Here is a 55,813-nt window from a genome sequence, read left to right on the forward strand (position 1 = left end):
CCCAAGCGCGCGTAACCCATCAATCCCCTCGGTCATCCACGGTGGACCTTTACGTCATCAGCCGGTACCTACGTCGCGCGCGGAAACCTATGCTGGCCTGGTTCATGGAGGAGTCGGGATGACTGCGTACAGGCGCCTTTACCTGCCAGGCGGCACTTATTTTTTTACCGTGGCGGTGCACGAGCGCGGAAGCCGGCATTTGGTGCAGCGCGCCGAGCTGCTGAAGACCTGCGTGCGCGCCGAGCAGCGGCTCGCGCCGTTTTCCATTCTGGCCGCCGTCATCATGCCGGACCATCTCCACATGGTCTGGCGCTTGCCGGAAGGCGATAGCGACTACCCGAACCGCTGGCGCCGCATCAAGACCCGGTTCTCCCGCGCGCTGCCCCGGCTCGGGCCCTTTGCGGCCGCCGGCCGGGCGGGTCGCGGCGAACGCGGAATCTGGCAAAGACGGTATTGGGAACATGCCGTGCGCGGCGAAGAAGAACTGGCCGCCTGCATCAACTATGTCCACTTCAATCCGGTCAAGCACGGCTACGCAGATCGGCCGGAGGACTGGCCCCATTCCACCTATCGCGCCTGGCAAGACCGCCAATGGCGATGTTCCCCCTTTGCGACTTCCACCCGCCGGTTCTATAAACTTGATCAACGGACGGATCCGACCGTCCGCCGACCATCCACCGGCAATGCTTCCATGACATCCCCTGCCCTGACGCTGCGGCCCGCCACCGAGGACGACCTTCCTTTCCTGCTTGCCCTGCGCAAGGCCACCATGACCGAACACCTGCGGCGCGCCGGTGCTCGGGACGACGATGAACACCACCTGGCGCGGATCCGTCACCGCTTCGAGGACGCGCACATCGTCTGGGCGGATGGCCGTCCTGCGGGGCTGTTCAAGGCGTCGCGGGAGGCCGCCGACTGGCGCGTCGTGCAGATCCAGATCGCCCCCGCCTTCCAGGGCCAAGGCCTGGGGCGGCGCCTGCTGTCCGAGTTGCTGGAGCAAGCCGACGCGCGGGGAGCGTCCGTCACCCTGAGCGTGCTGCAGGGCAATCCCGCCCGCCGGCTTTACGAATCCCTGGGTTTCACCCCCGTCGAGGAAAAGGAACAGGAAACCGAAATGCGTTACCGGCCCGGCATGGCCCCGCCCGCTGCCTGACGGGGTTTTCCTCCCTTCGGAATTTTTTTGCCGTGGAACGGGAATAACTCAAGGGCCGGCAGCGTCTGTTGGAGGCAGTCCCCCAAACTTTCCCTATCCGCGAGGCACACCATGCGCAAACACATCGCCGCAGCCCTGGCCCTAAGCTCCGCCGCCCTGTTCTCGGCCGGCGTCCACGCCCAGGCAGTCAAGACCCAGAATGGCATCCTGGTCAACAGCGCCGGCATGACGCTCTATACCTTCGACAAGGATTCGGGCGGCAAGAGCGCCTGCAACGACCAGTGCGCCAAGATCTGGCCGCCCGTCATGGCCAGCGCCGACGCCAAACCCATGGGCGACATGACCGTCATCACCCGCGACGACGGCTCCAAGCAATGGGCCAGCAAGGGCAAGCCGCTGTACACGTATGCCAAGGACGCCAAGGCTGGCGACAAGACCGGCGACAACTTCAAGGAAGTCTGGCACGTGGCCAAGCCCTGATCCGGCTCCGCCCCAAGCCGTAAGCCATGCGCGCCGAAGACGAAGCCCTGATACTGGCCTGCATCCCCAGCCTGCGGCGCTATGCCCGCGGGCTGACGGGCGACCCTCATCGGGCCGACGACCTGGTACAGGACACGCTGGAGCGCGCATGGAGCCGCTATTCGCGCTGGCAGCGGCGCGGAGAGCTGCGCGCCTGGATGTTCGGCATCATGCACAACCATTTCATCGACGGAGTGCGCTCCACCAGCCGGCGGGCGGACCAGACCGTCGCGGGCGAGCTGCCCGATGTGCCGGTGCGCGCCACCCAGACGGATCACCTGGAGGTGCGCGACCTGGACCGCTGCCTGCAAGCCCTGCCCGCCGAGCAGCGGGAAGTCCTGCTGCTGGTGTGCGTGGAAGACCTGTCCTATCAGGAAACCGCCCAGATACTGGACGTGCCGATGGGCACGGTCATGTCGCGCCTGTCGCGCGCCCGCGAAAAACTGGGCGCGCTGATGCAGGGGCGCGATGCCGTCAACCGGCTCCACCGCGTGAAATGACATGAACGACATACGCCTGCACCCGGTGCCCGCCACGGGCACCCCCATTACCGAAGCCGACCTGCATGGCTATGCCGACGGCCAGTTGCCGCCGGCGCGCCACGCCGAAGTCGAGGCATTTCTCGCCTCCCATCCGCATGACCAGACACGCGTGGACGCCTGGAAGGAACAGCGGCGCGCGCTGCACGCCCTGCTGGACCCGGTGCTGGACGAACCCCTGCCCCTGCGGCTGCCGCTGGCGCCTCCGGCGCGCCGCTGGCCCTGGCGCGCCCTGGCCGCCGGCGTGGCGGTAGCGGCGGTCAGCGCAAGCATGGCCTGGATCGTCCGCGGCGCGATGGACGCCCGCCACCTGCAGGCGCTGCTGGCCACCGCAGCCCCGGACCGCGCAGCGGGCGGCTATGCGCAGCGGGCCGCCATCGCGCACGCGGTCTACGCGCCAGACATGGGCCGCCCCGTGGAAGTCGGGGTCGACAACGAAAAAGGCCTGGTGACCTGGCTGACCAAGCGCATGGGCGCACCCGTGCGCGCCCCTTCCCTGTCCCAGGCCGGCTACGAACTGATGGGCGGCCGCCTGCTGCCCGGCGGAGCGGGCCCGGTCGCGCTCTTCATGTATGGCGCGTCCGACGGGCAGCGGCTGACGCTGTACGTTACGCGCGAGGCGGCCGGCGACCAGACGGCATTCCAGTTCACCCAGGAAGGGCCGGTGCGGGTGTTCTACTGGGTCGAAGGCCAGTTCGGCTACGCCCTGTCCGGCGCGGTCAGCCGGGAAGAACTGCAGCGCGTCTCGCAAGAAGTTTATAAGCAGTTGCAGGGGTGAGTTGGCGGAAGGAGTGATACCAAGGATCCGACACCTGCCCCCATCGACAAGTGTCTGACACCCTTATGCAATGCAGGTCCAGGTGAAGATGGCCTTGGCGGGTGTCTGACACTGGGTTGCGGGTGCCAGACACCCGGGAGGCGTCGGGGCGGAATGGCGTGCGTCTCGTCTGGGTGTCAGACCCCTGTCCTATCCGCAGGCCGGCCGCGTTCCCGCGCCTCGTGCAGCATATGCAGCGTGATCCTGCGGACCTCGGCCTTGCTCATGCCGATGTGGGAGCGCAGCATGCGCGACGCCTCGTCGGCGCGGCGCGCCAGCACCGCGCGCAGGATGGCCGCGTGCTCTTCGTAGGTGGCGTCCACGCGGAAGTCCTTGGTGAAGTCCAGGCGCCGCACGATGCGTATTTTCTCGGTCACGTCGCGGTGGATCTGCGCCATCTCGGGGTTGCCGGCGGCGGCGACGAGCGAGCAATGAAAGGCCTCGTCCAATTGCGCCACCAGGCGGCCGTCCAGGATGCGCTGAGCGGGCGGCGCCAGCCACACTTCCATGAGAGCGCCCAGCATGCCGGCCTCGTCCATCCGCTCCCGCGCGCACAGTTTTTCCACGGCCGCCTGCTCCAGCACCACCCGCACGTCGTACAACGCCTCGAAACGATCGAGGTCGAAGGGCCGCACCTGCCAGCCGCTGCGCGACTGCGCCAGCACGAAGCCCTCGCGTTCCAGCCGCGCCAGGCCCACTCGAACCGGCGTGCGGCTGACGCCCAGCCGCGCCGCCAGGTCGACTTCGGTGAAACGTTCGCCCGGCAGCATGCGGAAGTCGAACAGGTCGTCCTTGATGCGCAGGTAGACCTGGTCCGCCAGCGAGCCGGCGTGGACCGGCGCCTGCCGGATGGTCGGGCCCATCTGCACAGATTCCTGTCGCATCATCCGGCCACTGCGCATGCGGCGTCTTCGGCCAGCACCACCAACGGATCGCCGGCGCTCACCGGCTTGCCCGGCGTGCAGCGGATCGCGGTGACGATGCCCGACGCGGGCGCGATGACAGACAGCTCCATCTTCATGGCCTCGACGACCACCAGCGTATCGCCGGCCGAAACGCTCTGCCCCACCTGCACCGGGATCTTCCAGATATTGCCGCACATATCGGCGCTGACCAGGCGCTCGCCGTCGCGCAGTGCGGCATCCGTCTCGGGCCCGGGGGGCTCGGGCTCCGCAGGCGGCTCATCGGCTTTCCACAGCGCGACTTCGGCGTCGAAGGCGGCCTTCTGGCGCGTCTGGAACGCGGCGATGCTGTCCGCCTGCTCCTCCAGGAAGCGCCGGTGGGCCGCGAAGTCGAACACTTCCTCCTCGATCCGCACGGTGGCGCGGCCCGCGCGGAAATCCTCGCGCAACCGGTCCAGCTCGGCCTCGCCGACCGGATAGAAGCGCACCTGGTCGAAAAAGCGCAGCAGCCAGGGCTTGCCGTCCTGGAATGCCGGGTTCTTCAGGAACTTGTTCCAGATCGGCACGGTGCGGCCGACCAGTTGATAGCCGCCGGGAGAATCCATGCCGTAGATGCACATGTAGACCCCGCCTATGCCCACCGTGCCTTCCGCCGTGTAGGTGCGCGCCGGGTTGTACTTGGAGGTCAGCAGGCGATGGCGCGGATCGATCGGCACCGCGCAAGGCGCGCCCAGGTAGACATCGCCCAGGCCCATGACGAGATAGCTGGCGTCGAACACGATGCGGCGCACATCCTCGCGCCCGGCCAGGCCGTTGATGCGCCGGATGAAGTCCACGTTGTTAGGCAGCCAGGGCGCGCTCCCGCGCACGGTCTCCTGGTAACGCTGCACTGCGCCCAGCGTAGCGGAATCCTCGAAAGCCATGGGCAGGTGCACGACCCGCGTGGGCACCTTCAGGCTGGTCACGTCGGCCAGGCCCGCCTCTATCTCCAGCAGGCGGCCGATCAGGCGGCTCTGGGCAATGACGCCGCTGTCGTAGCGGATCTGCAGCGAACGCACGCCCGGCGACAGCTCCAGCACCCCGGCCACGGGATCGATATGCAGCGCCTCCATCAGCAGGTGGATGCGCATGCGAAGCGCAAGATCCAGCACATTGTCGCCGTACTCCAGCAGCAGGTAGCCGTCGCCCGCTTGCCGGTACGACACCGACGGACGGCCGTCCTCGGCCGGCAAGGTCGCCACGATGGCCTCGGACGCGGTTGCGGGCGCGGGGGACGCGCCTCTCGCCGCAGGCGCGGCGGCCGCCAGTTCCGCCACACTGCGATGCTGCGCCTCCTCCAGCGCCACGGCCCGCGCGTAGTCGATGCGCACGAACCGGATGCGGTCGCCGGGTTTGACCTGGCCGACCTTCCACAGTTCGGCGCGCGCAATGGTCGCGGGGCAGACGAAACCGCCCAGGCTGGGGCCGTCGCGCGTCAGGATGACGGGGCTGTCGCCCGTGAAATTGATGCTGCCGATGGCGTATTCGCAATCGTGGATATTGGACGGATGCAGGCCGGCCTCGCCGCCGTCCTCGCGCGCCCATAGGGGCTTGGGGCCGATCAAGCGCACACCCAGCCGGTTGGAGTTGTAGTGCACTTCCCAATCGGCGGCGAAGAAGTCGTCCATGGCTTCGGGCCGGAAGAAGTCCGGCGCCCCGTGCGGCCCGTAAAGCACGCCGATTTCCCAGGTATCGCCGTAGGCGGGAATCAGTTCCGCCGGCGCGGCCTGCGGCAGCGTGGCGGGCGGCGCCGCGTTCGCGCACGGCAATTCCGGGCGCACCAGGGGCAGCATATCGCCCACGCGCAGCGTGCGGCCTGCGTGACCGCCGAATTGGCCCAGCGCGAACGTCGAGCGGCTACCGAGGTAGACGGGCACGTCCAGGCCATTGCGCACGGCCAGGTAGCTGCGGCAGCCCGACAGCGCCCGGCCGGTGGCGAGCACCTGGCCGGAGCGCACCGGAACCGGCTGCCACATCGGCACCGGTTCGCCGTCCAGCGTGGCCGCGCATACCGCGCCCGTCAGCGCCACCACGGCGTCTCCATGGAAACGCAGGGTGGGCCCGGCCAGGGTCGTCTCTATCCCCGCCGCGTCGGGCGCGTTGCCGACGATGCGGTTGGCCATGCGGAACGCATAGTCGTCCATGGGCCCGGACGGCGGCACGCCGATATCCCAATAGCCGGTGCGGCCCGGGTAATCCTGCACGCTGGTGTAGGTGCCTGCCTCCAGCACCTCGATCGCCGAAGGGCGGTAGGCGAAGCCTTCCAGGAAGCGTGTCGAAATCTCGCCGGCGCGGAAGCGCGCGTCGGCCGCAATCTGCCGCAGATAGTCCAGGTTGGTGGCGATGCCGTGCAGGCGCGTCCTGGCCAACGCGTCGGACAGCTTGTCCAGCGCGGCCTCGCGCGTGTCCGCGCGTACGATGAGCTTGGCCAGCAGCGGGTCGTAGAAGGCTGGCACTTCGGTCCCGGTCTCGACCCAGCCGTCCACCCGCACGCCGTCCGGAAAGCAAACCTCCGTAAGCACCCCCGGCGACGGCTGGAACTGGCGCAGCGGGTCTTCGGCATACAGCCGCACTTCGATCGACGCGCCCTGCGGCGCGCGCGACATGGCGGCGAAGTCCAGCGGCTCGCCCGCCGCCACGCGCAGCATGCATTCCACCAGATCCAGGCCTGTGACCTCCTCCGTCACCGGATGCTCGACCTGCAAGCGGGTGTTCACCTCCAGGAAGTAGAAGCTGTCGCGCGCGGGATCGTAGATGAATTCCACCGTGCCGGCCGAGCGGTAGTTCACCGAAGCGCCCAGTTGCACGGCAGCCGCGTGCAGCGCCGCGCGCGTGGCGGCGGGCAGCAAGGGAGCGGGCGTTTCCTCGATGACTTTCTGGTTGCGGCGCTGCACCGAGCAGTCCCGCTCGCCCAGCGCCAGCACGCGGCCGGCGCCGTCGCCGAAGATCTGCACCTCGACGTGGCGGGCATTGTCCACATAGCGTTCCAGGAAAGCTCCGCCGTCATGGAAAAAGTGCTCGCCCATGCGCTGCACGCTGTCGAAGGCCACCGTCAGTTCGGCCTCGTTATCGCAACGCGACAGACCGATTCCCCCGCCGCCCGCCGTGCTCTTGAGCATCACCGGATAACCGATGCGTTCGGCTTGCGACAAGGCCTCGCCCAGGCTGGACAGCAGCCCGGTGCCGGGCGTCATCGGCACGCCGGCCGCGGCGGCCAGTTCGCGGGAACGGTGCTTCAGGCCGAACTCGCGGATCTGCAGGGGCGTGGGCCCCACGAACGCGATGCCCGCCGCCTCGCAGGCCAGGGCGAATTCGGCGCTCTCGGACAGAAAGCCGTAGCCGGGATAGATGGCCTGGGCGCCGTGCTCGCTCGCGGCGGCCAGCAGCAGGTCCATGCGCAGATAGCTGTCGGCCGCTTTTTCGCCGCCCAGCGCCACGGCCACGTCTGCCTCTCGCACGTGCGCCGCATTGCGGTCTGGATCGGAATAGACGGCCACGCTGCGGATGCCCAGGCGCTTGAGGCTGCGGATGGCTCGGACGGCGATTTCGCCGCGGTTGGCAATCAGAACGGTATCGAACACGGTTCGGCTCCCTGGTTTGTCTGGTGTCTGGCGGATTAGCGGGGCGAGGCGTCGGGGCCGGCAAGGTAGGCGCGCCAGCCGCCGAACGCGGTGATGTCGCGCGCGCCTTCCAGGCCGCGCGGTTCGCAGATGAAGCCCTTGACCAGGCGGCCGTCCTCCAGCTCAAGCGTGCCTATTCCCAGCGGCGCGGGAATCTCGGCCACGAAAGCGCCGAATGCGGACAGCGGCACGTCCCACAACTCGACCTCGATGGGCGCGCCCGTCTCCGACTTCACCAGGCCGGGCTTGGGCGGCGTGGTATTGGCCAGCGCGTACAGCCGGTAATCTTCCGCGGTCCGCGTCTTCTCGACGAACACGGCGCCGCGCGAAGTCAGTTGGTGGTTCAGCGGCATGCCGGTGAGGTGCGCGCCCACGACCGCCACGCGCACGGAATCCGGGGCCGCCACGGGCCTCGAGCCCAGCGCGGGCAGGGGCGCGCCGGTCGCGCCCAGCGGCAGGCCTCGGCGAGCCTGCCACTGACGCCCGAACCGCGCCAGGGCGGCGTCCTGCCAGGCCGGGCCGATCAGCGTGATGCCGGCGGGCAGGCCGTCCTCGCGCATGCCGGCAGGCAGGGCCAGCGCCGACAGGTCCGCCAGATTGGCGAAGTTGGTATAGACGCCCAACCGCGAGTTCAACTCGACGGGATCGGCCTGCAGTTGGGCGATGGTGTAGATGGACGGCGCGGTCGGCACGACCAGCGCGTCGAAGCCCTCCAGCACCCGCTGGATCCGCCGCGACAGCTCCGCGCGCCGGTACTCGGCCTTGAACGCGTCCAGCGCGCTGTAGCGCGACGCCTGCTCGACGATGCCGCGCACTACCGGATGTATGGCGTCCGGCATCTTGCTCCACAAGCTTTGCACCGCCGCAAAGCGCTCGGCCACCCATGGGCCCGAATACAGCAAGGCGGCCAATTCGCCGAAGGGCGAAAAATCGATTGCCTCCACGGCCGCGCCGTCCTCGCGCAAGGCGCGCACGGCTGCTTCGAAGGCGGCCGCCGCCTGCGCATCGCCAAAGAATTCCAGTTGCGCGGGAACGGCCAGCCTGGGAGCCTCGGGCCAGGGACGCGCGACGCCGGCCGGCCGCAGCCGCGAATAGGGATCGCGCTCGTCGTAACCGCCCGCGATGCCGGCCACGAGCTCGGCGTCGTCCACCGTCAACGCGAATACCGACACGCAATCCAGCGTGCGGCATGCCGGCACCACACCCGCCGTGCTGAGCCAGCCCCGGGTGGGCTTCAGGCCGACGATATTGTTGAAGCCGGCCGGCACGCGGCCCGAACCCGCGGTGTCCGTGCCCAGCGAGAACGCCGCCAGGCCTCGCGCCACTACCGACGCGGAACCGGAACTGGACCCGCCGCTGATGTATTCCGGCTTGAAGGCGTTGGCCACGGCGCCCAACGGCGAACGCGTGCCCACCAGTCCGGTGGCGAACTGGTCCAGGTTGGTCTTGCCCACCAGGATGGCGCCGGCCGCGCGCAGGCGGCGCACGACGGTGGCGTCCTCGTCGGGCACATAGGCGAATTCGGGGCAGGCGGCGGTGGTGGGCCAGCCGGCGGCATCGATGTTGTCCTTGATGGCGAAGGGTACGCCATACAGCGGCAGGCGCGCGAGGTCGCCATCCACGGACGCGAGCAGACCGCTCAGTGCCTCCAGTTGCCGCGCAAGCGCGACGCCGTCCACGCGGCTAATCCAGGCGTTGTCCGAGGGATCGCCACGCTCGGCCCACGCGGCCAATAGCGTTTCGGGCGCCGCGCCTTCATCGCGATAGGCGGCCTGCCACTGCGCGATCGTCCAACCCCAGGGGCCCTTCTGCGTTGCCACGGCGTTCATGCTGGAATCCTTTCTTGTATGCAAGTACGGATTCCCAAGCAATCGGCGTGCCATGCCGATCGCGCCCGCATCCCTCCCTCTGATCCGCGCGTCGCGCGCCGCCGGCGTGCCGCGCGCGCGCCGGACGCCCGCACCGACAACGGGCATTCCGCGCACCCATGTTGTGCGCGCGGCACCAGCTTGATCCCCGCGGCGGCGCGTGCAGAGCATGGCCGCCTGCGCCCCGCTTCCTTCCCTTTACATGGTGCGCCGCGTCTTCCGCCGCGCTTGGCACGGGTTTTGCTTTGAAGTCCTGCGTTGTCGAGTGTTGCTCAGATCGTTCCCGCCGGCCGGGCCGGCGCATTCCATTCAGGAGTCATCATGAAACGCAGACTAGCCCTCAAGCAACTGACCGCCGTGAGCCTATTGGCCATGTGCGGCTGGATGCCGCAGGTACACGCCGCCGGCGACACCATCAAGGTCGGCATCCTGCATTCCCTGTCAGGCACGATGGCGATCTCGGAAACGTCGCTGAAAGACGTTGCCCTGATGGCCATCGAGGAGATCAACGCCAACGGCGGCGTGCTGGGCAAGAAGCTCGAACCCGTGGTGGTGGATCCTGCCTCGAACTGGCCGTTGTTCGCCGAGAAGTCGCGACAGTTGCTGTCCCAGGACAAGGTCGCGGTGGTCTTCGGTTGCTGGACCTCGGTATCGCGCAAGTCCGTGCTGCCCGTGTTCAAGGAACTGAACGGCCTGCTTTTCTATCCCGTGCAATATGAAGGCGAGGAGTTGGAGAAGAACGTGTTCTACACCGGAGCCGCGCCCAACCAGCAAGCGATTCCCGCCGTCGAATACCTGATGAGCGAGGATGGCGGCGGCGCGAAGCGCTTCGTGCTGCTGGGCACGGACTACGTCTATCCGCGTACCACCAACAAGATCCTGCGCGCGTTCCTGCATTCCAAGGGCGTGAAGGACAGCGACATCGGCGAGGTCTACACGCCCTTCGGCCATTCGGATTACCAGACCATCGTGGCCAACATCAAGAAGTTCGCCACAGGCGGCAAAACGGCAGTGGTCTCCACCATCAATGGCGATTCCAACGTGCCCTTCTACAAGGAACTGGGCAATGCCGGCCTGAAGGCCACGGACGTGCCGGTGGTGGCGTTCTCGGTCGGTGAAGAAGAGTTGCGCGGCGTCGACACCAAGCCGCTGGTGGGGCACCTGGCGGCGTGGAACTACTTCGAATCGATCAAGAATCCGGTGAACCAGGACTTCATCAAGAAGTGGAAGGCTTACGCCCAGGCCAAGAACCTGCCGAATGCCGCCACGGTCGTGACCAACGACCCGATGGAAGCCACCTATATCGGCATCCATATGTGGAAGCAGGCCGTCGAGCAGGCCAAGAGCACCGACGTCGACAAGGTGATCGCCAGCATGGGCGGGCAGAAATTCGACGCGCCCGACGGCTACGCCATTGAGATGGACAAGACCAATCACCACCTGCACAAGCCGGTCTATATCGGCGAAATCCGGGCGGACGGCCAGTTCAACGTGGTGTGGAAGAGCAAGGGCCCGATCCGCGCCCAGCCCTGGAGTCCGTACATCCCTGGCAACGAAAGCAAACAAGGCCTGTAGCCATGCGCATCGCGGCAATCGCACACTTCCTGCGCCGTTTCCTGCTGGGCTGGCTGCTGGCCATGCCGCTGCTGAGCGCGCCGGCGCCGGCGGCCGGCCTGGACCCGGCGCTGCTCGCGCCGCTGACCGGCGACGACACGGACGCCAAGCTGCGGGCGATTGCCGCGCTGGGCCAACTGCCCGATCCCGGCGCCGCGGCGGTCTTGCAGGCGCTGGGCAACGACCAGCTCTACGCAACGGCCGAAGGCCGCGTGCTGATCGGCGACGGCGCGCGCGCCACCGACGCCGCCACCGGCGCCGCCGTCGATCTGCCCGCGGAAGCGGGCGCCATCAGCATCAACAACCGGCTGCGGCGGGCCATCGAAGCGGCGCTGGCGGGTTCGCGCCTGTACTCCGCCGATGCCCGCGAACGCCTGGCTGCCGCCCGCAGGCTGCAGCAGACTGGCGACCCTGCGCGCCTGCCGATGCTGGAGAAGGCGCTGGCGGCCGAGAAGCACGATGAGGTGCGCGGCGCGCTGGAGATCGCGGTCGCCAACCTGGAACTCAAGAGCGCCGACCCCAAGGTGCGCCGCCACGCGGTCGAACTGCTGGGCCGCACCGGCAATCCCGCCTTCCGCCCGACGCTGGCCGCGATCGCACAGCAATCCGGCGGGCCCCAGACCGAACCGGATGCGGCAGTGCGCGAGGCCGCAAGCCACGCGCTGCGGCAGATCGACCGCCACCTGGCGACGATAGAGTGGGCCGGAAATCTCTTCTACGGCATCAGCCTGGGCAGCGTCCTGCTGCTGGCGGCCCTGGGCCTGGCCATCACCTTCGGCCTGATGGGCGTCATCAACATGGCGCATGGCGAACTGCTGATGATCGGCGCCTACGTGACCTATGTGGCGCAGACGCTGTTCCGCGCCTGGCTGCCGGGCTGGATGGACTGGTACGTGCTGGCCGCGCTGCCGCTGGCCTTCATCGTCACCGCGCTGGTGGGCATGGCGCTGGAGCGCACCGTCATCCGCTGGCTCTACGGCCGGCCGCTGGAAACGCTGCTGGCCACCTGGGGCATCAGCCTGATGCTGATGCAGGGCGTGCGCACGCTGTTCGGCGCGCAGAACGTGGAAGTGGGCAATCCTGGCTGGATGTCCGGCGGGATCACGGTGCTGGACGGCCTGGTGCTGACCTACAACCGCCTCGTGATCATCGGCTTCGCGCTCTTCGTCGTGTTCCTCGTCTGGGCGCTGCTGAACCACACCCGCCTGGGCCTGTTCGTGCGCGCCATCACGCAGAACCGCCGCATGGCCGATTGCGTGGGCGTGCCCACCGGCCGCGTGGACATGCTGGCCTTCGGCCTGGGCTCAGGCATCGCCGGGCTCGCCGGCGTGGCGCTGTCCCAACTGGGCAATGTCGGGCCGGACCTGGGCCGCGCCTACATCGTGGACTCCTTCATGGTGGTGGTGCTGGGCGGCGTGGGCCAGTTGGCCGGCACCGTCATCGCCGCGCTTGGCCTGGGCGGCGTCAACAAATTCCTGGAACCCTACGCGGGAGCCGTCATGGCCAAGATCACCATCCTGGCGCTCATCGTGCTGTTCGTGCAAAAGCGGCCGCAAGGCCTGTTCGCCCCCCGCGGCAGGAGCGTCGAATGAAACAGACCGCGCTGACCGATCTGCGCCTCCTGGCGCGCCGCCCGCTGTATTCGGGCCGGGCGTGGGCCGCCCTGGGCGCGGCGGCGGCCGTGCTGGCCCTGCTGCCGCTGCTCAACCTGGCGTTCCCGCCGGGCCACGCGCTGCACGTGTCCGCCTACGCGGTGGCCTTGCTGGGAAAATTCATGTGCTACGCCATGGCGGCGCTGGCGCTGGACCTGGTGTGGGGCTATGCTGGCATCCTGTCGCTGGGCCATGGCCTGTTCTTCGCCCTGGGGGGCTACGCGCACGGCATGTACCTGATGCGCGCCATCGGCCGCGATGGCGTCTATCAGAGCGACCTGCCGGACTTCATGGTGTTCCTGGACTGGAAGGCCTATCCCTGGTACTGGTCATTCACCGAGCACTTCTGGTACGCCATGCTGCTCGTCGTGCTGGCGCCTGGCCTGCTGGCCTTCGTGTTCGGCTACTTCGCCTTCCGCTCGCGCATCAAGGGCGTGTACTTCTCGATCATCACGCAGGCGCTGACCTTCGCCGCGATGCTGCTGTTCTTCCGCAACGACACCGGCTTCGGCGGCAACAACGGCTTCACCGACTTCAAGCGCATCCTGGGCTTCGACATCACCGCGCCCGGCACCCGAGCGGCGCTGTACTGGATCACGCTGGCGGCGCTGGCCGGCGCGCTGGTCCTGGCGCGCGCGGTCACGCAGAGCAAGCTGGGCCGGGTGCTGACCGCCGTGCGCGATTCCGAAAGCCGCCTGCGCTTCATCGGCTACGACCCGCTGGGCTTCAAATTGTTCGTATGGACGCTTTCGGCCGTGCTATGCGGCATAGCGGGCGCGCTCTACGTGCCCCAGGTCGGCATCATCAACCCCAGCGAAATGTCCACCGAGACCTCTATCGAAATGGTGATCTGGGTCGCCACCGGCGGACGCGGCACGCTGGTCGGCCCCATCATCGGCGCAGGCACGGTCAACGGGCTGAAGACCTGGTTCACCAGCGTGCTGCCGGAATTCTGGCTGTACGCGCTGGGCCTCATCTTCGTGCTGGTGACGCTGTTCCTGCCCACCGGCATCGTCGGCCTGGCGCGCCGCCTCGCCACCCGGATCCAGGAGAGAAAGGCATGACGAGCACGCACACCGAATCCGCCATGCTGGAAGGCGGCCCCAGCGGCGAGGCCGGCTACGGCCGCGTCAGCCCCGGCGGGCTGGACACCAGCCACGGCGCGATCCTCTACCTGGAAGGCGTCACCGTCAGCTTCGACGGCTTCAAGGCGCTCAACGACCTGACGCTGGATATCGGCGTGGGCGAACTGCGCTGCATCATCGGACCGAACGGCGCGGGCAAGACCACAATGATGGACGTGATCACGGGCAAGACGCGCCCCGCGTCGGGCACCGTCTACTTCGGCCAGAGCATCGACCTGACCACGCTGAACGAAGCCCAGATCGCGCACGCCGGCATCGGACGGAAGTTCCAGCGCCCCACCGTGTTCGAGCAGCACACCGTCTTCGAGAACCTGGAGCTCGCGATGAAGACCGACAAGCGCGTGCGTCCCACGCTGTTCTCCCGCCTGAGCGGCGAACAGGCGGACAGGATAGGCGAGACGCTGGAACTGATCCGGCTGCGGCCCGAGGCCGCGCTGCCGGCCGGGCTGCTGTCGCACGGCCAGAAGCAATGGCTGGAGATCGGCATGCTGCTGATGCAGGAGCCGCAGTTGCTGCTGCTGGACGAGCCGGTGGCCGGGATGACGGACGCCGAGACCGAACGCACCGGCGAACTGCTGAACGAATTGCGCGGGCGCCATTCGCTGATGGTCGTGGAACACGACATGGACTTCGTCAACCAGATCGCCGGCGACGGCAAGGTCACGGTGCTGCACGAGGGCTCGGTGCTGGCCGAAGGAGCGATGAGCAAGGTCCAGGCCGATCCGCGGGTCATCGAAGTCTATCTGGGGCGCTGACATGCTGGACGTGAACGCGATCGACCAATACTACGGCGGCAGCCATACCTTGCGCGGCGTGTCGCTATCCTTGAGCCAGGGCGAATGCCTGGCGCTGCTGGGCCGCAACGGCGTGGGCAAGACCACGCTGCTCAAGTGCCTGATGGGCGTGCTGCCGGTGGCGCGCGGCTACATCGGCTTCGGCGGCGAGGACATCACCCGGCTGGCGCCGCACCAGCGCGCCGCGCGCGGCATGGCCTACGTGCCACAGGGCCGCGACATCTTCGCCCGCCTTACGGTCCAGGAAAACATCCTGATGGGCATGGCCTCCAAGCCGGCCGCCCGCGCGCGGCGCATCAAGGAAGAAGTGTTCGAGCTGTTCCCGGTGCTCGCGAACATGCTGTCGCGCCGCGGCGGCGACCTGTCCGGCGGCCAGCAGCAGCAACTGGCCATCGCGCGTGCGCTGGTGGCCGAACCCCGGCTCATCATCCTGGACGAGCCCACCGAAGGCATCCAGCCATCCATCATCAAGGACATCGCCCGCGTCATCCACATGCTGCGGCAGCGCGGCGACATCGCCATCCTGCTGTGCGAGCAGTACTTCGACTTCGCCCGCGAGCTGGCAGACCAGTTCGTGGTGCTTTCGCGCGGCGAGGTGGTGGCCCGCGGAGGCCGCGGCGAGATCGACGGAGAAGACGTGCGGCGGCACCTGTCGGTATAGGGGCCGGCCGGGCCGCTCCGATATAATCGTCGGCCATGCGCATTGCATCTTTCCTGACCCGCCCAGCCCTATGGATCGCGCTTGCCGCGATCCTGTGGGCGTCGCTCGCGCCCTCGCTGGCGCACGCGCTGGGCATGGGCCACGAAGGCGGGGCGAGCCGGCGCATCAGCGTCGAGTACTGCGCGGCTGAAGGCGCGGCCCTGGTTTCCCTGGATGTGCGCGGCGACGACCATGGCGCAGGCCAGGACGGCGCGCACGGCGACGGCCAGCACTGCCCGTTCTGCCGCAATCCGCAAGCCGACGCCGGCATTCTTCCCGCGCCCATTCCCGTCCTGCCCGCCCCGGCCGCCCGGGCCTTCGGCTATCCGCCGCTGTTTTTCCTGGCGGCCCACCCTCTCCACGCCTGGAGCGCGGCGCAGCCGCGCGCGCCGCCAGCGGCCTGAGCCGCCGCGGCCCGCCGCAACAAGGCGAAACGGCCGCGCCCTTGCAGCGCCTCGACCGCCAGGCGTGTTTCACGCCCGGCGCGATCCCGCCGGCATCTTGCGCTTCCCGCCCGTTCCACGGCATGCGAACCGGAGCGCGCATGCCGGTCCGCCACCGAGAGTTTCCATGAGCCTCGCCTCCACCCGATCCACCCCGCAGCGGCCCGCAGGCGCGCCGCTCTCCGCCCGCGCCAAGCGTTGGCTCTACCTCACGCACCGCTGGGCGGGCGTCGTGCTGTGCCTGTTCTTCGCCATGTGGTTTCTCTCCGGCATGGTCATGATGTATGTGGGCTATCCGAAGCTCTCGCAGCAGGAGCGCCTGGCCCATCTGGCGCCGCTGGATGCGGCGGCCATCGCCGTGGCCCCGGACCAGGCCCTTGCGGCCGCGGGCGCCGGCGACGCGTCCGGCCTCAGCCTGGCCGCCGCGCGCGGCGGCGCGCCCGTCTACCTGGTGCCCGGAGGCAAGCGCCAGGCGCCCAAGGTGGTGGACGCCGCCACCGGCGCGCTCCTGCCCTCCGCCGGCGCCTCGGTCGCGCAGGCCACGGCGGCGGCCTGGTTCGGGGGGCAGTATGCGGCGCACTACGGCGGCACGGTGGACGAGGACGTCTACACCCATTCGCGCGCGCTCGACCCCGACCGGCCCCTGCACAGGGTGGACATGGACGACCCGGCGCGCACGCGCCTGTATGTGTCGTCCGCCACCGGCATGGTCGTACTGGACGCCACGCGCGCCGAACGCCTGTGGAATTACGTGGGCGCATGGATCCACTGGCTGTACCCGTTCCGCGGCAACGCGCTGGATCCGTGGTGGCACGACATCGTCGTGTGGCTGTCCGTGGCCGGGGTGGCGGTCGCGCTGACGGGCACGGTCGTCGGCGTGCTGCGCTGGCGCTTCTCGCGCCCATACGCCAGCGGCAGCCGCTCGCCGTACCGCGAATCCATGATGCGCTGGCACCATCTCAGCGGCCTGCTCTTCGCCCTTATCACCATCACCTGGATCTTCAGCGGGCTGATGTCGATGAATCCGTGGAAGATCTTCACGGGCAACGCAGCGCCGCTTGCGCTGGCCGCGTATGCGGGCGAACCCGAAGCGGCGCCTGCGCTGGCCCCGCCCGGCGCGCTGATCGGGGCCTTGCCCGCCCCGCCCCGCGAGCTGAACTGGACCCGCGTGGATGGCCGCGGCCTGGTGCTGGCGCGCAGCGGGCCTGGCGCGCCGCAGGTCCTGTCCGCCCGCGACGCGGCGCCATATGCCTTCGACGAGGCCGCGCTGCGCGCCGCGGCCGCGCGCCTGCTGCCCGGAGCGCCGTTACGCGGCATCGAGGCGCTGGACGCCTACGACCTCTACTACTATGCGCGCGACGCGCACGCCATGCTGGGGCATATCGAAAAGCCGCTGCCGGCATGGCGATTGACTTTCGGCGATCCGCAAGCGACCTGGGTCTACCTGGACCCGAAGACGGGCCGGATCCTGGGACGCCAGGACCGCGGCGCGCGCGCCAGCCGCTGGCTGTTCGCCTTTCTGCACAGCTGGGACTGGACCGGACTTCTTGCCCGCCGCCCGCTCTGGGACGCCCTGCTGATCTTCCTGAGCCTGGGCGGCGCGGCGCTCAGCCTGACCGGCGTGGTCATCGGCTGGCGGCGCCTGGGGAAAAAGCTGCGCGCCTGAAGCGCGGGCGCGGATGCACTATGCTCATTGCCTCGCAAGACGATTCACCGGAAAGAGGAGCCTCCATGTCCGACGTAACCATCTATCACAACCCCAAGTGCGGCACCTCCCGCAATACCCTGGCCATGATCCGCAACGCCGGCATCGAGCCCGACGTGGTGCTCTACCTGGAAACGCCGCCATCGCGTGAGACGCTGAAGGCGCTGTTCAAGCGGGCCGGCATCGGCGTGCGCGACGCCCTGCGCGAAAAAGGGACGCCCTATCAGGAATTGGGACTGGACGACGCCTCCCTCTCCGATGACGCGCTGCTGGACGCCATCGAACAGCATCCCATCCTGCTGAACCGCCCCTTTGTTTCGACGCCGCTGGGCGCCCGCCTGTGCCGCCCCTCGGAGCTCGTGCTGGACATTCTTCCGGCCCCGCAGCAAGGCGCCTTCACCAAGGAAGACGGCGAGGCCGTGATCGACGCGCAAGGCAAACGCATCCAGAAGTAAAACCACGGGATTCGGCGCATTTTGTAAGCGGACTGACGGGAATCCTCATTACCATCGCGGCTGTTGTTTGTTACGCCGCGATGACGTGTCATGAATTTCCTGGAAAGCCTCAACCAGTCCCTTTTTCTCCTGGTCAATGCCGATCCCGGCTCGCCCGTATGGCGGATACACGCCGCCATGCTGGCGGCCAACAAGCTGATCCTGATCGTCCCCTGCGCCCTGGCGGCTGCCTGGCTGTGGGGCGGCGAAGCCCAGCGCAACCTGGCGCTGAAGGCGCTGGCCGGCATTGCGCTGGCCCTGTTCGCAAGCTACCTGTGCGGGGCGCTGTGGCCGCATCCCCGTCCGTTCGTCATCGGGCTGGGGCATGCCTTCTTCCCGCACGCCGCGACTTCGTCCTTCCCCAGCAACCACACCATCATCATCGCCACCCTGGGCTTCACGCTGATCTTCGACCGGCGCTGGGCCGGCCTGGGCTGGGCCGCCCTGGCGCTGGCCGTGCTGGTCGGCGCGTCCAGGGTCTACCTCGGCGTGCACTTCCCCCTGGACATCGCCGGCGGACTGGCGCTGGCGCCGCTTGCGGCGGGCGTCGCATTGCCGGTGTGGAGCCGCGCGGGCGCGCCGCTGACCGCGGCCGCCCAGGGACTGTATCGCAAGGTGCTGGCCCTGCCGATCGCGCGCGGCTGGATACGGGCGTGACGCTCAGTTGATGGCCACCTTGGCGTCTTTCACGAGCTTGGCGTAGTTCTCGGTGTCCGCGCCGATGCGGGCCTTCATTTCGGCTGGGCTGTCGCCGATGGGCACCGCGCCGATCTCCGCCATCCGGCGCGAGAAGTCCGGCGAACGGATGATCTTCACCATTTCCGCGTTCAGCCGATCGACCACGTCCTTGGGCGCGGCGGCCGGAGCCAGCACGCCGAACCACGTGCCCATGTCGAACGGCGTCAGGCCCGCTTCTTCCATCGTGGGCACGTCAGGCAGAGCCGCCGAGCGCTTGTTCGTGGTCACGGCCAGCGCGCGCAGCTTGCCGCTCTGGATGTGCGCCAGCACCGGCGTCACCGTGTCGAACGACATGTCGATCTGGCCGCCCAGCAGGTCGGTGGTCAGCGGGCCGCTGCCCTTGTAGGGCACGTGCAGCAATTTCACGTGGCCCTCTTTCTCGAACTGCGAGCCGATCAGGTGCTGGCCGGTGCCCATGCCATTCGATCCGTAGGTGAGCTTGCCGGGCGCGGCCCGCGCCATCGTCAGCAGCCCCTGCACGTCCTTGGCGTCCAGCTTGGGATTCACCACCAGCACATTGGGCACCAGGGCTACGGTGGTGACCGGCGCGAAGTCCTTCTGGAAATCGTAGTGCAGGCTCTTGTAGACGCTGGTCGCGATCGTATGGTGCACCGCGCCCATCAGCAGGGTATAGCCGTCGGGCGCCGCCTTGGCCACGTAGTCCGCGCCCAGCGTCGACCCCGCTCCGGGCTTGTTCTCCACCACCACCGGCTGGCCCAGGCTCTTGGCCAGTTCCTGTCCCAGCGCGCGGGCCAGGACGTCCGTGGTTCCTCCCGCCGGAAAGGGCACGACCAGGTTGATCGGCCGCGCGGGGTAGGACTGCGCAGACGCCCCGCCGGCGAATGAGAGGCTGAACAGGCAGGCGAGCGCCAAAGCGCGCGCGGAAACGGCTTTCTGATGCATGGTTGTCTCCTGGATACGAATGGACTTCGCTTCTTCTTCCGCCGCATCGCGGCGCGGGAGAGGGTCTGCGCCCTCGTCCCGCATCACTGCTAGGCTGCCTTGGCCGGCGCCAGCGCGGCCAGCTTCGCGCAAACCGCCTCCGTAACCTGTGCGGTGGTCGCGTTGCCGCCCAGGTCTGCTGTGTGCAGCGCGGGATCCGCGGTAACGCTTTCGATCGCCTGCATCAGCCGGGCCGCCGCCTGGGTTTCACCCAGGTGCTCCAGCAGCATGACCACCGACCAGAAGGTGCCCACCGGATTCGCCAGCCCCTTGCCCATGATGTCGAAAGCGGAGCCGTGGATCGGCTCGAACATGGATGGGTAGCGGCGCTCGGGATCGATGTTGCCGGTGGGCGCGATGCCCAGGCTGCCCGCCAGCGCCGCGGCAAGATCGCTCAGGATGTCGGCATGCAGGTTGGTGGCGACGATGGTGTCCAGCGACGCCGGGCGGTTCACCATCCGGGCCGTGGCGGCGTCGACCAACTCCTTGTCCCAGGCCACGTCGGGGAATTCGCGGCTGACCTGCAGCGCGATCTCGTCCCACATCACCATGGCATGGCGCTGCGCGTTGGATTTCGTGATCACCGTCAGCAGCTTGCGCGGCCGCGATTGAGCCAGCCTGAAGGCGAAGCGCAGGATGCGCTCCACGCCGGCGCGGGTCATGATGGACACGTCCGTCGCGGCTTCGATGGGGTGGCCCTGGTGCACCCGGCCGCCCACGCCCGAATACTCGCCTTCGGAGTTCTCGCGCACGATGACCCAGTTGAGCTGCTCCGGCCCGCAGCGCTTTAGCGGCGCGTCGATGCCGGGCAGGATGCGCGTGGGGCGCACGTTGGCGTATTGGTCGAAGCCCTGGCAGATCTTCAGCCGCAGGCCCCATAGCGTGATGTGGTCTGCGATGTGCGGGTCGCCGGCGGAGCCGAACAGGATCGCGTCCTTATCGCGCAGCGCGTCCAGCCCGTCGGCGGGCATCATCACGCCGTGCTTGCGGTAGTAGTCGCCGCCCCAGTCGAAATCCTGGAACTCGAACCGCAGGCCGCCCTGCCCCGCCAGCTCTTCCATGATCCGCCGCCCGGCGGGAATCACTTCCTTGCCGATGCCGTCGCCGGGGATGGTTGCGATGCGATAAGTCTTCATGTGCCGACAAGGCTCCTTGCTGGTGAGGGTATGTCGGCACTGTACCGAGGCGGTCGCTTCATGGCCGCAGCGGAACTCAAAACAACTTTTACCTGAAGTTGAAGATGGCGCGCATTCGCGCACGCAAAGAAAAGCGCCCGCGTGGGGCGCCGTTTCGAGCGGGAAGGCGGCCGGGCAAGGCCGCCGCCGGACTGCCGCGATCAGCAGCGGCCCACGTTCAGATTGGAAATCAGGTTGTTGAAGTCCTGCCGCAGGCTGGAGGCGTCGTCCACGATCGTGGGGCGCATCATCTTGAACGCGCCCGTGCGCGCCGCGTCTTCCTTGTAGCGGCCGCTGTTCGTGTTCTCCAGCACCTTGCGGCCCGAGGCCAGGAAGCTGTTGACCTGCATCATCGTGCCGCTGCAGCCCTTGGGATCGGCTTCGCGCGTCTTCTTGTCAAAGCCCAGCGCCATCTCATTCATCTTGTCCAGCTCTTGCTTGAAGGCGTCCTGATCGGCGCCCAGGCCCGTGCCGTCGAAAATGCCCGACGCCTTGTCCATGGTGGACTTACCGTAATAGACCAGGCCGGCGCGGTAGTACGCAACCGAGCCTTTCTCCGCCTTCTCGAAGGCTTCCTTGGTATTGGCCGTGTCCTTCACGGAGATGCCGCGATAGAAGGCGTTTTCCGCCTTGACGGCGTCGGTCAGCGCCGCGACGTAGGCGGGACTCTTTTCGCGCGCCAGCGCGCCGTCGTCCGACAGGAAGGTCTTGGCGGCGGAATAGTTCTGCAGTTCGTTGCTCAGCGGCGCCAGCTTGCCCAGCGCGTCCGAGAACTCCTTGGCGGGCGCGTCGATCTCGGGAATCGGCTGCTTCATCGCCAACGCCTTGTCGAGTTTTTCCTTGGTGCGCAGGATGGAGGAATCGTTGCTGATGACGAAATCCTTGATGGGCTTTCCTTCCTTCAGCTTCGGCACCACATAGGCCTGGTAGCGGTCCAGCGCCTCCTCGAAGGACGTGTTGATGCCGTTGGCGGCATCGACGTACTGGTTGTACTTGATGATCTCGGCCTGAGCAGTGGTCGGCTCGGCCGCCTTCGCATCCTTCTTGGCGCTATCGTCGCCGCACGCGGCGAGCGCCAGCGTGACGGCCAGAACGGCGGACATGCGCAAGGGGCGCGACATAAGCATTTTCATTTCCTGTTGCGGGTTGCTATGAGGGGACGCATGATATTCCTCCCATGTGCCTGACTCGCTACAAATTCATTCAACCCTGTCACAAGAATTTTCCATACGCGACCGACTGCGAACGATGCGCCCGCCGTCGCCAGGCGGATCACGCTTCCGCGGCGCCTGCAATGCGCCGCGCGCGCCAACGCTCCTCGTGATCCAGCAGCCAGCGCTTGCGATGCAGCCCGCCCCCATAGCCGGTGAGGGAGGCGTTGGCGCCCACCACGCGATGGCAGGGCACGACGATGCCGATGGGATTGGCGCCGTTGGCCAGCCCCACCGCGCGCACCGCCGTGGGACGCGCGATGCGGTCCGCAAGCACGCCATACGTGATGGGCTCGCCCCCCGCGATGCCTCGCAGCGCCCGCCATACCTGGCGCTGGAAATCGGTGCCCCCCGTGGCCACCTCCAGGGTGTCGATCTCATGGACCGCGCCCTCGAAATAAGCCTCGAGCGCGAGCCGCGCGGGCGAGGCCTGCGAGGCGTCGCGCAGCTCTATGTCCTGCTTGCGGTATTGCGTGCGCAGCAGCCTGTGCATGCGCGCCTCGAAATCCTGCCAATCCACGGCGCGCAGGCGCTGCCGATCGTCGCTCAGGATCAGCATCTGGCCGATGGGCGTGGGCGCCCGCTCCAGGAAGAATATCTGGGTTTGAATGGACATGGCGAGGGCTCCGGCTGTGACATGGACCTGCGAAATATAGACCCGGCCGCCGTGCGCCGCTGGCGGTTTTCGGACAGGAATGCGCCCGGCACAACATGGTCCGAAAACCGCTAGATTCCTAGAACCCGCCGGCGTTAGCATCCACCCATGGACCTGAACCACGACGCCTGCTACAGCGCCATCCAAGTGCGCGACGCCCGTTACGACGGCCGCTTCTTCACTGCCGTCAAGACCACGCGCATCTATTGCCGCCCGGTCTGCCCGGCGCGCACGCCGCTATCGAAGAACGTCACGTTCTACGCCACGGCGGCCGCGGCTCAAGAAGCGGGCTACCACCCCTGTCTGCGTTGCCGGCCCGAAACCGCCCCGGAACTGGGACCCGGGCACGAGCTGCCCGACAGTGTGTCGCGTGCGCTGCAATTGATCGAACTGGGCGCGCTGGACGAAGACGGCGTGGACTCGCTGGCACAGCGCCTGGGCGTGGGCGAACGCCAATTGCGGCGCCAGTTCCGCCAGCACCTGGGCGCCTCGCCCGTGGCCGTCGCCCAGACGCGGCGCGTGCTGCTCGCCAAGCAGCTGATCCATGAAAGCCGCCTGCCCATGGCCGAAATCGCCTTCGCGTCGGGCTTCGGCAGCATCCGCCGCTTCAACGAGATATTCCACGACCTGTTCGGGCGCGCGCCGGGCGAACTGCGCCGCTCCGCGAAACCAGAAGTGTCTGCCCAGCAGGAGGGGGAGATCAAGCTGCTACTGCGCTACCGTCCGCCCTACGATTGGAACGCCATGCTGGACTTCCTCCGGCTGCGGGCCATTCCCGGCATCGAACAGGTCACGGACGACACCTATGCGCGCACGATCTGCCTGGACGGCCATCAGGGTACCGTGACCGTGCGGCCGGGTGCCGGCGACGCGCTGCAGGCCATCGTGCGCTTTCCGCGGCTGCAGGCCCTGCCCGCCATCATCGCCCGCCTGCGCCGCGTGTTCGACCTGGCCAGCGACCCGGTCGCCATTGCCGCACAGTTTTCCAGCGATCCGGTCCTGACATCGCTGATCCAGGCCAGGCCGGGGCTGCGCGTGCCGGGCGCATGGGACGGTTTCGAGCTGGCGATGCGCGCGGTGCTGGGCCAGCAGATCACCGTTGCCGCCGCGATCCGCCTGGCCGGCAAGCTGGTCGCCGCGCATGGCGCTCCCATGGCGCAACCCGACGGCGGCCTGACGCATGTATTTCCCCTGGCCGAAGCCGTCGCCGGCGCGGAGCTGGCTTCCCTGGGCATGCCGCGCAGCCGCGCCGCGGCCCTGTCGGCGGTGGCCGCCGCAGCGGTCGCCGACAAGCATCTGTTCGACGCCGGCAGCGGGCTTGCCGAGTCGGTCCTGCGCCTGCGCGCGATCCGCGGCATCGGGGAATGGACGGCGCAGTACATCGCCCTGCGCCAATTGCGCGAGCCGGATGCCTTCCCGTCGGCCGATATCGGATTGATCCGCGCGCTGGAGCGCCTGGAGTCCCGCGAGTACACGCCCGCTCAATTGCTGGCCCGCGCCGAGGCCTGGCGGCCCTGGCGCGCCTATGCCGCGCAGCACCTGTGGGCGGCCTGAGCCGGGCCGCCGTTCACCACTGGCTTTCCGCCCCCTTCTGGAAGTATCCGACGAGGAAATCGACGAACACGCGCACCTTGATGGACAGGTGGTGCCGTTCCGGAAAGACGGCGTAGATGTCGGCCTGCGGCAAGGCGTAGTCCTCCAGCACGCGCACCAGCCGGCCGCTGCGCAGATAGCGCGCCAGGTCCCACTCGGCGCGCTGCAGGATGCCCAGGCCCGCCAGCCCCCAGGTCAGCGTGACCTCGCCGTCGTTGCTGCTGAGACTGCCCCGCACCTTCACGGTTTCGCTGCGGCGTCCCTTGGTGAAGCGCCACAGCCCGTAGGCCGCCTCGTTCTGCCGAAGCACGATGCATTGGTGGCGGGCCAGGTCGTGCGGCGCGGCCGGCACGCCATGCGCCTTCAGGTAGCCCGGCGAGGCGCAGACCAGGCGCCGGTTGGGCGCGATCTTGCGGGCGATCAGGCGCGTGTCCGGCAAATCGCCAAAGCGCACCGCCACGTCGAAGGCGTCCTGCACGAAATCCGCCGGGCTGTCGGTCAGCTGCAATTGCAGCGATACCTCCGGGTACTTCTGGGCGAATTCCGCGATGGCGGGCGCGATGTAGCTGCGGCCGAATCCCAGCGGAGCGTTGACCTTCAAGAGGCCCCGAGGGCTGGCCTGGCGGCTGGCGATCAGCTGGTCCAGGTCCTCGATTTCGTCCAGGATGCGGCGGGCGTTCTCCAGGTAGACCTCGCCTTCGGCGGTAAGGCTCAGCCGCCGGGTGCTGCGGTTGACCAGCCGCACGCCCAGGCGCGCCTCGATCTGGGCCAGCCGCTTGCTGACCGCCGCCGGCGTAACGCCCAGTTCCCGCGCCGCCGCGGACATGCCGCCGGCGCGCGCCAGCTCGACGATCAGCAGGAGTTCATTGGAATGTCCCATCGATGAAAAACCCGCCCGTGTCAAAGGTGCCTGACGCCTGAATGGCCCTTGTGTCTGACACCCGGGGAGATCCGCTTTGGCGCGTAACGGCGTCTCGTAAGGGTGTCAGACACTGATCCCGGTAACGGCGTCTCGTAGGGGTGTCAGACACTGCTCCTTTGCTTGTGTCTGACACCCCTACGAGACGACCTTCGAGATGCCAGACCGCCACACGGGTGTCAGACACTGCCTCATCCCTGCCCCGCCTACCGCCCTCAATCGCGGAAATTCTCGAACTGCAGGGGCAGGTCCACGTCGGTTTTCTTCAGCAGCGCGATGGCCGCCTGCAGGTCGTCGCGCTTCTTGCCGCTGATGCGCAGCTTGTCGCCGTTGATCTGCGATTCCACCTTGAGCTTGGCGTTCTTGATGGCGGCGATGAGCTTCTTGGCCACCGGCTGCTCGATGCCCTGCTTGATGGTGACCTTCTGGCGCGCGCCGCCCAGGTTCTCCAGGGGGTCGGCCACGTCCAGGCAGCGCACATCGATGCCGCGGGCCGACAGGCGGCCGCGCAGGATGTCCAGCATCTGCTTGAGCTGGAATACGCTGGACGCGACCTGCGTCACGACAAAGCCTTCCAGTTCGAACTTGGCGTCGGTGCCCTTGAAGTCGAAGCGGGTGGACAGTTCGCGGTTGGCCTGGTCGACGGCGTTGGTGAGTTCGTGTTTGTCGACTTCGGAGACGACGTCAAAAGTAGGCATGACACGGAGTCCTGTGCAATGGTGGGTGAAAAATTCGTTCCCGCCATTTTACCGGCGCCGCGCTCCGCGTCACGCCATGACCACCAGCAGCCGCCCCGCCTGCAGCGGATGGGCGATGACCTGCGCATCGATTCCATACGCCAGGTACAGATTGGCGGGCGTCAGCACCTCTGCGGGCGTGCCCGCGGCGATGGCTCTTCCCCCGCACAGCAGCAACAGGCGGTCGCACCAGCGCGCGGCCAGGTTCATGTCGTGCAGGATGACCAGTACGCCGGTATCGCCCGCGTGCGCCAGCTCCGCCGCCGTGCGCAGCAGATCGCGCTGGTGCTTGGGGTCCAGGCTGGCGGTGGGTTCGTCCAGCAGCAGGTAGCGCGGCTCGCCCGGGGCGCGCGCGGCGTTGCATTGCACCAGCACGCGGGCGAACTGCACGCGCTGCTGCTCGCCGCCCGACAACTCGGGATAGCGCCGGGCGCGCAGGTGGGTCACGTCGGCCTGGCCCAGCGCCTGCTGCACCAGGCCGTCCACGGCGGCCGGGGATAGCTCCGGGAACGGATAGGCGCCCATCGCCACCACTTCGCGCACGTCCAGGTCGAAAGTGAGCCCGGGTTTCTGAGGCAACACCGCGCGGCGCCGCGCCTGCTCTCGATGCGGCAGCTGCGCCAAATCGGTACCCCCCAGCCTCACGCGGCCGCCATCGGGCGCCAATTCGGACGACAGCGCGCCCAGCAGCGTGGACTTGCCCGCGCCGTTGGCGCCCAGCAGGCCCACCACCTCCCCGGGGCGCAGCGCCAGCGACACCTGTTCCAGGATGCGGTTGCCCCCGCGCGCCAATGTCAGGCTCTCGGCGGCCAGCATCATCCATGCCTCCGTCCGCGGGCCAGCAACCATAGGAAAAACGGCCCTCCCACCAGGCTGGTGACCAGCCCGATCGGCAGCTCGGCCGGAACGACCGCGACCCGCGACAGCCAGTCCGCCAGCGCCAGGGCGAGCGCGCCGCCCAACACGCAGGCGGGCAACAGCCAGCGGTGGTTCGCGCCCAGCGTCATGCGCACCAGGTGCGGCACCACCAGGCCCACGAAGGCAATCCCGCCCGTGGCCGCCACCAGCGGGCCGACAATGAGGGCGCACGCCAGCACCAGCCTGGCCCGCACGCGCTTGAGCGCATAGCCCAGGTGCTGCGCCTCGCGCTCGCCCAGCAGCAAGGCGTTCATCACGCGCCATTGGCCCATGAGCCACAACGACACCAACAAGGTCCACGGCCCCAGGAACGCCAGCAGCGCCCAGTTCGCGCCCGCCAGGCTGCCCATGCTCCAGAACGTCAGGTCGCGCAGCTGGGCGTCGTTGGCGACGAAAGTGAACAGGCCGATCATGGCGCCGGCCACCGCGTTGATCGCGATGCCGGCCAGCAGCAGGCCGGCCACGCCCGGCACCCGTCGGCCGAGGGCATAGGCGCAGAAGGTCGCGAGCAGGCTGCCGGCGAAGGCCGCGGGCGCCAGGATCCAGAAGCCGCCCGAAGTCAGGACGATGGCGCCGACCGCGCCCAGCGCGCCTCCGGCAGAAATGCCGATCAGGCCCGGCTCCGCCAGGGGGTTGCGGAACAGGGCCTGCATGGATGCGCCGGAAATGGCCAGCGCCGCGCCCGCGACCAGCGCGAACAGCACGCGCGGCAGGCGGATGTCGATCAGCACGTTGCGCCAGAGTTCGCTGCCGGGTTCCGGGGTTCCCCACAGCAGCGAGGGCAGCTCGCGCAGCGGAATCCGGACCGCGCCGCTGCTGCTGGCGGCCAGCGCCACGGCGACCACCGCCACGCCCAGCAACAGCAAGGCCAGCGGCGGCCTCACGCGCCCGGCGCTAGCGCGCCATCGCACCGGCGGCCTCGCGCTTGAGTTCGGTCAGCGCCTGCGGCAGCCGCGGGCCCATGCCCAGCAACAGCAGATCGTCCATGACGATGACGCGCTTGCGGGCGGCGGCGGGCGCGGACGCGATGCCCGGCATGGCCAGCAGTTTCTCCGTTCCGCCGCTGGCTTCGAGCGAAGTCTTCGTCACCACGATCACCTCCGGCGCCAGCGCGCTGACGGCCTCGGCGGAGACCGGCTTGTAGCCCTGCTGGTCCTTGAGCACGTTGACCAGGCCTGCCATCGTCATCACTTCATTGGCGGCGGTGCCGCGCCCGGCGCCCTGCAGGGCGCCGGTGCGGTTGATCAGCAGAATGGCGCGCGCATGGGTGACCGGGATCGCCTCGACCTTCTTGAGATCGCGCTCGATCCCTTCCACCAGGCGCTCGCCCTCGGCCGCCGCGCCCAGGGCCTCGGCAATGTTGCGGATGCGCGCCTTGAGCGAATCGACGGATGGCGAATCCGGCACCGTCACCACCCGCACTCCGACCTCGCCCAGGCGTTTGAGCGCGTCGGGAGGGCCGGCCTGTTCGGACGCCAGCACCAGGTCGGGCTTCAGCGCCAGGACACCCTCAACCGGCACCGAGCGGTAATAGCCGATGCGCGGCAGCTTGGTCGCCGCCTCGGGATAGAGGCTGGAAAGGTCGTCCCCCACCAGGCGCTCGCCCTGGCCGAGCCGATAGACGATCTCGGTCACGCTGCCCCCCAGCGTCACCACCCGCTCGGGCGGCGCCGCGTGCGCGGCCGCGGCCAGCGCCCACCCGAATGCCACTGCCAACCATGTCTTCATCGCGTCGTCCTCAGGCGGCCAGCGGCACGCTGCACAGGCTGGCCATCAGTTCGCGCCACTGCGCCAGTTCCGGCTTGCCGGGCTTGCGTTCGCCGAAGAACTGCGCGATCAGGTCGCCGGTGGAGGAGTAGAGCTCCAGCGACGTGACCCAGCCGTCGGAAGTGGGCTTGTTCACCACCCAGGCCGACGCGATGGCCGTGGTATCCAGGTGCAGGTTGAACTTCGGGTCCAGCACGTTGTACCAGGGGCCCGTGCGGCGCAATTGCCGTACCGGGCCGGTATGGATCTGGATCATGCCGCGGTTGCCAACGAAGCACATGATGGACAGGCCCGATTGCGCCGCGGACTCCAGCATGCGTTCGACGGATTCCGCGGGCACCGGCTGCGCCAGGTCGTCGCCCGCGGCGGCCAGCGCCGCCAGCCGGGACACCTTGAACTTACGCAGCAGCGGGAAGAATTCGTGGGTGTCCTGCATGGCCAGCCAGGCTTCGCGCCACTGGGCGCTGTCCTCGACGCGGTCCGCGTCGGCTGCCGGAGCATAGGGCGCGGTCTCGGGCCATACGGCCTCGCCCGCGAACTTCGCCACCAGCGCGTCGTAGGCGGCGGCGTCGGTCGCGTCGGTACGGTAGACCTTGTGCACGGCCACGCCCGCGCCGTCGAAGAACTGCAGGCTGTGGCGGCCGTCCTGCTCGACGGCCCAGGCCGACTTCCATGCGGTGAAGAACACGCGCAGGTCGATGTCCGGCCCCAGCACCAGGCCCACGGGCCCTTCGGCCTGGATGTCTTCATACACGCCATGGCGCTCGTGCACACACCAGTCGTTGCGCGTGAGCGCCATGACTTCGCCCAGCGTGCCGAGCTCGCGGAAGATTTCCTGCGGCGTGCCTCGCAGGGCGGTGGCCTTCACGCCGCCGCAGCCCGCCGCCACCCACTCGGCTTCGGACACGCCCAGCGCCTGCGCAAGGTTGCGGGCGCGCAGCCCGGGTTGCGAGGCGGCCAGCGCCTCGTTGCGGGCGCGCAGCGCTTGCGCGCGGGACGAGAAATCGGTGTTGCTCATGGTGGGCCCTCCGGCCATTGAAACAGTTTGCGAAAGCCGCCGCCGGCCGGCGGCGGCGCGGGTTCAATACTGGTATGTCAGTGAGACGCGGACGCTGCGCCCCGGTTCCGTGTACCAATCGACTGGACGCGGAATTGCGGTCGTGCCGGCGGTGGGTACATTGATGGCCTCCCAGTATTTCTTGTCGAACAGGTTGAAAACGCCTGCCTGCACCTGCAGCCCCTTCACGGCCGCAGGACGCCAATAACCCATCAGGTCGACCACGCCATAGCCCGGCGCCTGGAAATCCGGGTTGGGTTCATCGGGATACTCGACCTTGTTGCGCCGCAGCGCGGTGGTCAGCATCGCGTCCACGCCCCATGCGTCGCGGCTGTAGCCCACCCCCAGCACTGCTTTCAGCGGCGCCACGGAGTTCAGGTACTGCCCCGTGCCTTCGTCCTTGCCCACGGCCCAGGCCAGCGAGCCCCAGGTGCGCCAGCCCGGCGAGAACTTCCAGTGCGCGCTGGCCTCCGCGCCGTAGATGCGCACCTTGGCCCGGTTCACATTCCCGGTTACGCCCAAAGGATACTGGCCTTCCCACTCAGGCTGCCACTGCGGCGAGCCCGCGTCCACCGAGACGTCCCCATCGATGAAGTTCTGATAGCGGTTGTCGAAGAACGATACCGCGCCGCCCAGCTCGTCCGATCCCAGCTTGGCGCCCAGTTCCCAGCCCTTGCTGGTCTCGGGCTTCAGGTATGGATTGCCCACGCGCAGGTAGGTGCCGGGGCCGCCGTAGTTGGTGTAGAGCTGCGTCGGGCTGGGCGCCTTGAAGCCGTATGCGTACTGGGCATAGAAACTCAGGTCGTCCCGCGCCTTCCAAGTGGCCAGCACCTTGGGCGAGAAGCGGCTGCCGCTATTGGACGGCGGCAGCGCGCCCGCGTTCGGATTGCTCTCGTAGCCGGGCGTGGACTGAGGCTTCTGTTCGTAGTGGTCGTAGCGCAGGGCCGGCATGACCGTATAGCGGCCGTCGGCGAAGCTGAATTCGTCCTGCACCCACAGGGCCCACTGGCTGCCCTTCGATTGCGGCACATCGGCCTGGTTGGTGTGCAGCATGTCGCACGGACGCGGGCCGAACAGCGCGGGCATGCCCGGCCGGATCACGGGGCAGTTGTCGTAGCCGCTAGAATTCTGCTCGGTCTTGTTGCCGTACCACTCGCCGCCGAACGTCCACAACTGCGACACGGCCGCGCCCCCCAGGCGCTTGGTCAGTTCCGTGTTCACGCCGAACAACGTTTGCTGGATCGAATTGCTGCGGCCATAGGGGCCGCTGGGAAAGCCATAGCGGAAGGGATCCCCGGGGATGATGTAGGCGCGGGAATCGACGCCGCGGGTGCCGCTCTGCGAATTGTCGAGCCGCAGGCGCTGCCAATAGACGACGGCGGTGGCCGTATCGATGAGGCCGCCCTCGCCGGGCGCCTTGTACGAGTAGTCGAACGACACGCGCTCGCGCTCGGTTTCCTTGCGCGTGCCGTTTTCGCCATAGAGATAGCTGGTGCCGGCGCCCTGCTCGAACATGCTGTCGATGTCGGCGTTGCGCTTGAAGTATTCGCCCGTCAGCCCGAAGCGGTGGCCGCCTTCGACGCGCTGCTGCAGTTTCAGCAGGAAGCTGCGCTGGTCGTAGTCCTCGGGGCTGGGCTCGCTGCGCGCCGGGCCGTAGCCGCCGACATCGCCCCGGTTGTCCAGCGCATGGCCGTTGCGCAGCCCCGCCTGCACCAGCCAGAACGTGTTGTTGCGGACCTGGCCCGCCAGCGCCGCATTGGCGCCCCAGCTGCTGTCGGCCGAATCGTAGTCCGTCTTGGCCAGCGCGCCGAAGGTCCTGCCGTCGCCGAGCAGGTCCGACGGCTCCAGCGTGTACAGGTCGGCGATGCCGGAGATCGCCCCCGAGCCGCCGCCGCTGGCGTCCGCGCCGCGCACGATGTCCAGCCTCGACAGGCTGTTGAAATCCACGGCTTCCAATCCGCCCTTCACGCCGCGCGCGCCGTCGTCCAGCCATGGCAGGCGGATGCCGTCCACGCGCGTCAGCACGCGGTCCTGATCCAGGCCGCGTATGTTGATGCTGTTGTTCTGCCGGTTGAAGCTCACGCCGGGCTCGGCCCGCTTGCCCAGGTCGCTCCAGTTCCGGATCTGCAGATCGTCCAGGCGCTTGCGGTCGGTGGTGGTCTCCCAGGCGGGCGTGGTGACCGCGCCATCGCCCTCCACCTTGACGGGCGCAAGCTGCATCACACCGGCGGGCGCCCGCGCCTCCAGGACGAAGACCCGGGCGCTGCGTTCCCGCACGCCCAATCCACTGCCCTCCAGCAAGCGCGAAAAGCCGTCATTCACGGAATAGACTCCTTCGAGCCCCGCCGTGCGGCGCTGCCCCACCAGCGCGGCGTCGAACAGCACCGTCACGCCCGCGCTGTCCGCGAAGCGCGGCAACGCCTCGGCCAGCGGGCCGGCGGGAATGCGATAGCTGCGGGCCTGCGCCTGCTCCGAGGCCTGGGCCCAGGCGCCCGACGCCGGCAGCGCCACGCCCGCGAGGGCGGTGAGTGCAAGCGCCGCATGCACGGAGGCGGCAAGTCGGGTCAGCAGGCATTGCGCGCCTCGGGCTGGTCGGGAGCCGCTTGCGCGGCCGGCGGGAAGGTAAGCCATGGTCGTCCTTTCGATCCAAAAGGTGTCGGCATTCGTTTGCCTATACAGACCATGACCCGCGTGAATTCCAAATCGGACAGCTTTGACAAAGAAATTTCCGATACGGCCGTTTCCGGCCGTGTTCAGGCATCGGCCGTGGCGCGCGGCCCGATGGTCACCCAGTACGGCGTGCGGTAGCGCACCTGCACCGGCAAGGTCGCCGGCAAGGCGGCCAGGACCGCGTCGGTGTCGCGCAGCTGGAAAGCGCCCGAGATCCTCAGGTGCGCCACCGCCGGATCGCAGCGCAGGATGCCCGGCCGGTAGCGGTCGAGTTCGGCGGCGAACGCGTCCAGGCGCATGCGGCTGGCGTACAGCACGCCGCGCAGCCAGTCGCTGGCATGCGGGTCCGCGGGAGACGGCGGCGAAACGCCCGCTTGCGTAAGGCTGCCCTGCTCTCCGGCCGACAGGCCGAGGGCGTTGCCCGGGCTCGCCATGCTGCTTATCCGGACCCGCCCCTCCTGCACGCTGACACGGCAGGACGCTCCGTCTTGCCGCACGCAGAATCGCGAGGCCTGGGCCTCGATATCGCCCAGGCGCGTGCGCACCACGAACGGCCTGGGATGCGCGGCGGTGTCAGGCACGGCGTGCACCGCGATCTCTCCGGAGCGCAGCCGCAGCATGCGGGTGGTGGCGCTGAACATCACGTCCACTGCGCTGCCCGTGTTCATGTGCAGCGTGGAACCGTCGGCCAGCGCCACGTCGCGGCGTTCGCCCGCCGCGCTGCGGTAGTCGGCGCTCCAGTCAAGGGGATCGGCGCGCCAGGCGGCCCAGGCCGCCGGGCCGGCCGCCACCAGGGCCGCCAGCGTCTTCAGCGCGGCGCGGCGGCTCTTGAGCGCCGGCCGGTTCAGGGTAGCCATGCCCAGCGCCGGCGGGATCAACCCGAAGCGTTCATTCACGCGTTGCGCGCGCTGCCAGGCATGTTCGTGTTCGGTCTTGCTGGCGCGCCATTGGTCGCAAGCGCGCCGGTCGGCTTCGGTGGCGCGGCCCGAACTCAGGCGCAGCAGCCAGCGGGCGGCTTCGCGCGCCACGCTGCGGTCCACGGCGGGCAGCTCGGCGCCGGCGTCGGGCGCGGCGCTCAGATCGCCGCCATGATGCATTGTTCGAATCCCCTGGCGATGTAGCGGTGCACGGAACGCAGCGATACGTTGAGCCTGGCCGCGATCTCGCCATGGCTCAAGCCTTCGAGCTGCGCCATCAGGAAAGCCTGGCGCGCGGGCAGCGGCAGCCCCGCCAGCATCTCGTCGATTTCCTGCAGCGCTTCGAGAATGATCAGGCGCTGCTCGGCAGACGGAGCCAGCTGTTCCGGCATCAAGGCCAGGGCCTCGAGGTAGGCCTGCTCTACCGACCGGCGGCGGTGGTGGTTCATGAGCAGGCGCTTGGCGATCGTGGTGAGATAGGCGCGCGGCTCGCGCAGCGCATCCAGCTCATGGCGGTGCCGCAGCACCCGCACGAAGGTGTCCTGGGCCAGGTCGGCCGCGTCGAACGTGTTCCCCAGCTTGGCGCGCAGCCAGCCATGCAGCCATCCATGGTGCGCGCGATACAGGAGATGGACGGCGTCGCTCGAGGCGAGCACGGGATTCGGCACGAAAAGCTCCCTGGACTTTTTACTAAATAAAAATCAATCTCATTCTAAATGCAAAACCATGATCCAGGTCAAGTCCGTCCGCCGCGCGTGACGGCGATATGATGCGGACAGGCTGGGCCGCGCCCGGCGGCCCTACTCCAGAGGCGGTTCCCCTGCTCTACAGCGCGCTCAAATTCGTCCACCTCATGGCCGTGATCCTCTGGGTCGGCGGCATGCTGTTCGCCCACTGTTTCCTGCGCCCCGCCGCGGCCCGGCTGGAACCGCCGGTCCGCCTGCGTCTCATGGCGTCGGTGCTGGGCCCATTCCTGAACGCCGTGCTGGCGGCCATCGTGCTCATCCTGCTGTCGGGCGCGGCGATGATCGGCCAGGAAGCCTCGCAGGCCGCGCAGACCGGCGGCGCCTTCTTCATGCCGCGCAGCTGGACCCTCATGGCCGCCGGCGGCATCGTCATGATGGCGATCTACGCCTACATCCGCTTCGTTCTCTACCCGCGGCTGAACGCTGCAGTCGTGAATTCCGACTGGCCCGCGGGCGGCCAGGCCATGGGCGGCGTTCGCCGCTGGGTGGGCGTAAACCTGCTGCTGGGCATCGCCATCGTCGCCATCGTCTTTCTGGCGTAGGCGGATATCGGCCGGCGCCGGCCTGCCATCGGGCATGCGGCGGCTGGTATCGGGATTCTTTTGCCTGGTGCAATACGCCGTACATCCGCGGCCTCCACACTGCGGATGACTATCGCGGGCCTCCACAACAAAAGGAATCTCCATGATCAAGCGCGTCTTCCGACTGGCCGCCCTCGGCCTGTTCGCCTCTTCGTTCGCCGCGCAGGCCGCGGCGCCCATCGACAACAGCGCGCTGGAACAGCCTGGATTCCGCGAGCACAAAGCCACCTACGGCGTGGTCTACCGGCTGCCCCAGGAAGTCAATGCCGTGCTGGACGCCAGGATCAACGGCACGCTCAAGGCCGACCTGCTCAAGCTGGGCCTGAAGGCCGAAGCCGAAACGCCCAACATGCCGCACGTGACGGTCGTGCACATCCATAGCGCCGATCCCGCGACTCCCGCCCGGATGCTGAAGGCGCTGCCCAAGCCGCCGGCCCCGCTGCAGGTCACCTTGAAGAACTTCTATCCCACCGAGGCCGCCAAGGGCGCGGGCCATCCCTGGTGGCTGGACCTGGGCGTGGTCAAGAGCGGCCAGGGCTTCGAGGACATGATGCGCTACAACACCGTGGCCACAGCGGCCCTGGCGCCCTTGCGCGACGGTCCGCTGCCGCGCGTGACCGGCCCCGTCTACGCGAAGATGGGAGACGCGGGCAAGGACCTGGTCCGCACCCAGGGCGTAAGCGGCGTGAATATCGTGCAGGACGGCAAGGAAGTGCGCGCGCACAATCCGCACACTACCCTGGTCTACAGCATGACGCCCTACGACGCGCGCCTGCAGGACGCCATGAAGCAGGAAGCGGAAAAGTTCAACGCCGTGCTGCCCGAGGGCATCGCCGCCAACTTCAAGGACGTGTCCATCGTCGAGATCGGCTTCGCCGGCAACGTGGTTCGCGAGATCTACCGCATCAGCCTGGAAGACGGCTCGGTGCTCGACGTTGCCACTGGCAAGAAGGCCGGGACCTGAACCGCAGGGGCGGCCGGGCAACGCTACCGAGTGCTGCCATTTCATGGCAGCATTACATGATCGCCAGCCCTCCGCCCCGCCCCATGTCCCGCACCGAAAGACTCCTCGGCCTGCTGCAAACCCTGCGCTGCCATCGCCGCCCGGTCAGCGGGCGCCAGCTGGCCGCCGATCTGGGCGTCAGCATCCGCACGCTGTACCGCGATATCGCCACCCTGCAATCGCAAGGCGCCGAGATCGAGGGCGAGCCGGGCCTGGGCTACGTCCTGCGTCCCGGCTTCATGCTGCCGCCGCTGATGTTCAGCACCGAGGAAATCGAAGCCCTGGTGCTGGGCACCCGCTGGGTGGCGGACCGCTCCGATCCCCGGCTCGGGCAGGCCGCGCGCAACGCGCTGGCCAAGATCGGCGCCGTGCTGCCCAGGGAACTGCGCGACGGGCTGGACGCCATTCCCCTGCTGGTCGGCCCCAGCGCGCTCGCCGTGGTCGACCGCGTGGACCTGTCGCTCATCCGCCAGGCCATCCGCAACGAACAGAAGATCGACATCACCTACCGGGACGACAAGGGCGCCGATTCCACGCGCGTAATCTGGCCCTTCGCGCTGGGATTTTTCGACAGCGTGCGCATCGTCATGGCCTGGTGCGAACTGCGCCAGGACTTCCGCCATTTCCGCACCGACCGCATCGCCACTCTGGCGCCCGGCGCGCGCTATCCCCGGCGCCGGCACGCGCTGCTGAAAGAGTGGCGCGCGCTCAATCATGAACCCCGGAAATCGGGCTGACGGCTACTGCCAAAAACTGACAGCACCCCTGTCTAAGATGAGCGCGTCATCCCACAGGAGCGCATCATGCCCGACACCAATTTCGTCATTCTCTACGTTGACAAGCCGGCCGCCAGCGCCGCGTTCTACAGCGCGCTGCTGCAGCGCCCGCCCGTCGAAAGCTCCCCCACGTTCGCCTTGTTCGCGCTGGATTCCGGGCTGATGCTGGGCCTGTGGTCGCGCCATACCGTCGAACCCGCGGCCGCCGGCCGGGGCGGCGCGTCCGAGCTGGCTTTCACTGTTCCCGACGCGGACGCGCTGGACCGCCGCCACGTGGACTGGAGCCTGCGCGGCCTGCCCATTCTCCAGGCCCCGACCGACATGGATTTCGGCCGCACGTTCGTGGCCCTGGATCCGGACGGCCACCGGCTGCGCGTTTTCTCGCCGGCGCCGCAGGAAGTCCCCGCCGGACGGCGCGCCTCAAGCCTGGCCAGCGCCTAAGCCTCGCATGCCGAGCCGCCCGCTCAGGAACGATGCTGGCGGGCGGCCAGGGCGGCGGGCTCGGCGCGCTGGCGCAGCAGCAGTCCGTAGGCGGCCGCCAGGATCAGCAGGAAGGGCACGCCGAACACCAGTGTCATCTTGAAGACGCTGGTGAAATAGGTGGTCGCCAGAATGGCCAGCATGGCGGCCGCGCCCAGCAGCGTCAGCACCGGGAAGCCCGGCATGCGGAACGACAGCGGCGCGCCGCCGTCGCGCGCCCAGCGGCGCCGGAAGAAGTAATGCGTCACGAAGATCATCATCCACGTGAACAGCGCGCCGAACATCGAAATGGCCATCATCAGCGTGAAGGCGGTCTCGGGATACAGCACGTTAAGCACGGCGGCGATGCCGATTCCGCTGGTGGACAGCAGCAGCGCGTTCAGCGGAGTCCCGCTGCGCGTGAGACGGCCCAGCGCGGACGGCGCATGGCCGGCGCGCGACAGGCTGAACATCATGCGCGTCGTGATGTACAACTGGCTGTTCATCGCCGACAGCGCCGCCACCAGCACAATGAAATTGATGACGTCCGCCGCGCCCGGGATGCCCAGCGCCTGCATCACCTTCACGAAGGGGCTGCCGCCCTTGCCCGCCTCGTCCCAGGGCACGATGGCCAGGATCAGCGCCAGCGTCAGCAGGTAGAACACCACCAGGCGCACGATGGTGGCCCGGAACGCCTGCTTGACCGCACGCTCCGGATCCTCGGCCTCGCCCGCCGCCACCGCGATCATCTCCACGCTCAGGTAGCTGAAAATCGAAATCACCACGGCGATCCACATGCCCCAGACGCCGTTCGGGAAGAAGCCGCCGTGCGAGGTGTATTGCGTCGCGCCGTACTGGGGGTTGCCCCAGACCACATAGGCGCCCAGGACGATGAAGGCCACGATGGCGCTGACCTTGATCGTCGAAAACCAGTATTCCACCGTGCCGAACGCCTTGACGCTCATCGCGTTGATGAAGATCAGCGCGGCGGAAAACAGGCAGACCCACTGCCAGCCCGGCACGCCCGGGAACCAGAGCTTCATGTATTCCGCCACCGCGGTGACTTCCGTGCCCACCGCCAGAACCACGCAGGACCAGTATGCGTATCGCACCAGGAATCCGGCCAGCGGGCCGACGTAGTGCTCGGCGTAGGCGCCGAAGGAACCCGACGTGGAATGCGCCACCGTCATCTCCGCCAGGCAGCCCATGAGCAGCAGCGTGATCAGGCCGCCGATGGCGTAGCTGATGATCACGCTGGGCCCGGCAAAGCCGATGGCGAACTTGCTGCCCAGGAACAGCCCCGTGCCGATGGCGCCGCCTATGGCGATCATGCTCATCTGGCCAGAGGTCAAGCGCCGCTTGAGCCCCTGTTCGCGTTCGGCTATCCGGCCGAATCCCTGTTGTTGCCGCATTGTCTCCTCCTCGTACTGCGCTCTCTTGCTGGATGTAGGGCCGGTCGGGCCCGCGCCGGGATCTGCTGGCGCCGCGGGGTCAGGTCACGGCGGCGCGCTGCCTGAATTCCGGCTTGTCCCAGGCGCGCGTGTCCAGCACGTCCTTCAGGATGTCCACGGCGTCCCACACGTCGGCGTAGCCGAAATACAGCGGGGTCAGGCCGAAGCGCAGCACCTCGGGCTCGCGGTAGTCGCCGATGACGCCGCGCGCGATCAGCGCCTGCATCACCTCGAAGCCGTTCGGATGGCGGAAGCTGACGTGGCTGCCGCGCTCGGCGTGATCGCGCGGCGTCACCAGCGTCAGCGGATGGCCCGCGCAACGCTGCTCGACCAGCGAAATGAACAGATCGCCCAGCGCCAGCGACTTCCTGCGCACCTCGGCCATGTCGGCTGCGTGGGCCACGTCCAGGCCACACTCCACCAGCGACAGCGATACGATGGGCTGCGTGCCGCAGAGGTAGCGGCGGATGCCGCCCGCCGGCTCGTAGGCCACGGCCATGTCGAACGGCCGGGGATGGCCCCACCAGCCAGACAACGGCTGCCAGAAATCCTTGGTGTGGCGCGGCGCCACCCAGATGAAGGCCGGCGAGCCCGGGCCCCCGTTCAGGTACTTATAGGTGCAGCCCACGGCGAAGTCGGCGTCCGCGCCGTTCAGGTCCACCGGCACCGCGCCGGCGGCATGCGCCAGGTCCCAGATGGCCAGCGCGCCGCGCTCGTGCGCCAGCGCGGTCACGGCGGCCATGTCGTGCATCTGGCCGCTGCGGTAGTTCACGTGCGACAGCAGCATCACGGCCACGGAGTCGTCCAGCGCGTCTTCCAGCGGCAGGGCGTCGTCGATGAGGCGCATTTCGTAGCCCTGCTGCAGCAGGTCTATCATCCCCTGGATCATGTAGAGGTCAGTGGGGAAATTGTCGCGTTCGGACAGGATGACGCGGCGCGAAGGCAGCTTCTGCTGCTGGATGCGCAGCGCGGCGGCCAGCGCCTTGAAGATGTTCAGCGACGTCGTGTCCGTGATGACCAGCTCGCCCTCTCGCGCGCCAAGCAGGCTGCCCAGCTTGTCGCCCAGGCGGGCGGGCAGTTCGAACCAGCCAGCCGTATTCCAGCTGCGGATCAGTCCCGCCCCCCATTCCTGGCCGATGACGGAGGAGGCGCGGGCGGCGGCGGCCTTGGGCAGCACCCCCAGCGAATTGCCGTCCATGTACAGCACGCCCGGCGGCAGGTCGAATTGTTCTTTCAAGGGCGCCAGGGGATCCTGGCGGTCGGCGTTCACGCAATCGTCACGGGTATTCATCACTGCTCCATCGGGCAAATTCCTGATAAATACTATCAGCGCGGGCGGGCTGATATATTGCAAATTCGGGCGCGGATTACCCTAGGTTTCCGCATTCAGTTGCACAGAACAGTTTTTTTTGGAATTTGATTGCGCCATGCAGATCGATGCCATAGACCAGCGGATTCTCTGCCGCCTGCAGGAGAACGGCCATCTCAGCAACCAGGACCTTGCGGAACAGGTGGCGCTGTCGCCGTCGGCCTGCCTGAGGCGCGTACGCGCGCTGGAGGAGGCCGGGCTGATCCGGGGCTACCGCGCCGTGCTGGACGCGGAAAAGCTGGGCTTCGAGCTGGAAGCCATCGTCCATGTGTCGCTGGACCAGTCGCGCCCGGGCTGGCATGAGGAATTCCTGGCCGGCATCGCGCTGCATGACGAAATCACCGAAGCCAGCATCGTGACGGGCGCGTCCAACTACATACTGTCGGTGCGCACCCGCAACCTGGCGGCGTTCTCGCAATTCGTGGAAGACAAGCTCAGCAAGATCGCGGGCGTGCGCGACCTGTGCTCGCATATCGTCATGCGCAAAGTGAAAAGCCGCGGCGGCATGCTGCCGCTGGGCAGTTGGCGCTAGGGCCTGCTCCCTAGCCCGCGCCGAAGCGCAGGAAGCCGAACACGGTCACGAAATGGCAGGCCGTGCCGCCCATGACGAACAGGTGCCAGATGCCGTGGGCGTGCCGCCAGCGCTTATCGTTCACATAGAACAACGTGCCCACCGTATAGACCCCTGCGCCCGCCAGCAGCCAGGCAAGCCCGGCCGACGACAGGGCGCCGGCGATCGGGGCCGCGAACATCACGCCCAGCCAGCCCATCGCCAGGTAGAGCGGCAAGGCGGGGGCCGCGCCGCGCGCCCACCACAGCTCGCGGCCGATGCCGACCGCCGCAAGCGCCCAGATGGCCACGCCCATGGCGGCGCCCCAGCCATGTTCCACCGGCCCGAACGCCAGGGGCGTATAGGTACCGGCGATCAACAGGTAGATGGCGCAATGGTCGGCCTTCGCCCATATCGCCTTGCGGCGGCCGCGCGACCAATGGAACAGGACCGACGACGCGTACACGGCGATCATCGAGGCCGCGAACACGGCGCAGCCGATGATCTGCCGGGTATCCACATTCAGCTCTGCCGCCCGGGAAATCAAGGCGCCCGACGCCGTCACGGCCAGCGCCAGGCCGGCCAGATGCGTCGCGCCGTTGAATCGTTCGCCTTCGTACATGCGCCCTCCGCCCGCCGGCCATGCGCCGGCGCCTCCTATCATGGGCCCGCAGCATGACAACCCTGCGTCAGCGCGGCGGCGGGCGGACTCAGGCGATGAAGTCCACGGCCGCCGGATAGCCCTCCAGCGCGCGCGCCGACAGGATGGCGCGCTGCACGGCGATCGCCATGGCCTCGGCCGCCATCACGCCCAACAGCATGACGTTGGCGTTCTTGCCGGACGCCCCCGTGCCCAGCGCGAAGATGGTGTCGCCATCGAGCATGGTGTGGATCGGATTGATCGTTCGGGCCAGGCCGTCGTGCGCCATGCCCGCGATCTTCTGCGCCTGCGCCTTGGTCAGGCGGGCATCGGTGGCGACCGCGCCGATCGTGGTCGCCGCGCCCGCCCGCATCGATTTGGGCAGATCGCCGGCCAGAACGGCGGCGCGGGTGTCCAGCAGCATCTTGCCGTCGGCCGTGCGCGCGCCGGCCAGGATGCGGCCGGTGGAGGGGTCCAGCACGTCGCCCACGGCGTTGACCGCCACGATGGCCCCCACGGTCACGCCCGCCACGGTCAGCGACGCGGTGCCGAGACCGCCCTTCATGGCGCGCTTGGGCCCGTACAGCTTGCCCACCGTGGCGCCCGCCCCGGCGCCCACGTTGCCTTCCCCGGGCGCCTCGGCGGTGGCCGACTTGCAAGCCTGGTAGCCCGCGGCCGCATCGGGCCGGATCGACGCATCGCCCACGCCCAGGTCGAACAGGATGGCCGAAGGCACGATGGGCACGTGCGCAACGCCCACGTCGAAGCCGATCTTCTTTTCCTCCAGGTAGCGCATGACGCCGGAAGCGGCGTCCAGGCCGAACGCGCTGCCGCCGGCAAGCATGACGGCGTGCACCTTGTCCACCATGTTCATGGGATTGAGCAGATCGGTTTCGCGGGTGCCCGGCGCCGCGCCGCGCACGTCGACCCCGCCCGTGGCGCCGGCTTCGGCGATGATGACGGTGCAGCCCGTCGGGCGGCGCGTATCGGTGTAGTGCCCCACGCGCAGGCCGGCCACGTCCGTGATGCTGCCTCCGCCCGGCATCAGCCGCGGCCCGTTGGCGCCCTGGGCCGGCATCGCGCCGGCCGCCGCGGCCCCCGCGGCCGCCACCATGAAAGCCCGCCTGTTCCATCGCTGTTCCACACCGATCTCCATCAAGGTCCCGCATGAATGAACCCCGGCCCGACCGCACCAGGGCGTGAGTGACGCCATATGACTTGCCGCTATATTTTTACTATTCCTTATGCTTTGTGGAAAAATAGGCGCGTTGTTAGAGTGCGGCTACGCCGGAGGGCATCGCAGGCCCACATGCTCTCCACAGTGATATCTGCCATCCGTGGAGCATCGCCATGAAACTCTTTCGTACACTGTTTGCCGCCGGCCTCATCCAGGTCGCCGCGCTGTCCGCCGCCCATGCCCAATCCGGCCTGGAGCAAATCAAATCCGCGGGCGTGTTCAAGATCGGCACCGAAGGCACCTATGCCCCCTTCACCTTCCACGACGCATCCGGCCAGCTTACCGGTTTCGACGTGGACATTGGCCGCGCCATCGCCGAACGCCTGGGCGTGAAGGCTCAGTTCATCGAGGGCAAATGGGACGGCCTGATCGCCGGGCTGGACGCCAAGCGCTACGACGCCGTGATCAACCAGGTGGGCATCACCGACGCGCGCCGCGCCAAGTACGACTTTTCCGATCCGTACATTTCATCGGCCGCCGTGCTGATCGTGCGCGAGGACAACACCAGCATCAAGTCCTTCGACGACCTGAAAGGCAAGAAGTCCGCCAACACGCTGACCAGCAATTTCGGCAAGCTCGCGCAGAGCCACGGCGCGGAGGTCGTTGCAGTGCAGGGCTTCAATGAAGCCATCGATCTGCTCACCTCGGGCCGGGTCGAGGCCACCGTGAACGACAACCTGTCGTTCCTCGACTTCAAGAAGCAGAAGCCGAACGCCAAGGTCAAGATCGCCGCCACCGACAAGACGGCGGAATTCAGCAACTCGGGCGTGCTGATCCGCAAGGGCAACCCCGAGCTGCAGGCCGCCATCAACAAGGCGCTGGCCGACATCAAGGCGGACGGCACCTACAAGACCATCTCGGTCAAGTACTTCGGCACGGACCTGTCGGCGCAGTAAGCGGCTGGAGACCCCATGACGCCACCTTCCTGGCTGCAAGCCCTCCTGCCCGACTGGCTGCTGGCGCAAGCCGGCGGGTGGACGGTGCCGTCCTGGGTGCAGCTGATGGCGGACTCGTTCTGGCCCCTGCTCAAGGCCGGGCTGATGTTCACGGTTCCCCTGACGCTGATGTCCTTCGTGCTGGGCCTGGCGCTGGCCTTCGTGGTCGCGCTGATACGGCTGTTCGGCCCCGCGCCCCTGGTGGCCGTCGCGCGCTTCTATGTATGGCTCATACGCGGCACGCCGCTGCTGGTCCAGCTGTTCGTGATCTTCTACGGGCTGCCCAGCGCGGGCATCGTGCTGGATCCGCTGCCCGCCGCGCTGATCGGCTTCACGCTCAACGTGGGCGCCTACAACTCGGAAGTGATCCGCGGCGCCATCGAATCGATCAGCAAGGGCCAGTGGGAGGCCGCCTATTCGCTCAGCATGACGCGTGGACAGGCGCTGCGCCGCACCGTCCTGCCGCAGGCGGCCCGCGTCGCCGTGCCGCCCCTGTCCAACTCCTTCATCGCGCTGGTGAAGGACACCTCGCTGGCCGCGGTCCTGACCGTGCCCGAGATCTTCCAGGCCGCGCAGCGCATCGCCGCAGTCACCTATGAACCGTTGATCCTCTACACCGAGGCCGCGCTGATCTACCTGGTGTTCAGCTCCGTCCTGTCCGCCGCCCAGGTCCGCCTGGAAAGGCGCTTCGGCCAGCACGCGGTGTTTTCCGAGAAAAACCGATGATCCGCCTAGAGAAAATAGAAAAGGCGTTCGGCGGCAATCCTGTGCTCAAGCAGGTGGACGTGAGCATCGCCGAAGGCAGCGTCACCGCCCTGATCGGCCCCTCCGGCAGCGGCAAGAGCACCCTGCTGCGCTGCGTGAACCTGCTGGAAGTGCCCGACCGCGGCACGCTGGTCATCGGGCCGGAAACCGTGGCGTTCGAACCCGGCCGCAAACTCCCGCGCGACCAGATCCAGCGCGTGCGCATGCAGACCGGCATGGTGTTCCAGAATTTCCAGCTGTTCCCGCACCAGACGGTGATCGGCAACGTCATGGAGGGCCTGCTGACGGTGCAGAAATGGCCCGCCGACCGCGCCCGGACACGAGCCGAGGAACTGCTGCGCAAGGTGGGGATGCTGGAGAAGGCGGATGCCTGGCCCGCCAACCTGTCGGGCGGCCAGCAGCAGCGCGTGGCCATCGCCCGCGCGCTGGCGCCCGCGCCCCGCGTGCTGCTCTGCGACGAACCGACCTCCGCGCTGGACCCCGGCCTGGCGGCCGAAGTGGTGGACGTGCTGCGCCAGCTGGCCGCGGAAGGCATGACCATGCTGATGGCCACGCACGATCTGCGCCTGGCGGCCAGCGTATCGCGCGAAGTGGTATTCCTGCTGGACGGCACCGTCGTCGAATCCGGCGACTCCCGCAGCGTGTTCACACGGCCGGCGGATCCGCGAACGGCGGCGTTCATATCGACGCTGACGCAGGAAGCGGCGTTGTAGCGGGCCGGCGTCCGGCATTCCCGCCAGTGCCGGACACCCGGTACGGACCCAAGATACCTACCCGGGTGCCTGACACCCGATAGGCACCTGCATCCGCCCGCGTCCGGTGTCAGACACCCCGGCGCAGCATTTCAAGTCCGGGGCCATTCCCGTGCGGGTGTCTGACACTTGCTGCCGCCATATGACCGTCTACTTCGGCGGCAAGGATCCCGCAGGGTCCACCGCCTGCCCGTCATAGCGCAGTTCGAAGTACAAGCCGACCTGCTTGCTGTCGCTGTTGCCCATTTCGGCGATCTTCTGCCCCTGGCTCACGCGCTGCCCTTCCTTCACCAGCAGTTTGCTGTTGTGGGCATAGATGCTCAGGAAGCTGGCGTTGTGCTTCACGATCACCAGATGGCCGTAGCCGCGCAGCCCGCTGCCCGAATAGGCCACCGTGCCCTGCGCCGCCGCCACCACCGGCGTGCCGGTGGAGTTGCTGATGACGATACCGTTGGAACCCGAGCCGTCATACCCGCGCGTGACCTTGCCCTGGGCGGGCCACACCAGCGAGATCGCGCCCGGCGGAGCCGTGCGCCGCCGCGCCGACGAGGTGGACTTGGGCGTGGACTGCGCCTTGGTCCTGGCCTTGCTGGGCGTGGACGCGCGCGCCTGGCCGGCGGGCGGCTCGACCCGCAGCACCTGTCCGACCTCGATGGAATTGGCGTTCGACAGTTTGTTCCAGCGCACCAGGTCGCTCACGCTCGCGCCCTGCTTGCGCGCGATCTGGGTCAGCGTGTCGCCCGACTGGACGCGGTAGTAGCCGGGCTGGACCTTGGTAGTGCCGCAGGCCGACAGCAGCAAGAGCAGCGCGATTCCCAGGGTGCCGGCCCACCGGCGGAAGGGCGTGCCTGCCCGGCTCGCGCCGATGGCCGGCGAGGCATGGAGCGTGACGGGAACGGGCAAGGGCTGGACGGTCGAGGAAAGCACTGAAACCTGGGGCACTGAAATGAGGTGTCTGGATGGAGTGCGTTCAAGGGTACCAAGATTTTCGCGGTTTCGCGCCAGATGCCGAGGCGGGAGCGCGCGGGTAGAATGCCCGCCATGCCCAGCCAGATCCGCCTCCAGCATCTCGGAAGCGCCGCGCGCGTCCGGGCCGTGCTATGGCTGGCGCTTCTGGCGCTGACGCTGCGCGCGCTGGTTCCGGCGGGCTATATGCCCGACACGCGCGCCCTGCATGACGGCCGCCTGGAAGTCACGTTCTGCTCGGCCGCCGGAGACCTGACGTCGTTCAAGCTGGCCCTGCCCTCCAGCGGCAACGACAAGGCCGGGCACGATGCCGCCGGCTCGGGCGCGCAGTGCCCCTTCGGCCTGCTGGCGCACCTGACGCCCGCCCCGACCGCGGCGCTCACCCTCCCCGTGCTGGCCGCCGGCCGGCATGTGCCGCCCAAGCCCGCCCATGGCGCCCTGCCGTCGCAAGGCACTCATGGCCCGCCCCTGGGTTCGCGGGCTCCTCCCTCCCTCGCCTGACTCCGCCTGATCGCGCGGTTCCGCCGCGCCCTGCCGATACGTCAACCGACGAGGTTTTCATGTATTCCCTGTTCCCGCGCGCGCCCGCTGGCGCGCCGCCGCACGCGCCCGATCCCCGGCGCCGCCTGCTGCTGTCTTCCCTGGCCCTGCTCGCCCTCGCGGGCTGCGGCCCCGAGGCCCCGAAGCTGCACGGCATGGACCTGTCCGGCATGCCGGACGGCGACTTCCAGTTGCAGGACACCGATGGCCAGCCGCGCCGGCTGGCCGACTACCGAGGCCATCCCGTGATGCTGTTCTTCGGCTTCACGCAATGCCCCGACATCTGCCCCACCGCGCTGACGCGCGCTGTCGAAATCAAGGGCCTGCTGGGCGCGGACGCCGCCAAGCTGCGCGTGCTCTTCATCACCGTGGATCCCGAGCGCGACACGCCCGAGATCCTGCGCGCCTATACCCAGGCCTTCGATCCCGGATTCATCGGCCTGCGCGGCGATGCGCAGCAGACCCGCGCCGCGGCGCAGTCGTTCAAGGTCTTCTACCAGAAGGTGCCCACCGGCTCGTCCTACACCATGGACCACACCGCGCTGACCTACGTCATCGACGCTGAGGGCAAGCTGCGCATCGCCCTGCGCCACCAGCAGACCGCGCAGGAATGCGCGGACGACCTGCGCACCGTGCTCTGACACTCCATCATCGAAAAGGAATCCATCATGAAAGCAACCGCGATCAAATCCCTGGCCGCTGCCTTCGCCCTGTGCGCGTTCGCCGGCGCCGCCTCCGCCCAGGACGCCTCCCTGTCGGTGGAGGATCCCTGGGTCCGCGCCACCGTGCCCAATCAACATGCCACCGGCGTCTTCATGCGCCTGACCTCGGCCGCCCCGGGCCGGCTCGTCGCGGTGGAGTCCCAAGCCGCCAAGCACGTGGAAATCCACGAAATGGCCATGCAGGACAACGTGATGAAGATGCGGCAGGTGCCCGGCATCGACCTGCCCGCCGGGCAGGCGGTGGAGCTCAAGCCCGGCGGCTACCACGTCATGCTGATCGATCTGGCGCGCCAGATCGCGCCGGGCGAGCATATCGCGCTGACGCTGGTCGTCGAGGATGCCCGGCGCCAGCAGCGGCGCGTCGCCGTGGATGCGGTGGCGCGGCCCCTGAACGCGACGGCCGCGCCCGCCGCCGGCCACGGCCACTGAGGCGCCGCGCAAGCCGCTCCCTGAAAGCGGAATGACATTTGTGCTGCGCGCTTGAAACAGCTTCCGTGCAACAGGCGCCCCTGGCGCGCAACGCCGCGCCGGGGGCCGGGTCGAATGGAAAAGGCCGGGCTCGCCTCGCTGGGGCGCGTCCGGCCAGGCATCCGCGCATCCCGGAAAATCGTCCTCGGCCAGCATCGCGGACGACGGCGCGGCCGGTTCCGGCCGCATGCTTTGATTGTCAGGAGCGTTTCATGAAAGCCTCTACCATATTGCTGTGCGCCGGCCTCGCCGCCGCCGGGGCCGCCCAGGCCCAGCCCGCGCAATACAAGCGCGACCTCTACGGCGACTGGCGCGTCACCTACGCCGCCCCCGCCGCCAAGACCGCGGACCAGGTCGGCGCGGAACTGGCCCGGGCGAAAGCCGACGGCACCTACTCGTTCGGCCAGGAAGACTATCCACCCGCGACCGCCTCCTCCAGGCCGGAGAGCCGGGCCCAGGTGGAACAGGAACTGCAGCAGGCGCGGATCCAGGGCGAAATGGCGTCCGACCAGGAAGACTACCCGCCGCCGGCCATGGCCCACAGCGGCGCCTCGGCCATCCGCTGACGCGGTCGCTTGAATATTGGGGACGCCTTCGCGCGCCCACCCGCCGGCGGCTCCCCCTGATTCGCCATACAATGCCTGCACATCCGCCGCCGGCGCCCCTCGAGCGCGCCGGCAGCCGGCGCCCGCCGCGCCGCGCCCCTGGATGCCAGCGTTCCGCGCAGCCGGGCGCTTGACCCGCCGGCTGACAGGCCGGCACCTCTGTGTCTGGATATGCCCGGTAGTTCCGCCTTTTCATTCCTGCGTACCCTCTGCAGCCTGCGCTGGCTCGCCATCGCGGGCCAGGCCGCCACCATCCTGCTGGCCAGCGGCGTGCTGGGGCTTGCCCTGCCGCTCGAGCCGCTGTGGCTGGGCGTGGGCGCGCTGATCGGCTTCAACGTCTACGCCAGCCTGCGGCTGCGCCACCGCCGCGACCTGTCCCACGCAACGGCGTTCGGCCATCTTTTCGTGGACATGGCCGTGCTCGCCTGGATGGTGGGCTGGAGCGGCGGCATCAATAATCCGTTCGGCATGATGTTCCTGATCCTGACCGCGCTGGCCGCCCTGGCGCTGCCGCGCAACTGGGCGCTGGCGGCCGCCGTGGCGGGGATTTCCGGCTACGCGGCGGCCGCCATCTTCGGCCAGCCGCTGCGCGGCGAACTGGACACCCACAACCTGCTCTTGTGGGGCATGGGCGCCAATTTCCTGATCTCGGTGGTGGTGGTGCTGGTCTTCTCGACGCGGCTGGCCTCCGACCTGCGGGCCCGGGAGCGCGAGCTGGCCCGGCTGCGCGAGCGCTTCACCCGCAACGAAGGCATCGTCGCGCTGGCCACCCATGCCGCGGCGATGGCGCATGAATTGAACACGCCGCTTGCGACCATGACGCTGCTGGCCGACGAGATCGCCGCCGAAGTCAAGGACGAGGACTTGCGCGCCGACGTTTCCACTCTGAGCCAGCTGCTGGCCCTGTGCCGGGAACGTATCCGCAATCTGGCGGTCCCAACCGCCGTGGACCTGGTCCGCGTGGTGGGACAATGGCGCCTGATCCGGCCGACCATAGACCTGCAGCGCTCGGGCACCCTGCCCAGCAGCCTGCGGGTCGATCCGGCCATCGCCCATTTGCTGCAGGCGCTGCTGAACAACGCGGCGGACGCGGGCGAAGCCGCCAACGCGCCGCGCGTGGACCTGCATCTGGAATATGGCTATGGCGCCTTGCGCGGCGAAGTCCGGGACTACGGCCGGGGCTTCGACCCCGACCACACCCTGCTGCCGGCCACCAGCCTGTTCAACAGCGGCAAGCCGGGAGGGCTGGGCGTGGGCCTGGCGCTGTCGCACGCCACGGTCGAACAGCTGGGCGGTGAAATGACGATGACTCCGGCGGATGGGGGCGGCACCCGCATCCGCTTTTATCTCCCCCTCGGGACCTGACATGCTGAATCCAACCGACCTGGGCCTGCTGATCGACGACGACGAGCTGTACGTGCGCACGCTGCAGCGCAGCCTGTCGCGACGCGGCCTGGAAACCCGCACCGCCACCGGCATCGCCGAGGCCCTGCGCGTGGCCGAGGAAATCCGCCCCGCCTTCGCCCTGGTGGACCTGCGGCTGGGCGAGGATTCCGGCCTGACCCTGATCCGCCCCTTGCGCGCCCTGCGCCCGGACATGCGGATCCTGCTGGTTACCGGCTACGCCAGCGTGGCCACCGCCGTCGAGGCCATCAAGCGCGGCGCCGACGACTACCTGCCCAAGCCGGCCACCGCGCCGATGATCCTGCGCACCCTGGGTCTGGTGAAGCCGGAATCCGTTACCATCGAAACCACCATGACACCGCTGCACCGCCTAGAATGGGAACACATCCATCAGGCGCTGCACGAAACCGGCGGCAACGTCTCGGCCGCCGCCCGCCTGCTGGGCATGCACCGGCGCTCCCTGCAGCGCAAGCTGGCCAAAAAACCGGGGCCGGAACGAGAAGTGCTGGTGGACTGATTTGTGCAGATGCGACAAAACGTCGCACACCCCGCATGTGCGGGTGCGACATATCGTCGCACCCAGGAAGGCTCCCCCCTCCCCCTGCCCCCCCTAGGAAAACCCTGAATCTGGCCCCCTAGGGGCGGAATCCTCCCAGGCAATGCGACCATTCGTCGCATGCTTGACCCAGATCAAGCCGATAGGATGGACGTTGCTGCCTCGCAGCACTTCCGATTGCTGCTACGCAGCATTTTCCACCTTCCATCCAAGGCTGTACGTGAAACACCCCCTCCTTGCGACCCTTACGCGCATTCTCAGCGTCGGCGCGGTCATGCTGCTTGGCGGCTGCAACATGGAAATCCTCTCCCCCAAGGGAGATATCGGCATCCAGGAAAGGACTTTGCTGTTCACGACGACCGGGCTGATGCTCATCGTCGTGATTCCGGTCATTGTCATGATCCTGACCTTTGCCTGGAAATACCGCGCATCCAACACCAAAGCTGACTACCAGCCCAAGTGGGCCCACTCCACGGCGATCGAAGTCGTGGTCTGGACCATCCCTTGTATCATCGTGGCCATCCTGGCCGTGATCACCTGGCGCTCGACGCATGCGCTGGATCCCTACAAGCCGCTCGTGTCCGAACACAAGCCGGTGACCATCGAGGTGGTTTCGCTGGATTGGAAATGGCTGTTCATCTACCCCGAGTACGACATCGCCACGGTGAATGAGATCGCCTTCCCCGTCGATGTGCCGGTCAACTTCCGGATCACCTCGGCCACGGTCATGAACTCGTTCTTCATCCCCCAGCTGGGCAGCCAGATCTACTCGATGGCCGGCATGGAGACCAAGCTGCACCTGAACGCGCGCGAAGCCGGCACCTATGCAGGCATCTCGGCCAACTACAGCGGCGCCGGCTTCTCCGGCATGCGCTTCAAGGCCATCGCCATGCCGCAGGAAGGGTTCGACAACTGGGTCAAGGAAGCCAAGGCGGCCCCGACCGCGCTGACCCCCGAGGTCTACGCGGAACTGACCAAGCGCAGCGAACACAACGCGGTCGTCAAGTACTCCTCGGCGCCCCCCGCCATGTTTGATTTCATTCTTGGCAGCACCATGACCAAGATGGCCGGCGTGGACTCCGCCACGTGCACCCCCACGTCGAACAATCTGATCGCAGGAATTAACTAACAATGCTCGGGAAACTCACCCTCGAGGCCATTCCGTACCATGAACCCATCGTCATGGTTACGCTGGCCGCCGTGTGCCTGGGAGGCCTAGCGGTCTTCGGCGCCATCACCTACTTCCAGAAGTGGAAGTATCTCTGGACGGAGTGGCTGACCACGGTCGACCACAAGCGTATCGGCGTGATGTACATCATCGTCGCCCTGATCATGCTGCTGCGCGGCTTCGCCGACGCCATCATGATGCGTACCCAGCTGGCGGTCGCCTCCGCCGACTCGGCCGGCTTCCTGCCGCCGCACCACTACGACCAGATCTTCACCGCCCACGGCGTCATCATGATTTTCTTCATGGCGATGCCCTTCATCACCGGGCTGATGAACCTCGTCGTGCCGCTGCAGATCGGCGCCCGCGACGTGGCCTACCCGTTCCTGAACTCGCTGAGCTTCTGGCTGTTCGGCGCCGGCGTCGCGCTGATGATGATCTCGCTGTTCGTGGGCGAATTCGCCGCGACCGGCTGGCTCGCCTATCCGCCGCTGTCCGGACTGGACTACAGCCCGAGCGTGGGGGTGGACTACTACATCTGGGCGCTCCAGATATCCGGGTTGGGCACCACGCTTAGCGGCATCAACTTCATCGTGACCATCCTGCGCATGCGCGCGCCGGGCATGGGCCTGATGAAGATGCCGATCTTCACCTGGACCTCCCTGGTCACCAACGTCCTGATCGTCGCCGCCTTCCCCGTGCTGGCCGCAACGCTCGCGCTGTTGACGATGGACCGCTACCTGGGCACGCACTTCTTCACGAACGACATGGGCGGCAACGTCATGATGTACGTGAACCTGATCTGGATCTGGGGCCACCCCGAGGTCTACATCCTGGTGCTGCCGGCGTTCGGCGTGTATTCGGAAATCGTCGCCACCTTCGCCCGCAAGACCCTGTTCGGCTACAAGTCCATGGTCTACGCCACGGCCGCCATCGGCGTCCTGTCGTTCCTGGTCTGGCTGCACCACTTCTTCACCATGGGCGCGGGAGCCAACGTCAATGCCTTCTTCGGCATAGCGACAATGATCATCTCGATCCCGACGGGCGCGAAGATCTTCAACTGGCTGTTCACCATCTACCGCGGCCGCCTGCGCATCACCACGCCGGTGCTGTGGACGCTGGGCTTCATGATCGTGTTCGTCATCGGCGGCATGACCGGCGTGATGCTGGCCATCCCCGGCGTGTCCTTCGTGCTGCACAACAGCCTGTTCCTGATCGCCCACTTCCACAACACCATCATCGGTGGCGTGGTGTTCGGGTGCATCGCCGGCATGACCTACTGGTTCCCCAAGGCCTTCGGCTTCAAGCTGAACGAGCGCCTGGGCCGCTATTCGTTCTACTGCTGGTTCGTCGGCTTCTTCCTGGCCTTCATGCCCCTGTACATCCTGGGCTTCAAGGGCATGACCCGCCGCCTGAACCACTACGACAACCCCGAGTGGCAGCCCTACCTGCTGGTCGCCCTGGCCGGCGCCGCGCTGATCATGCTGGGCATCTGGTTCCTGCTGCAGCAAGTGTTCGTCTCGGTTCGCCAGCGCAAGCAGAACCAGGACATCACCGGCGATCCCTGGGATGGCCGCACGCTGGAATGGTCGATCTCTTCGCCCGCTCCTTTCTACAACTTCGCCCACGTGCCGCACGTTGACTCGCTGGACCAGTTCTGGGAAGACAAGCAGAACGGCAAGGCCTACAAGCGCCCGGCCAAGTACGAAGACATCCACATGCCGAAGAACACCGCCGCCGGCGTATTCATCGGCGCCTTCGGCCTGGTCATGTGCTTCGCCCTGATCTGGCACATCTGGTGGCTGTCCATCGTCGGTTTCGTCGGCATGATCGGTTCGTTCATCGTCCGCGCCTATGACCGCGACGTCGACTACTGGGTCCCGGCCGCGGAAGTCGAACGCATCGAAAACGCTCACTTTGACAAAATGCAGAAGGCCGCCTGAGCCATGATTCAAGCCGTAGCCACTCTCCCCCACGCGGGTCACGACGATCACGCGCATCACGACGATGGATCCAAGACCGTATTCGGTTTCTGGGTCTATCTGATGAGCGACCTGCTGATCTTTTCGGTCCTGTTCGCCACGTTCGCGGTGTTGTCCAACGCCACCGCGGGCGGCCCCACGGGCAAGGAACTGTTCGACCTGAAGTTCGTGCTGGTCGAAACGCTGTTGCTGCTGTTCTCCAGCTTCACCTTCGGCATGGCCAACCTGAACGTGCACGCCAACAACAAGAGCCGCGCCATGGGCTGGTTGATGGTGACGTTCCTGTTCGGCGCGGGCTTCATCGCGATGGAAGTCTATGAATTCCATCACCTGATCGCCGAAGGCGCCGGCCCCGGCCGCAGCGCCTACCTGTCCGCGTTCTTCACGCTGATCGGCACGCACGGCCTGCACGTCACGTTTGGCCTGATCTGGATCATCGTCCTGCTGGACATGATCCGCCGCCATGGCCTGGACTCGATCAACAAGCGCCGCCTGGCGTGCCTGAGCCTGTTCTGGCACTTCCTGGACATCGTCTGGATCTGCGTCTTCACCTTCGTTTATCTCCTGGGAGCCCTCTGATGTCGCACTCCGCTGCGGCCGCACACGGCCACGACGACCACGCCGCCGACCACGGCAGCCTGAAGTCCTACATCATCGGTTTCGTGCTTTCGCTGCTTCTCACCTTCGGCTCCTTCGGCCTGGTGATGAACGGCGCGCTGTCCCACACCGCCACGATCATCGGCGTGGTGGCGCTGTGCGTGCTCCAGCTGCTGGTGCAGCTGGTGTACTTCCTGCACATGGGCGCATCGAAGTCGGCCCGCGACAACCTGGCCACGTTCGTCTTCACCCTCATGATCATCGCCATCATCGTCGGCGGTTCGGCATGGGTGCTGTACAACATGAACGTCAACATGGGCCACGCCATGTAATGACGGCTTGCCGTTGAAGCAAAAACAGGCGCCTTCAGGCGCCTGTTTTTTTTGCGCGCGGCATAAGGTTTGCGCGAGGCCAAGGCAGCGCTGGATACTTCGTTATATATTCAAATGCATAACGTTGTTCCACGCTTCTTCCACGGCCTCGCCCGCCGCGTCTGCGCCATGTCCGCATCTCCAGCCGCCCGTTCCGATTGCCCCGACACCGCGCGGGAGCTTGCCCGCGCGCTGCTGCGCCATGCGCGCGCCGGGCATCCCGACACAGGATTCTTCGCCACGGTGCTCGGCAAGCGGCTGGCGCAGAAAGACCTGGCGGGCTGCGGCCTGTCTTCGCAAGAACTGGATGCGATGCTGGCACGGCTGTTTCCCGGCGTCTTGGCCTCGCGCGACGCGGCCTTGGCCGCGCTGCGCGAACAAGGCGCCGCCTACGCCGCTTTCGGGCTGGACGGCGCGCAGGCGGAGTTCACCCAATGGCTGCGCGCGCTGCTGGACGCCTGGCGCACGCCGCAGGCCGACGCCACGCCTTGGGTCACCAGCGTGCTGGCGCATGCCTGTCTGCGGCCCGACCATCTGTGGCGCGACCTGGGCCTGTCCGGCCGCGAGGACGTGACCGCCTTGCTGGCGCGCCACTATCCCGGCCTGATGGCGCGCAACGTGCGCAACCTGCGCTGGAAGCAGTTCCTCGCCTATTCCGCCCGCGAATATGCGGGCCTGCCGCCCGCGCCGGCGCCCGGCTGCCCGGCCTGCGAAGACTACGGCGCCTGCTATCCGCCGGGGTCCGCCTGACGCCCCTTCTTCAATAGCGGTAGGTTGCGCCGATGCCCGCGCCCAGGCTACGGCCGGCGGCCGGTTCGTAATAACGTCCGTTGGCCTCGTTGACGATCACCGAACCGGCGTAGCGGCGGTCGAACAGATTGTCCACCCGGACATAGGCGTTCAATTCCCAGGCGCCCAGTTTTTTCACATAGCCGGCGCTCAGGGCGGCCACGACATAGCCCGGCGCATCGCCATCATTGGCGTCGTCGACATAGACCTTGCTCAGCAGCCGGCCCTCCACCGACGCCTGCCACCCTTCGGGCGGGGCCCAGGCCAGCGCAGCGTACGCCGCCTGGCGCGCGATGCCGGGGATGCGGTTGCCGGCGCGGATATCGCCCGGCCCGTCGTCGGCATAGCGGGCGTTCAGCCACGTATAGGCGATCTGGCTGCGGCCATGGCCGGCGAACTCGCCGGACCAGCCCAGCTCCACGCCGTCACGCCGGGTCCGTCCGGCGTTCTGGTAGCTGGTCCGCCCGCCGGAACTGCCCGCCGAGACGATCTCGTCGTCGGTGCTGGTGTGAAAGACCGCCGCCGTCAGCAGCCCGCCCGCCACGCGCGCCTTCACGCCCGCTTCCAGATTGGTGCTGAGCGCGGGCGCCAGGCCGAAGTTCAGGCCGGGCTGGCCGCCGGGCCGGTACGAGAGTTCGTTCAGCGTGGGCGTCTCGAAGCCGCGGCCGTACGAACCGTAAAGACTCAGGTCGGGGCTCGGCGCGTAGCGGACCGCCGCCACCGGCAAGGCCTTGCGATAGCGCGCGTCTCCGCTGTCGTCGGCGTTGCCCGGCACGACATAATGGTCGTTGGAATCGAAGCTCACCGTGCTATAGCGCAGGCCCGCGTCAAGGGTCCACCGCTCCGAGGGCTGCCAGGACGCCTGAACGTAGGGATCGGCGTTGTAGACGGTATTGGTTTCGTCGCGCCTGAGCGCGCCTTTCACGCCCAACTGGCGGCCGGCTCCGGACCCGGTGAAGTTCTCATAGCCCTTGCGGTCCTCGCGCATGGAATCGTAGGAAAAGCCACCCACCAGCGTCAACGGCCGGCCGCCAACCGACGTTTCGGAAGTCCAGCGCACGTCCGCTCCGCCATACTGGCG

Annotated in this window: 55 protein-coding genes and 1 pseudogene (1 of these 56 only partly in view); 34 read left to right on the forward strand and 22 right to left on the reverse strand. The window is 67.8% G+C overall.

Annotation, left to right across the window (positions count from 1 at the left end):
- Positions 1–118 precede the first annotated feature (118 nt).
- The 5 genes and pseudogenes from JL37_RS31055 to JL37_RS12440 form a co-directional block, all read left to right on the forward strand.
- Positions 119–451, forward strand: a pseudogene (locus JL37_RS31055) (transposase); the annotation flags it as partial.
- Positions 452–691: 240 nt separating this feature from the next.
- On the forward strand, positions 692–1,153 hold the full coding sequence (locus tag JL37_RS12425; RefSeq protein ID WP_043544493.1) for a GNAT family N-acetyltransferase: 462 nt from the start codon (positions 692–694) through the stop codon (positions 1,151–1,153).
- Between the two features lie 111 nt (positions 1,154–1,264).
- The gene (locus tag JL37_RS12430; RefSeq protein ID WP_043544437.1) at positions 1,265–1,633 is read left to right on the forward strand and encodes a lipoprotein; all 369 of its coding nucleotides are present in this window, start codon (positions 1,265–1,267) and stop codon (positions 1,631–1,633) included.
- Between the two features lie 26 nt (positions 1,634–1,659).
- Positions 1,660–2,172 (forward strand): RNA polymerase sigma factor, encoded by a 513-nt coding sequence (locus JL37_RS12435; protein ID WP_043544438.1) that lies wholly within the window; start codon positions 1,660–1,662, stop codon positions 2,170–2,172.
- Between the two features lies 1 nt (position 2,173).
- Entirely contained in the window at positions 2,174–2,989 is an 816-nt protein-coding gene (locus JL37_RS12440) for an anti-sigma factor (protein WP_043544439.1), read from the forward strand.
- Between the two features lie 176 nt (positions 2,990–3,165).
- Here the strand turns inward: JL37_RS12440 and JL37_RS12445 are convergent, their stop codons facing one another.
- Genes JL37_RS12445 through atzF form a run of 3 tightly spaced genes read right to left on the reverse strand, consistent with a single transcriptional unit; the run spans position 3,166 to position 9,418 of the window.
- Positions 3,166–3,915 (reverse strand): GntR family transcriptional regulator, encoded by a 750-nt coding sequence (locus tag JL37_RS12445; RefSeq protein WP_043544440.1) that lies wholly within the window; start codon positions 3,913–3,915, stop codon positions 3,166–3,168.
- Positions 3,912–7,550, reverse strand: a complete 3,639-nt coding sequence (uca, locus tag JL37_RS12450) for an urea carboxylase (protein ID WP_043544441.1) — start codon at positions 7,548–7,550, stop codon at positions 3,912–3,914. The genes JL37_RS12445 and uca overlap by 4 nt, the downstream gene beginning before the upstream one ends.
- Positions 7,551–7,585: 35 nt before the next feature.
- The gene (gene atzF / locus JL37_RS12455) at positions 7,586–9,418 is read right to left on the reverse strand and encodes an allophanate hydrolase (RefSeq protein ID WP_043544442.1); all 1,833 of its coding nucleotides are present in this window, start codon (positions 9,416–9,418) and stop codon (positions 7,586–7,588) included.
- A gap of 360 nt (positions 9,419–9,778) precedes the next feature.
- Here atzF and urtA point away from each other — a divergent pair, with 360 nt between their 5' ends.
- The 9 genes from urtA (at position 9,779) to JL37_RS12500 (ending at position 18,661) form a co-directional block, all read left to right on the forward strand.
- Complete coding sequence (urtA, locus tag JL37_RS12460) at positions 9,779–11,032, forward strand: urea ABC transporter substrate-binding protein (RefSeq protein WP_043544443.1); 1,254 nt, start codon at positions 9,779–9,781, stop codon at positions 11,030–11,032.
- Between the two features lie 2 nt (positions 11,033–11,034).
- Positions 11,035–12,663 carry an urea ABC transporter permease subunit UrtB gene (urtB, locus tag JL37_RS12465; RefSeq protein WP_043544444.1) on the forward strand — a complete coding sequence of 543 codons (1,629 nt, stop codon included), beginning with the start codon at positions 11,035–11,037 and terminating at the stop codon, positions 12,661–12,663.
- Entirely contained in the window at positions 12,660–13,787 is a 1,128-nt protein-coding gene (gene urtC, locus JL37_RS12470) for an urea ABC transporter permease subunit UrtC (RefSeq protein ID WP_043544445.1), read from the forward strand. The genes urtB and urtC overlap by 4 nt, the downstream gene beginning before the upstream one ends.
- Positions 13,784–14,623: an urea ABC transporter ATP-binding protein UrtD gene (gene urtD, locus JL37_RS12475; protein ID WP_043544446.1), complete on the forward strand. Its 840-nt coding sequence runs from the start codon at positions 13,784–13,786 to the stop codon at positions 14,621–14,623. Before urtC ends, urtD begins: the two co-directional genes overlap by 4 nt.
- Position 14,624: 1 nt before the next feature.
- Positions 14,625–15,323 carry an urea ABC transporter ATP-binding subunit UrtE gene (urtE, locus tag JL37_RS12480; protein WP_043544447.1) on the forward strand — a complete coding sequence of 233 codons (699 nt, stop codon included), beginning with the start codon at positions 14,625–14,627 and terminating at the stop codon, positions 15,321–15,323.
- A 35-nt stretch (positions 15,324–15,358) separates the two neighbouring features.
- Entirely contained in the window at positions 15,359–15,766 is a 408-nt protein-coding gene (locus JL37_RS12485) for a DUF2946 domain-containing protein (protein ID WP_043544448.1), read from the forward strand.
- 166 nt (positions 15,767–15,932) lie between these two features.
- Positions 15,933–17,471 carry a PepSY domain-containing protein gene (locus JL37_RS12490; protein WP_043544449.1) on the forward strand — a complete coding sequence of 513 codons (1,539 nt, stop codon included), beginning with the start codon at positions 15,933–15,935 and terminating at the stop codon, positions 17,469–17,471.
- 65 nt (positions 17,472–17,536) lie between these two features.
- Positions 17,537–17,965 (forward strand): arsenate reductase (glutaredoxin), encoded by a 429-nt coding sequence (arsC, locus tag JL37_RS12495; protein ID WP_043544450.1) that lies wholly within the window; start codon positions 17,537–17,539, stop codon positions 17,963–17,965.
- 90 nt (positions 17,966–18,055) lie between these two features.
- A complete protein-coding gene (locus JL37_RS12500) occupies positions 18,056–18,661 on the forward strand; it encodes a phosphatase PAP2 family protein (protein WP_043544451.1) in 606 nt (201 codons plus the stop codon).
- A gap of 3 nt (positions 18,662–18,664) precedes the next feature.
- Here the strand turns inward: JL37_RS12500 and JL37_RS12505 are convergent, their stop codons facing one another.
- The 4 genes from JL37_RS12505 to JL37_RS12520 form a co-directional block, all read right to left on the reverse strand.
- Positions 18,665–19,645, reverse strand: a complete 981-nt coding sequence (locus JL37_RS12505; protein ID WP_043544452.1) for a tripartite tricarboxylate transporter substrate binding protein — start codon at positions 19,643–19,645, stop codon at positions 18,665–18,667.
- Between the two features lie 89 nt (positions 19,646–19,734).
- Positions 19,735–20,820, reverse strand: coding sequence for a tartrate dehydrogenase (locus JL37_RS12510; RefSeq protein WP_043544453.1), 1,086 nt, complete (start codon positions 20,818–20,820; stop codon positions 19,735–19,737).
- A 200-nt stretch (positions 20,821–21,020) separates the two neighbouring features.
- The gene (locus tag JL37_RS12515; RefSeq protein ID WP_043544454.1) at positions 21,021–21,986 is read right to left on the reverse strand and encodes a DUF3829 domain-containing protein; all 966 of its coding nucleotides are present in this window, start codon (positions 21,984–21,986) and stop codon (positions 21,021–21,023) included.
- A gap of 145 nt (positions 21,987–22,131) precedes the next feature.
- Entirely contained in the window at positions 22,132–22,686 is a 555-nt protein-coding gene (locus JL37_RS12520) for a methylated-DNA--[protein]-cysteine S-methyltransferase (RefSeq protein ID WP_197064599.1), read from the reverse strand.
- A 147-nt stretch (positions 22,687–22,833) separates the two neighbouring features.
- Here JL37_RS12520 and JL37_RS12525 point away from each other — a divergent pair, with 147 nt between their 5' ends.
- Positions 22,834–24,279: an AlkA N-terminal domain-containing protein gene (locus JL37_RS12525; RefSeq protein WP_043544455.1), complete on the forward strand. Its 1,446-nt coding sequence runs from the start codon at positions 22,834–22,836 to the stop codon at positions 24,277–24,279.
- 13 nt (positions 24,280–24,292) lie between these two features.
- Here JL37_RS12525 and JL37_RS12530 read toward each other — a convergent pair whose 3' ends face one another.
- From JL37_RS12530 to JL37_RS12570, 9 genes are all read right to left on the reverse strand, one after another.
- A complete protein-coding gene (locus JL37_RS12530) occupies positions 24,293–25,198 on the reverse strand; it encodes a LysR family transcriptional regulator (RefSeq protein WP_043544456.1) in 906 nt (301 codons plus the stop codon).
- 254 nt (positions 25,199–25,452) lie between these two features.
- Positions 25,453–25,935, reverse strand: coding sequence for a YajQ family cyclic di-GMP-binding protein (locus JL37_RS12535; protein ID WP_043544457.1), 483 nt, complete (start codon positions 25,933–25,935; stop codon positions 25,453–25,455).
- Between the two features lie 69 nt (positions 25,936–26,004).
- Positions 26,005–26,793 (reverse strand): heme ABC transporter ATP-binding protein, encoded by a 789-nt coding sequence (locus JL37_RS12540; RefSeq protein WP_043544458.1) that lies wholly within the window; start codon positions 26,791–26,793, stop codon positions 26,005–26,007.
- Positions 26,790–27,737, reverse strand: coding sequence for an iron ABC transporter permease (locus JL37_RS12545; protein ID WP_156124293.1), 948 nt, complete (start codon positions 27,735–27,737; stop codon positions 26,790–26,792). Before JL37_RS12545 ends, JL37_RS12540 begins: the two co-directional genes overlap by 4 nt.
- 49 nt (positions 27,738–27,786) lie before the next feature.
- Complete coding sequence (locus tag JL37_RS12550) at positions 27,787–28,620, reverse strand: hemin ABC transporter substrate-binding protein (protein ID WP_043544460.1); 834 nt, start codon at positions 28,618–28,620, stop codon at positions 27,787–27,789.
- A gap of 10 nt (positions 28,621–28,630) precedes the next feature.
- Positions 28,631–29,677, reverse strand: a complete 1,047-nt coding sequence (locus JL37_RS12555) for a hemin-degrading factor (protein ID WP_043544461.1) — start codon at positions 29,675–29,677, stop codon at positions 28,631–28,633.
- A gap of 63 nt (positions 29,678–29,740) precedes the next feature.
- On the reverse strand, positions 29,741–32,347 hold the full coding sequence (locus tag JL37_RS12560; protein WP_043544462.1) for a TonB-dependent receptor: 2,607 nt from the start codon (positions 32,345–32,347) through the stop codon (positions 29,741–29,743).
- Between the two features lie 122 nt (positions 32,348–32,469).
- Entirely contained in the window at positions 32,470–33,483 is a 1,014-nt protein-coding gene (locus JL37_RS12565; RefSeq protein WP_043544463.1) for a FecR domain-containing protein, read from the reverse strand.
- Positions 33,462–33,971: a sigma-70 family RNA polymerase sigma factor gene (locus JL37_RS12570; RefSeq protein ID WP_043544464.1), complete on the reverse strand. Its 510-nt coding sequence runs from the start codon at positions 33,969–33,971 to the stop codon at positions 33,462–33,464. Before JL37_RS12570 ends, JL37_RS12565 begins: the two co-directional genes overlap by 22 nt.
- Positions 33,972–34,123: 152 nt before the next feature.
- Here JL37_RS12570 and JL37_RS12575 point away from each other — a divergent pair, with 152 nt between their 5' ends.
- The 4 genes from JL37_RS12575 to JL37_RS12590 all read left to right on the forward strand — a co-directional run bounded on the left by JL37_RS12575 (position 34,124) and on the right by JL37_RS12590 (position 36,850).
- On the forward strand, positions 34,124–34,591 hold the full coding sequence (locus tag JL37_RS12575) for a CopD family protein (RefSeq protein WP_043544495.1): 468 nt from the start codon (positions 34,124–34,126) through the stop codon (positions 34,589–34,591).
- A 142-nt stretch (positions 34,592–34,733) separates the two neighbouring features.
- On the forward strand, positions 34,734–35,594 hold the full coding sequence (locus JL37_RS12580) for a hypothetical protein (RefSeq protein WP_043544465.1): 861 nt from the start codon (positions 34,734–34,736) through the stop codon (positions 35,592–35,594).
- A gap of 83 nt (positions 35,595–35,677) precedes the next feature.
- The gene (locus tag JL37_RS12585; protein WP_043544496.1) at positions 35,678–36,370 is read left to right on the forward strand and encodes a YafY family protein; all 693 of its coding nucleotides are present in this window, start codon (positions 35,678–35,680) and stop codon (positions 36,368–36,370) included.
- Between the two features lie 66 nt (positions 36,371–36,436).
- Complete coding sequence (locus JL37_RS12590) at positions 36,437–36,850, forward strand: VOC family protein (RefSeq protein WP_043544466.1); 414 nt, start codon at positions 36,437–36,439, stop codon at positions 36,848–36,850.
- A gap of 23 nt (positions 36,851–36,873) precedes the next feature.
- On the opposite strand, the gene JL37_RS12595 is transcribed toward JL37_RS12590, so the two are convergent.
- Together JL37_RS12595 and kynU are read right to left on the reverse strand one after the other, a co-directional pair.
- Positions 36,874–38,280, reverse strand: a complete 1,407-nt coding sequence (locus JL37_RS12595) for an amino acid permease (RefSeq protein WP_043544467.1) — start codon at positions 38,278–38,280, stop codon at positions 36,874–36,876.
- 79 nt (positions 38,281–38,359) lie between these two features.
- A complete protein-coding gene (gene kynU / locus JL37_RS12600) occupies positions 38,360–39,610 on the reverse strand; it encodes a kynureninase (protein WP_043544468.1) in 1,251 nt (416 codons plus the stop codon).
- Between the two features lie 136 nt (positions 39,611–39,746).
- Between kynU and JL37_RS12605 the strand changes: the two genes are divergently transcribed.
- Entirely contained in the window at positions 39,747–40,220 is a 474-nt protein-coding gene (locus JL37_RS12605; protein ID WP_043544469.1) for an Lrp/AsnC family transcriptional regulator, read from the forward strand.
- 10 nt (positions 40,221–40,230) lie between these two features.
- Here JL37_RS12605 and JL37_RS12610 read toward each other — a convergent pair whose 3' ends face one another.
- Together JL37_RS12610 and JL37_RS12615 are read right to left on the reverse strand one after the other, a co-directional pair.
- Positions 40,231–40,860 carry a hemolysin III family protein gene (locus JL37_RS12610; protein WP_043544470.1) on the reverse strand — a complete coding sequence of 210 codons (630 nt, stop codon included), beginning with the start codon at positions 40,858–40,860 and terminating at the stop codon, positions 40,231–40,233.
- 88 nt (positions 40,861–40,948) lie between these two features.
- Positions 40,949–42,034: a P1 family peptidase gene (locus JL37_RS12615; protein WP_197064600.1), complete on the reverse strand. Its 1,086-nt coding sequence runs from the start codon at positions 42,032–42,034 to the stop codon at positions 40,949–40,951.
- Between the two features lie 194 nt (positions 42,035–42,228).
- Between JL37_RS12615 and JL37_RS12620 the strand changes: the two genes are divergently transcribed.
- The 3 genes from JL37_RS12620 to JL37_RS12630 all read left to right on the forward strand — a co-directional run bounded on the left by JL37_RS12620 (position 42,229) and on the right by JL37_RS12630 (position 44,528).
- Positions 42,229–43,011: an amino acid ABC transporter substrate-binding protein gene (locus JL37_RS12620; RefSeq protein ID WP_043544472.1), complete on the forward strand. Its 783-nt coding sequence runs from the start codon at positions 42,229–42,231 to the stop codon at positions 43,009–43,011.
- Between the two features lie 84 nt (positions 43,012–43,095).
- Positions 43,096–43,776, forward strand: a complete 681-nt coding sequence (locus JL37_RS12625) for an amino acid ABC transporter permease (RefSeq protein ID WP_043544497.1) — start codon at positions 43,096–43,098, stop codon at positions 43,774–43,776.
- On the forward strand, positions 43,773–44,528 hold the full coding sequence (locus tag JL37_RS12630; RefSeq protein ID WP_043544473.1) for an amino acid ABC transporter ATP-binding protein: 756 nt from the start codon (positions 43,773–43,775) through the stop codon (positions 44,526–44,528). Before JL37_RS12625 ends, JL37_RS12630 begins: the two co-directional genes overlap by 4 nt.
- Positions 44,529–44,717: 189 nt before the next feature.
- Here the strand turns inward: JL37_RS12630 and JL37_RS12635 are convergent, their stop codons facing one another.
- On the reverse strand, positions 44,718–45,434 hold the full coding sequence (locus JL37_RS12635) for a M23 family metallopeptidase (RefSeq protein ID WP_081955054.1): 717 nt from the start codon (positions 45,432–45,434) through the stop codon (positions 44,718–44,720).
- Positions 45,435–45,608: 174 nt separating this feature from the next.
- Here JL37_RS12635 and JL37_RS12640 point away from each other — a divergent pair, with 174 nt between their 5' ends.
- From JL37_RS12640 to JL37_RS12690, 11 genes are all read left to right on the forward strand, one after another.
- On the forward strand, positions 45,609–46,034 hold the full coding sequence (locus tag JL37_RS12640) for a DUF2946 family protein (protein ID WP_043544499.1): 426 nt from the start codon (positions 45,609–45,611) through the stop codon (positions 46,032–46,034).
- 59 nt (positions 46,035–46,093) lie between these two features.
- The gene (locus JL37_RS12645) at positions 46,094–46,714 is read left to right on the forward strand and encodes an SCO family protein (protein WP_043544474.1); all 621 of its coding nucleotides are present in this window, start codon (positions 46,094–46,096) and stop codon (positions 46,712–46,714) included.
- A 27-nt stretch (positions 46,715–46,741) separates the two neighbouring features.
- A complete protein-coding gene (locus JL37_RS12650) occupies positions 46,742–47,224 on the forward strand; it encodes a copper chaperone PCu(A)C (protein ID WP_043544475.1) in 483 nt (160 codons plus the stop codon).
- A 251-nt stretch (positions 47,225–47,475) separates the two neighbouring features.
- On the forward strand, positions 47,476–47,829 hold the full coding sequence (locus JL37_RS12655) for a DUF4148 domain-containing protein (RefSeq protein WP_043544476.1): 354 nt from the start codon (positions 47,476–47,478) through the stop codon (positions 47,827–47,829).
- A gap of 210 nt (positions 47,830–48,039) precedes the next feature.
- Entirely contained in the window at positions 48,040–49,233 is a 1,194-nt protein-coding gene (locus JL37_RS12660; protein ID WP_043544477.1) for a HAMP domain-containing histidine kinase, read from the forward strand.
- 1 nt (position 49,234) lies between these two features.
- On the forward strand, positions 49,235–49,789 hold the full coding sequence (locus JL37_RS12665; RefSeq protein WP_369798546.1) for a response regulator transcription factor: 555 nt from the start codon (positions 49,235–49,237) through the stop codon (positions 49,787–49,789).
- 259 nt (positions 49,790–50,048) lie between these two features.
- Entirely contained in the window at positions 50,049–50,957 is a 909-nt protein-coding gene (gene cyoA / locus JL37_RS12670) for a ubiquinol oxidase subunit II (protein ID WP_043544501.1), read from the forward strand.
- Between the two features lie 2 nt (positions 50,958–50,959).
- Positions 50,960–52,936 (forward strand): cytochrome o ubiquinol oxidase subunit I, encoded by a 1,977-nt coding sequence (gene cyoB / locus JL37_RS12675; RefSeq protein WP_043544478.1) that lies wholly within the window; start codon positions 50,960–50,962, stop codon positions 52,934–52,936.
- Positions 52,937–52,939: 3 nt separating this feature from the next.
- A complete protein-coding gene (gene cyoC / locus JL37_RS12680) occupies positions 52,940–53,554 on the forward strand; it encodes a cytochrome o ubiquinol oxidase subunit III (RefSeq protein WP_043544479.1) in 615 nt (204 codons plus the stop codon).
- The gene (gene cyoD / locus JL37_RS12685; protein ID WP_043544480.1) at positions 53,554–53,904 is read left to right on the forward strand and encodes a cytochrome o ubiquinol oxidase subunit IV; all 351 of its coding nucleotides are present in this window, start codon (positions 53,554–53,556) and stop codon (positions 53,902–53,904) included. The genes cyoC and cyoD overlap by 1 nt, the downstream gene beginning before the upstream one ends.
- 168 nt (positions 53,905–54,072) lie before the next feature.
- Complete coding sequence (locus JL37_RS12690) at positions 54,073–54,693, forward strand: nitrogen fixation protein NifQ (protein ID WP_043544502.1); 621 nt, start codon at positions 54,073–54,075, stop codon at positions 54,691–54,693.
- 10 nt (positions 54,694–54,703) lie between these two features.
- Here JL37_RS12690 and JL37_RS12695 read toward each other — a convergent pair whose 3' ends face one another.
- On the reverse strand, positions 54,704–55,813 hold the 3' portion of the coding sequence (locus JL37_RS12695) for a TonB-dependent receptor (RefSeq protein ID WP_043544481.1). It continues 969 nt past the right edge of the window; 1,110 of the gene's 2,079 nt are visible here — the last part of the coding sequence; its start codon lies off the right edge, out of view — the gene reads right to left on this strand; it ends in the stop codon at positions 54,704–54,706.

It is taken from the genome of Achromobacter sp. RTa (genome assembly GCF_000757485.1).
In the GTDB taxonomy this organism is placed as follows: domain Bacteria; phylum Pseudomonadota; class Gammaproteobacteria; order Burkholderiales; family Burkholderiaceae_B; genus Achromobacter.

What these genes read in the sequence shown, in the direction of transcription:
- JL37_RS12425 (WP_043544493.1), top strand. Translation starts at nt 692, where the DNA reads ATGACATCCCCTGCCCTGACGCTGCGGCCCGCCACCGAGGACGACCTT.
- JL37_RS12430 (WP_043544437.1), top strand. Translation starts at nt 1,265, where the DNA reads ATGCGCAAACACATCGCCGCAGCCCTGGCCCTAAGCTCCGCCGCCCTG.
- JL37_RS12435 (WP_043544438.1), top strand. Translation starts at nt 1,660, where the DNA reads ATGCGCGCCGAAGACGAAGCCCTGATACTGGCCTGCATCCCCAGCCTG.
- JL37_RS12440 (WP_043544439.1), top strand. Translation starts at nt 2,174, where the DNA reads ATGAACGACATACGCCTGCACCCGGTGCCCGCCACGGGCACCCCCATT.
- JL37_RS12445 (WP_043544440.1), bottom strand. Translation starts at nt 3,915, where the DNA reads ATGATGCGACAGGAATCTGTGCAGATGGGCCCGACCATCCGGCAGGCG.
- atzF (WP_043544442.1), bottom strand. Translation starts at nt 9,418, where the DNA reads ATGAACGCCGTGGCAACGCAGAAGGGCCCCTGGGGTTGGACGATCGCG.
- urtA (WP_043544443.1), top strand. Translation starts at nt 9,779, where the DNA reads ATGAAACGCAGACTAGCCCTCAAGCAACTGACCGCCGTGAGCCTATTG.
- urtB (WP_043544444.1), top strand. Translation starts at nt 11,035, where the DNA reads ATGCGCATCGCGGCAATCGCACACTTCCTGCGCCGTTTCCTGCTGGGC.
- urtC (WP_043544445.1), top strand. Translation starts at nt 12,660, where the DNA reads ATGAAACAGACCGCGCTGACCGATCTGCGCCTCCTGGCGCGCCGCCCG.
- urtD (WP_043544446.1), top strand. Translation starts at nt 13,784, where the DNA reads ATGACGAGCACGCACACCGAATCCGCCATGCTGGAAGGCGGCCCCAGC.
- urtE (WP_043544447.1), top strand. Translation starts at nt 14,625, where the DNA reads ATGCTGGACGTGAACGCGATCGACCAATACTACGGCGGCAGCCATACC.
- JL37_RS12485 (WP_043544448.1), top strand. Translation starts at nt 15,359, where the DNA reads ATGCGCATTGCATCTTTCCTGACCCGCCCAGCCCTATGGATCGCGCTT.
- JL37_RS12490 (WP_043544449.1), top strand. Translation starts at nt 15,933, where the DNA reads ATGAGCCTCGCCTCCACCCGATCCACCCCGCAGCGGCCCGCAGGCGCG.
- arsC (WP_043544450.1), top strand. Translation starts at nt 17,537, where the DNA reads ATGTCCGACGTAACCATCTATCACAACCCCAAGTGCGGCACCTCCCGC.
- JL37_RS12500 (WP_043544451.1), top strand. Translation starts at nt 18,056, where the DNA reads ATGAATTTCCTGGAAAGCCTCAACCAGTCCCTTTTTCTCCTGGTCAAT.
- JL37_RS12505 (WP_043544452.1), bottom strand. Translation starts at nt 19,645, where the DNA reads ATGCATCAGAAAGCCGTTTCCGCGCGCGCTTTGGCGCTCGCCTGCCTG.
- JL37_RS12510 (WP_043544453.1), bottom strand. Translation starts at nt 20,820, where the DNA reads ATGAAGACTTATCGCATCGCAACCATCCCCGGCGACGGCATCGGCAAG.
- JL37_RS12515 (WP_043544454.1), bottom strand. Translation starts at nt 21,986, where the DNA reads ATGCTTATGTCGCGCCCCTTGCGCATGTCCGCCGTTCTGGCCGTCACG.
- JL37_RS12520 (WP_197064599.1), bottom strand. Translation starts at nt 22,686, where the DNA reads ATGTCCATTCAAACCCAGATATTCTTCCTGGAGCGGGCGCCCACGCCC.
- JL37_RS12525 (WP_043544455.1), top strand. Translation starts at nt 22,834, where the DNA reads ATGGACCTGAACCACGACGCCTGCTACAGCGCCATCCAAGTGCGCGAC.
- JL37_RS12530 (WP_043544456.1), bottom strand. Translation starts at nt 25,198, where the DNA reads ATGGGACATTCCAATGAACTCCTGCTGATCGTCGAGCTGGCGCGCGCC.
- JL37_RS12535 (WP_043544457.1), bottom strand. Translation starts at nt 25,935, where the DNA reads ATGCCTACTTTTGACGTCGTCTCCGAAGTCGACAAACACGAACTCACC.
- JL37_RS12540 (WP_043544458.1), bottom strand. Translation starts at nt 26,793, where the DNA reads ATGATGCTGGCCGCCGAGAGCCTGACATTGGCGCGCGGGGGCAACCGC.
- JL37_RS12550 (WP_043544460.1), bottom strand. Translation starts at nt 28,620, where the DNA reads ATGAAGACATGGTTGGCAGTGGCATTCGGGTGGGCGCTGGCCGCGGCC.
- JL37_RS12555 (WP_043544461.1), bottom strand. Translation starts at nt 29,677, where the DNA reads ATGAGCAACACCGATTTCTCGTCCCGCGCGCAAGCGCTGCGCGCCCGC.
- JL37_RS12560 (WP_043544462.1), bottom strand. Translation starts at nt 32,347, where the DNA reads ATGGCTTACCTTCCCGCCGGCCGCGCAAGCGGCTCCCGACCAGCCCGA.
- JL37_RS12565 (WP_043544463.1), bottom strand. Translation starts at nt 33,483, where the DNA reads ATGCATCATGGCGGCGATCTGAGCGCCGCGCCCGACGCCGGCGCCGAG.
- JL37_RS12580 (WP_043544465.1), top strand. Translation starts at nt 34,734, where the DNA reads ATGATCAAGCGCGTCTTCCGACTGGCCGCCCTCGGCCTGTTCGCCTCT.
- JL37_RS12585 (WP_043544496.1), top strand. Translation starts at nt 35,678, where the DNA reads ATGTCCCGCACCGAAAGACTCCTCGGCCTGCTGCAAACCCTGCGCTGC.
- JL37_RS12590 (WP_043544466.1), top strand. Translation starts at nt 36,437, where the DNA reads ATGCCCGACACCAATTTCGTCATTCTCTACGTTGACAAGCCGGCCGCC.
- JL37_RS12595 (WP_043544467.1), bottom strand. Translation starts at nt 38,280, where the DNA reads ATGCGGCAACAACAGGGATTCGGCCGGATAGCCGAACGCGAACAGGGG.
- kynU (WP_043544468.1), bottom strand. Translation starts at nt 39,610, where the DNA reads ATGAATACCCGTGACGATTGCGTGAACGCCGACCGCCAGGATCCCCTG.
- JL37_RS12605 (WP_043544469.1), top strand. Translation starts at nt 39,747, where the DNA reads ATGCAGATCGATGCCATAGACCAGCGGATTCTCTGCCGCCTGCAGGAG.
- JL37_RS12610 (WP_043544470.1), bottom strand. Translation starts at nt 40,860, where the DNA reads ATGTACGAAGGCGAACGATTCAACGGCGCGACGCATCTGGCCGGCCTG.
- JL37_RS12615 (WP_197064600.1), bottom strand. Translation starts at nt 42,034, where the DNA reads ATGGAGATCGGTGTGGAACAGCGATGGAACAGGCGGGCTTTCATGGTG.
- JL37_RS12620 (WP_043544472.1), top strand. Translation starts at nt 42,229, where the DNA reads ATGAAACTCTTTCGTACACTGTTTGCCGCCGGCCTCATCCAGGTCGCC.
- JL37_RS12630 (WP_043544473.1), top strand. Translation starts at nt 43,773, where the DNA reads ATGATCCGCCTAGAGAAAATAGAAAAGGCGTTCGGCGGCAATCCTGTG.
- JL37_RS12640 (WP_043544499.1), top strand. Translation starts at nt 45,609, where the DNA reads ATGCCCAGCCAGATCCGCCTCCAGCATCTCGGAAGCGCCGCGCGCGTC.
- JL37_RS12645 (WP_043544474.1), top strand. Translation starts at nt 46,094, where the DNA reads ATGTATTCCCTGTTCCCGCGCGCGCCCGCTGGCGCGCCGCCGCACGCG.
- JL37_RS12650 (WP_043544475.1), top strand. Translation starts at nt 46,742, where the DNA reads ATGAAAGCAACCGCGATCAAATCCCTGGCCGCTGCCTTCGCCCTGTGC.
- JL37_RS12655 (WP_043544476.1), top strand. Translation starts at nt 47,476, where the DNA reads ATGAAAGCCTCTACCATATTGCTGTGCGCCGGCCTCGCCGCCGCCGGG.
- JL37_RS12660 (WP_043544477.1), top strand. Translation starts at nt 48,040, where the DNA reads ATGCCCGGTAGTTCCGCCTTTTCATTCCTGCGTACCCTCTGCAGCCTG.
- JL37_RS12665 (WP_369798546.1), top strand. Translation starts at nt 49,235, where the DNA reads ATGCTGAATCCAACCGACCTGGGCCTGCTGATCGACGACGACGAGCTG.
- cyoB (WP_043544478.1), top strand. Translation starts at nt 50,960, where the DNA reads ATGCTCGGGAAACTCACCCTCGAGGCCATTCCGTACCATGAACCCATC.
- cyoC (WP_043544479.1), top strand. Translation starts at nt 52,940, where the DNA reads ATGATTCAAGCCGTAGCCACTCTCCCCCACGCGGGTCACGACGATCAC.
- cyoD (WP_043544480.1), top strand. Translation starts at nt 53,554, where the DNA reads ATGTCGCACTCCGCTGCGGCCGCACACGGCCACGACGACCACGCCGCC.
- JL37_RS12690 (WP_043544502.1), top strand. Translation starts at nt 54,073, where the DNA reads ATGTCCGCATCTCCAGCCGCCCGTTCCGATTGCCCCGACACCGCGCGG.